The sequence below is a fragment of the Nitrospirillum amazonense genome (assembly GCF_007828045.1).
Lineage (GTDB): Bacteria > Pseudomonadota > Alphaproteobacteria > Azospirillales > Azospirillaceae > Nitrospirillum > Nitrospirillum amazonense_C.
Genome location: NZ_VITN01000018.1, coordinates 55529 through 112091, shown reverse-complemented (window position 1 = coordinate 112091; position 56563 = coordinate 55529). Strand labels below are relative to the sequence as shown.

General features: G+C 68.4%; 49 protein-coding genes and 1 tRNA gene (1 of these 50 only partly in view). 27 read left to right on the top strand and 23 right to left on the bottom strand.

Features of this window, described 5'->3' with window-relative positions:
• Window positions 1-245: 245 nt before the first annotated feature.
• Together FBZ89_RS23100 and FBZ89_RS23095 are read left to right on the top strand one after the other, a co-directional pair.
• The gene (locus tag FBZ89_RS23100) at window positions 246-992 is read left to right on the top strand and encodes an SDR family oxidoreductase (protein ID WP_145752542.1); all 747 of its coding nucleotides are present in this window, start codon (window positions 246-248) and stop codon (window positions 990-992) included.
• 298 nt (window positions 993-1290) lie between these two features.
• On the top strand, window positions 1291-2508 hold the full coding sequence (locus FBZ89_RS23095; protein WP_145752540.1) for a bifunctional alpha/beta hydrolase/OsmC family protein: 1218 nt from the start codon (window positions 1291-1293) through the stop codon (window positions 2506-2508).
• Between the two features lie 12 nt (window positions 2509-2520).
• Here FBZ89_RS23095 and FBZ89_RS23090 read toward each other — a convergent pair whose 3' ends face one another.
• On the bottom strand, window positions 2521-3450 hold the full coding sequence (locus tag FBZ89_RS23090) for an ABC transporter substrate-binding protein (protein WP_186457519.1): 930 nt from the start codon (window positions 3448-3450) through the stop codon (window positions 2521-2523).
• 234 nt (window positions 3451-3684) lie between these two features.
• Between FBZ89_RS23090 and FBZ89_RS23085 the strand changes: the two genes are divergently transcribed.
• From FBZ89_RS23085 to FBZ89_RS23075, 3 genes are all read left to right on the top strand, one after another.
• Complete coding sequence (locus tag FBZ89_RS23085) at window positions 3685-4476, top strand: class II aldolase/adducin family protein (RefSeq protein WP_145752536.1); 792 nt, start codon at window positions 3685-3687, stop codon at window positions 4474-4476.
• A gap of 96 nt (window positions 4477-4572) precedes the next feature.
• Window positions 4573-4995, top strand: coding sequence for a putative toxin-antitoxin system toxin component, PIN family (locus tag FBZ89_RS23080; protein WP_145752535.1), 423 nt, complete (start codon window positions 4573-4575; stop codon window positions 4993-4995).
• Window positions 4992-5243 (top strand): toxin-antitoxin system HicB family antitoxin, encoded by a 252-nt coding sequence (locus FBZ89_RS23075; RefSeq protein WP_145752534.1) that lies wholly within the window; start codon window positions 4992-4994, stop codon window positions 5241-5243. Before FBZ89_RS23080 ends, FBZ89_RS23075 begins: the two co-directional genes overlap by 4 nt.
• A gap of 28 nt (window positions 5244-5271) precedes the next feature.
• On the opposite strand, the gene FBZ89_RS23070 is transcribed toward FBZ89_RS23075, so the two are convergent.
• On the bottom strand, window positions 5272-6156 hold the full coding sequence (locus tag FBZ89_RS23070) for a LysR substrate-binding domain-containing protein (protein ID WP_145752533.1): 885 nt from the start codon (window positions 6154-6156) through the stop codon (window positions 5272-5274).
• A 344-nt stretch (window positions 6157-6500) separates the two neighbouring features.
• On the opposite strand from FBZ89_RS23070, the gene FBZ89_RS23065 reads away from it, so the two are divergent.
• From FBZ89_RS23065 to FBZ89_RS23035, 7 genes are all read left to right on the top strand, one after another.
• Window positions 6501-9014, top strand: a complete 2514-nt coding sequence (locus FBZ89_RS23065) for a TonB-dependent receptor plug domain-containing protein (protein WP_246172481.1) — start codon at window positions 6501-6503, stop codon at window positions 9012-9014.
• Window positions 9015-9317: 303 nt separating this feature from the next.
• Window positions 9318-10052 carry a SapC family protein gene (locus tag FBZ89_RS23060; RefSeq protein ID WP_145752532.1) on the top strand — a complete coding sequence of 245 codons (735 nt, stop codon included), beginning with the start codon at window positions 9318-9320 and terminating at the stop codon, window positions 10050-10052.
• Window positions 10053-10470: 418 nt separating this feature from the next.
• The gene (locus FBZ89_RS23055) at window positions 10471-11493 is read left to right on the top strand and encodes a hypothetical protein (RefSeq protein ID WP_145752530.1); all 1023 of its coding nucleotides are present in this window, start codon (window positions 10471-10473) and stop codon (window positions 11491-11493) included.
• Between the two features lie 141 nt (window positions 11494-11634).
• The gene (gene selA, locus FBZ89_RS23050; RefSeq protein ID WP_145752528.1) at window positions 11635-13011 is read left to right on the top strand and encodes an L-seryl-tRNA(Sec) selenium transferase; all 1377 of its coding nucleotides are present in this window, start codon (window positions 11635-11637) and stop codon (window positions 13009-13011) included.
• On the top strand, window positions 13008-14960 hold the full coding sequence (gene selB / locus FBZ89_RS23045; protein ID WP_145752526.1) for a selenocysteine-specific translation elongation factor: 1953 nt from the start codon (window positions 13008-13010) through the stop codon (window positions 14958-14960). The genes selA and selB overlap by 4 nt, the downstream gene beginning before the upstream one ends.
• Before the next feature lie 14 nt (window positions 14961-14974).
• Window positions 14975-15070, top strand: a tRNA-Sec gene (locus FBZ89_RS23040).
• 39 nt (window positions 15071-15109) lie between these two features.
• Entirely contained in the window at window positions 15110-15670 is a 561-nt protein-coding gene (locus FBZ89_RS23035; protein WP_145752524.1) for a hypothetical protein, read from the top strand.
• A 69-nt stretch (window positions 15671-15739) separates the two neighbouring features.
• Here the strand turns inward: FBZ89_RS23035 and selD are convergent, their stop codons facing one another.
• A complete protein-coding gene (gene selD / locus FBZ89_RS23030; RefSeq protein ID WP_145752523.1) occupies window positions 15740-16786 on the bottom strand; it encodes a selenide, water dikinase SelD in 1047 nt (348 codons plus the stop codon).
• 250 nt (window positions 16787-17036) lie between these two features.
• Between selD and FBZ89_RS23025 the strand changes: the two genes are divergently transcribed.
• On the top strand, window positions 17037-18104 hold the full coding sequence (locus tag FBZ89_RS23025; protein ID WP_211115324.1) for a permease: 1068 nt from the start codon (window positions 17037-17039) through the stop codon (window positions 18102-18104).
• A gap of 45 nt (window positions 18105-18149) precedes the next feature.
• Here the strand turns inward: FBZ89_RS23025 and fdhE are convergent, their stop codons facing one another.
• The 5 genes from fdhE to FBZ89_RS32130 form a co-directional block, all read right to left on the bottom strand.
• Window positions 18150-19076, bottom strand: coding sequence for a formate dehydrogenase accessory protein FdhE (gene fdhE / locus FBZ89_RS23020; protein WP_145752521.1), 927 nt, complete (start codon window positions 19074-19076; stop codon window positions 18150-18152).
• A 78-nt stretch (window positions 19077-19154) separates the two neighbouring features.
• A complete protein-coding gene (locus FBZ89_RS23015; protein WP_145752520.1) occupies window positions 19155-19829 on the bottom strand; it encodes a formate dehydrogenase subunit gamma in 675 nt (224 codons plus the stop codon).
• Complete coding sequence (gene fdxH / locus FBZ89_RS23010) at window positions 19826-20749, bottom strand: formate dehydrogenase subunit beta (RefSeq protein WP_145752518.1); 924 nt, start codon at window positions 20747-20749, stop codon at window positions 19826-19828. Before fdxH ends, FBZ89_RS23015 begins: the two co-directional genes overlap by 4 nt.
• A complete protein-coding gene (gene fdnG / locus FBZ89_RS23005) occupies window positions 20749-23283 on the bottom strand; it encodes a formate dehydrogenase-N subunit alpha (RefSeq protein WP_484213826.1) in 2535 nt (844 codons plus the stop codon). The genes fdxH and fdnG overlap by 1 nt, the downstream gene beginning before the upstream one ends.
• Before the next feature lie 12 nt (window positions 23284-23295).
• The gene (locus FBZ89_RS32130; protein WP_484213825.1) at window positions 23296-23889 is read right to left on the bottom strand and encodes a hypothetical protein; all 594 of its coding nucleotides are present in this window, start codon (window positions 23887-23889) and stop codon (window positions 23296-23298) included.
• A 415-nt stretch (window positions 23890-24304) separates the two neighbouring features.
• Here FBZ89_RS32130 and FBZ89_RS23000 point away from each other — a divergent pair, with 415 nt between their 5' ends.
• On the top strand, window positions 24305-24847 hold the full coding sequence (locus FBZ89_RS23000; protein ID WP_145752514.1) for a methylated-DNA--[protein]-cysteine S-methyltransferase: 543 nt from the start codon (window positions 24305-24307) through the stop codon (window positions 24845-24847).
• 6 nt (window positions 24848-24853) lie between these two features.
• Here the strand turns inward: FBZ89_RS23000 and FBZ89_RS22995 are convergent, their stop codons facing one another.
• From FBZ89_RS22995 to FBZ89_RS22980, 4 genes are all read right to left on the bottom strand, one after another.
• Window positions 24854-26326 carry an efflux transporter outer membrane subunit gene (locus FBZ89_RS22995; protein WP_186457518.1) on the bottom strand — a complete coding sequence of 491 codons (1473 nt, stop codon included), beginning with the start codon at window positions 26324-26326 and terminating at the stop codon, window positions 24854-24856.
• A gap of 20 nt (window positions 26327-26346) precedes the next feature.
• Window positions 26347-29550, bottom strand: coding sequence for an efflux RND transporter permease subunit (locus FBZ89_RS22990; protein ID WP_145752510.1), 3204 nt, complete (start codon window positions 29548-29550; stop codon window positions 26347-26349).
• Between the two features lie 11 nt (window positions 29551-29561).
• Window positions 29562-30719: an efflux RND transporter periplasmic adaptor subunit gene (locus tag FBZ89_RS22985; protein ID WP_246172478.1), complete on the bottom strand. Its 1158-nt coding sequence runs from the start codon at window positions 30717-30719 to the stop codon at window positions 29562-29564.
• 255 nt (window positions 30720-30974) lie between these two features.
• A complete protein-coding gene (locus tag FBZ89_RS22980; RefSeq protein ID WP_186457517.1) occupies window positions 30975-31550 on the bottom strand; it encodes an alpha-ketoglutarate-dependent dioxygenase AlkB in 576 nt (191 codons plus the stop codon).
• Between the two features lie 179 nt (window positions 31551-31729).
• Between FBZ89_RS22980 and cyoA the strand changes: the two genes are divergently transcribed.
• The 5 genes from cyoA (at window position 31730) to FBZ89_RS22955 (ending at window position 37955) form a co-directional block, all read left to right on the top strand.
• Entirely contained in the window at window positions 31730-32641 is a 912-nt protein-coding gene (gene cyoA / locus FBZ89_RS22975; RefSeq protein ID WP_145752506.1) for a ubiquinol oxidase subunit II, read from the top strand.
• Between the two features lie 9 nt (window positions 32642-32650).
• A complete protein-coding gene (gene cyoB / locus FBZ89_RS22970; protein ID WP_145752504.1) occupies window positions 32651-34645 on the top strand; it encodes a cytochrome o ubiquinol oxidase subunit I in 1995 nt (664 codons plus the stop codon).
• Window positions 34642-35283 carry a cytochrome c oxidase subunit 3 gene (locus tag FBZ89_RS22965; RefSeq protein WP_145752502.1) on the top strand — a complete coding sequence of 214 codons (642 nt, stop codon included), beginning with the start codon at window positions 34642-34644 and terminating at the stop codon, window positions 35281-35283. Before cyoB ends, FBZ89_RS22965 begins: the two co-directional genes overlap by 4 nt.
• A gap of 1 nt (window position 35284) precedes the next feature.
• Entirely contained in the window at window positions 35285-35725 is a 441-nt protein-coding gene (gene cyoD / locus FBZ89_RS22960) for a cytochrome o ubiquinol oxidase subunit IV (protein ID WP_145752500.1), read from the top strand.
• A 157-nt stretch (window positions 35726-35882) separates the two neighbouring features.
• A complete protein-coding gene (locus tag FBZ89_RS22955) occupies window positions 35883-37955 on the top strand; it encodes a hybrid sensor histidine kinase/response regulator (RefSeq protein WP_145752498.1) in 2073 nt (690 codons plus the stop codon).
• 21 nt (window positions 37956-37976) lie between these two features.
• Here the strand turns inward: FBZ89_RS22955 and mce are convergent, their stop codons facing one another.
• Window positions 37977-38396 (bottom strand): methylmalonyl-CoA epimerase, encoded by a 420-nt coding sequence (mce, locus tag FBZ89_RS22950; protein WP_145752496.1) that lies wholly within the window; start codon window positions 38394-38396, stop codon window positions 37977-37979.
• Window positions 38397-38567: 171 nt separating this feature from the next.
• On the opposite strand from mce, the gene FBZ89_RS22945 reads away from it, so the two are divergent.
• The 7 genes from FBZ89_RS22945 to FBZ89_RS22915 all read left to right on the top strand — a co-directional run bounded on the left by FBZ89_RS22945 (window position 38568) and on the right by FBZ89_RS22915 (window position 42771).
• Window positions 38568-39581 carry an NADPH:quinone oxidoreductase family protein gene (locus FBZ89_RS22945; RefSeq protein WP_145752494.1) on the top strand — a complete coding sequence of 338 codons (1014 nt, stop codon included), beginning with the start codon at window positions 38568-38570 and terminating at the stop codon, window positions 39579-39581.
• 65 nt (window positions 39582-39646) lie between these two features.
• Window positions 39647-40252, top strand: a complete 606-nt coding sequence (locus FBZ89_RS22940) for a TetR/AcrR family transcriptional regulator (RefSeq protein WP_145752492.1) — start codon at window positions 39647-39649, stop codon at window positions 40250-40252.
• Window positions 40253-40352: 100 nt separating this feature from the next.
• On the top strand, window positions 40353-41453 hold the full coding sequence (locus tag FBZ89_RS22935) for an NADH:flavin oxidoreductase/NADH oxidase (protein WP_145752491.1): 1101 nt from the start codon (window positions 40353-40355) through the stop codon (window positions 41451-41453).
• 150 nt (window positions 41454-41603) lie between these two features.
• A complete protein-coding gene (locus FBZ89_RS22930) occupies window positions 41604-41906 on the top strand; it encodes a putative quinol monooxygenase (protein WP_211115322.1) in 303 nt (100 codons plus the stop codon).
• Window positions 41907-41983: 77 nt separating this feature from the next.
• Window positions 41984-42094 (top strand): hypothetical protein, encoded by a 111-nt coding sequence (locus FBZ89_RS32080; protein WP_145752596.1) that lies wholly within the window; start codon window positions 41984-41986, stop codon window positions 42092-42094.
• Between the two features lie 73 nt (window positions 42095-42167).
• Entirely contained in the window at window positions 42168-42449 is a 282-nt protein-coding gene (locus tag FBZ89_RS22920; protein ID WP_145752489.1) for a type II toxin-antitoxin system RelE/ParE family toxin, read from the top strand.
• Between the two features lie 13 nt (window positions 42450-42462).
• Window positions 42463-42771 carry a HigA family addiction module antitoxin gene (locus FBZ89_RS22915; RefSeq protein WP_145752487.1) on the top strand — a complete coding sequence of 103 codons (309 nt, stop codon included), beginning with the start codon at window positions 42463-42465 and terminating at the stop codon, window positions 42769-42771.
• Between the two features lie 68 nt (window positions 42772-42839).
• On the opposite strand, the gene FBZ89_RS22910 is transcribed toward FBZ89_RS22915, so the two are convergent.
• The 3 genes from FBZ89_RS22910 to FBZ89_RS22900 are packed head-to-tail and all read right to left on the bottom strand — an operon-like array spanning window position 42840 to window position 45669.
• Window positions 42840-43775 (bottom strand): electron transfer flavoprotein subunit alpha/FixB family protein, encoded by a 936-nt coding sequence (locus FBZ89_RS22910; protein ID WP_145752485.1) that lies wholly within the window; start codon window positions 43773-43775, stop codon window positions 42840-42842.
• A 2-nt stretch (window positions 43776-43777) separates the two neighbouring features.
• The gene (locus FBZ89_RS22905; RefSeq protein ID WP_145752484.1) at window positions 43778-44527 is read right to left on the bottom strand and encodes an electron transfer flavoprotein subunit beta/FixA family protein; all 750 of its coding nucleotides are present in this window, start codon (window positions 44525-44527) and stop codon (window positions 43778-43780) included.
• Window positions 44528-44541: 14 nt separating this feature from the next.
• Window positions 44542-45669: an acyl-CoA dehydrogenase gene (locus FBZ89_RS22900; protein ID WP_145752483.1), complete on the bottom strand. Its 1128-nt coding sequence runs from the start codon at window positions 45667-45669 to the stop codon at window positions 44542-44544.
• Between the two features lie 133 nt (window positions 45670-45802).
• On the opposite strand from FBZ89_RS22900, the gene FBZ89_RS22895 reads away from it, so the two are divergent.
• A complete protein-coding gene (locus tag FBZ89_RS22895) occupies window positions 45803-46840 on the top strand; it encodes an AraC family transcriptional regulator (RefSeq protein WP_145752481.1) in 1038 nt (345 codons plus the stop codon).
• On the opposite strand, the gene FBZ89_RS22890 is transcribed toward FBZ89_RS22895, so the two are convergent.
• The 7 genes from FBZ89_RS22890 to FBZ89_RS22860 all read right to left on the bottom strand — a co-directional run.
• Complete coding sequence (locus tag FBZ89_RS22890; protein WP_145752479.1) at window positions 46833-49376, bottom strand: EAL domain-containing protein; 2544 nt, start codon at window positions 49374-49376, stop codon at window positions 46833-46835. The two genes, FBZ89_RS22895 and FBZ89_RS22890, sit on opposite strands and share 8 nt — an antisense overlap.
• A gap of 2 nt (window positions 49377-49378) precedes the next feature.
• Window positions 49379-50437: a chemotaxis-specific protein-glutamate methyltransferase CheB gene (cheB, locus tag FBZ89_RS22885; RefSeq protein WP_145752477.1), complete on the bottom strand. Its 1059-nt coding sequence runs from the start codon at window positions 50435-50437 to the stop codon at window positions 49379-49381.
• A gap of 12 nt (window positions 50438-50449) precedes the next feature.
• Window positions 50450-52693, bottom strand: a complete 2244-nt coding sequence (locus tag FBZ89_RS22880) for a hybrid sensor histidine kinase/response regulator (protein ID WP_145752475.1) — start codon at window positions 52691-52693, stop codon at window positions 50450-50452.
• A gap of 11 nt (window positions 52694-52704) precedes the next feature.
• Window positions 52705-54321, bottom strand: coding sequence for a methyl-accepting chemotaxis protein (locus tag FBZ89_RS22875; protein WP_186457516.1), 1617 nt, complete (start codon window positions 54319-54321; stop codon window positions 52705-52707).
• Window positions 54322-54391: 70 nt separating this feature from the next.
• A complete protein-coding gene (locus FBZ89_RS22870; RefSeq protein ID WP_145752471.1) occupies window positions 54392-55042 on the bottom strand; it encodes a chemotaxis protein CheW in 651 nt (216 codons plus the stop codon).
• A 3-nt stretch (window positions 55043-55045) separates the two neighbouring features.
• Window positions 55046-56539 carry a CheR family methyltransferase gene (locus tag FBZ89_RS22865; RefSeq protein WP_145752469.1) on the bottom strand — a complete coding sequence of 498 codons (1494 nt, stop codon included), beginning with the start codon at window positions 56537-56539 and terminating at the stop codon, window positions 55046-55048.
• Window positions 56536-56563, bottom strand: partial view of a chemotaxis protein CheW gene (locus FBZ89_RS22860; protein WP_145752467.1) — the 3' portion only. Its footprint extends 542 nt past the window's final position; 28 of the gene's 570 nt are visible here — the last part of the coding sequence; its start codon lies off the right edge, out of view — the gene reads right to left on this strand; it ends in the stop codon at window positions 56536-56538. Before FBZ89_RS22860 ends, FBZ89_RS22865 begins: the two co-directional genes overlap by 4 nt.

Below are 56563 nucleotides of genomic sequence, written 5' to 3'. Positions count from 1 at the left end.
AAGGCGGGACGTGGCCAGCTTCAAGACAGTGGGCCGGCGCTGATATCCAGCGCGCAAAATAATCCCCGGTCCTGCTCGAGACCCTCAACGCATCCAGCTCATCATTTTTCGATCAAATGCTGCGCGGTTTCACTGAATTCCGCAGTTTGACGACCAGACCCATCTTCCATTGCAAGCAAGGCGATCGTCGAGATGGAATGCTCGCAGCGATCAGCTTGTGATCTTCCCACTCAATGGAAATTGTCATGAAGCTCACGAACAAAGTCGCATTCGTCACCGGCGGGACTTCGGGCATCGGCCTGGAAGCCGCGAAGCTCTTTCAGGCCGAGGGCGCCCAGGTGGTACTGGTCGGCTCGACCGAGGATCGCCTTACAGCTGCGGGACAGGTTCTCGGGGGCAGGGCTCTCCTGGTGCGTGCGGACATCCGCAAGGTGGCCGACATCGAGCGCGCCGTCGAAAAGACCCGCGCCAGGTTCGGCCGGATCGATGTCGTGTTCGCCAACGCCGGCGCGACCACCGTCGCTCCGCTCGATGCCGTGACGGAGGATTATGTCGCCGAGAACATTGCCCTCAACTTCACCGGAACGTTCTTCACCATCCAGAAGACCGCCCCGATCATCGCGGACGGCGGCAGCATCATCGTGACGACCTCGTTCCTGAACACGATCGGCTATCCCGGTCTGTCGATCCTCGCCGCGACGAAGGCGGCGACCCGTTCGCTGGTTCGCACTCTCGGCGCGGAACTGGCCCCCCGCGGCATCCGCGTGAACGCGATCAGCCCGGGCGCGATTTCGACGCCCTTCTACAGCAAGATCGGCTTGCCCGAGGACGTGCTTGCGGAGGTCGCGGCAGGCATCACGCAGAAGGTCGGGCTGAAGCGCTTCGGTGATGCGGCTGAACTCGCCAAGGCCGTGCTGTTTTTGGCGAGTGATGACTCCTCATACACAACGGGCGCCGAGCTGGTCGTCGATGGCGGCCTGACCCAGTTCTGATTCATCGAGGCACATGAATGGCAGCTCGCCGTTGGCACACGGCGGGCTGCCGCCATCTACCCCCTCCTGACGAATGCTGACGCGATGATCGCGAACAAGCCGGGTCATGCCCCCTGGCGTGTAACAGGCGCCTGGCTATTTTGATCTCTCAAAGGTTTGGCCAAAATTAAGATAGATTAACGGCTCCGGCCCGCGAGAACGCTTGGGGCCACTGGCCACTTACTCTGATCGAGTACACTTGGCCATTGCCCCACCGGCGGTGCTACAAGAACGACAGGCAGAGGGAAGGGAGGCCGCCATGGCCAGCCAGCAGTTCGATTTCGACAGCGCCAAGAGGTACCGCTTGTCCGGCAGGATCGAGCCGGCGGAGGGTACGCCGCGCGGCTGGGCCATCTTCGCCCACTGCTTCACCTGCGGAAAGGACAGCCTGGCCACCACGCGGCTGGCCCGCGCCCTGGCCATGACCGGCATCGGCGTGCTGCGCTTCGACTTCGCCGGGCTGGGCAAAAGCGGCGGTGGCTTCGCCGATGGCGGCTTCGCGGCCGATGTCGATGACCTGATGGCGGCCTATGCGGCCATGACCCAGGCGGGCATGCCGCCCAGCCTGCTGGTGGGCCACAGCTTCGGCGGGGCCGCGGCCCTGGCCGCCGCCGGCGATATGCCCACGGTCAAGGCCGTCGTCACCATCGCCGCCCCGTCCGATGTGGCCCATGTGCTGCAAACCTTCGGGCCGGAAGCGCTGAACCGCATCGAGGCGGAGGGCGAGGCTGAGGTCGATCTGGCCGGCCGACCCTTCGTGATCCGCCAGAGCTTCGTCGACGATGCCCGCGAACAGGATTTGGCGGCGCGCATCGCCCGTCTGCGCCGTCCGCTGCTGATCCTGCACGCCCCGGGCGACATGACGGTGGGCATCGACAACGCCACCCGCATCTTCGTGGCCGCGAAGCACCCCAAGAGCTTCGTCTCGCTGGACGACGCCGACCACCTGCTGACCCGCCCGGCGGACGCCGACTACGCGGCGGCCGTCATCGCCGCCTGGGCCAGCCGCTATCTGCCGCAGCAGGGCGAGACGCCGGATCCGCATGGCGCGGCAGAAGGCGTGCTGGCGACGGAGACGGGTCGCGGCCGCTATCAGCTGGTCCTGCGCAGCGGCCCACACCAGTTCCTGGCGGATGAGCCGGTGGACGTGGGGGGCCTGAACAGCGGCCTTGCCCCCTATGACTTCGTGTCGGCGGGCTTGGCCGCCTGCACCACCATGACCATGCGCATGTATGCGGAGCGCAAGGGCCTGCCCCTGGTGCGCGCCCAGACGCGGGTGGTGCATACCAAGCGGCCGGACCAGACGCCCGCCGACCTGTTCACCCGCACCATCACCCTGGAAGGCCCCCTGGATGCGGAGCAGCGGGCCAAGCTGCTGTCCATCGCCAACCGCTGCCCGGTGGACATCACCCTGACCCGCGCGTCGGAGGTGGAAACGCTGCTGGTGGAGGAACAGCCGGGCGACCGGCCCTCCTGACCCCGGCCGACCCTACAGCACCCGCTCGAAGGCCGGCCGCACATCCAGGCCGTCGCCACCCAGCCCCACCTTGGCGAACTGGTCCACGATGCTCTGCTGGTCGGCGATGATGCCGTCGTCCAAGGCCACGGGGTGGAAGTTGGTGCGCCGGATCATGAGCGACGCCACCTCAGCCGGCACGCCGGTCTGCTGGGCGAAAACCGCGGCGTAGGCGTCGGGCTTGGCGGCGGAATATTCCCGCGCCCGGTCGATGCGGGCCACGAAGTCGCGCACCAGGGCGCGGCGGGCGGACAGCGCCGCCGGTGTGGACAGCAGGTAGGACAGGCCGGGCATGCGCCCCCGCGCATTCACCAGCACCTTCAAGCCGTCATGCAGCTCCCCCAGGGCGGTGTACGGATCCCAGGTGGCCCAGGCGTCGATGCTGCCGGCCAGCAGGGCGGCCTTGGCGTCGTTGGGCGCCAGGAAGGCGATGGTCACCTTGTCCACCGGCACACCCGCCTCCGCCAGGGCGCGCAGCACCAGGAAATGGCCGATGGACCCCTTGCTGGTCGCGACCGTGCGCCCGGCAAGGTCGGCCACCGCCTGGACCGGGCCGTCCGGCTTCACCAGCACGGCCGTGCCCTCACCGCTGGAGCGATAGGCGGAAACGGCCTTGATCTGGGCCTTGCCCGCCAAGCCGAAGCCGAAGGGCGCGTCGCCCACCGCCCCCACGTCGATGGCCTGGGCGTTCAGCGCCTCGATCACCGGGGCGGCGTTGGGGAATTGCGCCCATTCCACCTGATAGTCCAGGCCGGGCTTGTCATCGGGATAGGCGCTGAGCAGGGCCTGCAGGCCGCCGCGCTGGTCCCCCACCTTCAGGACGCCCGGCGCCTTCTTGTCGTCGCAGGCGCTCAGCACGGCCGGGGCGGCGATGACCGCCCCCAGTCCTACCCCCGCGCGCAAGAAGCCCCGCCGCGACCAATCCCGACCCCATGCCATGTTGCACCCGAACCCATGCCGTTACAGCGAGAACCCAGGCTAGCGGACGGGCGCGGCGCCGACTGTTTGATAAGTTTCAACAGTCTCTTGAGCGGCGGCGGACCCAGCGGCGCTCAAGCCAAGCTTTAAAATCCCCAATTTGACGTCCCGCCCGCGTGGATCGACGCTGAAAGCCAGTCAATGCGATGGAGAATGAGGATGGCGGACGGATCCTACCTGGGCATCCAATCCCTGAAAGGGCGGGTGGATGAGGCGGAGTGGCAGACGCGGGTGGAGCTGGCGGCGCTCTACCGCCTGGTGGCGCTGTTCGGCTGGACCGACCTGATCTACACCCACATCTCCGCCCGCGTGCCAGGGCCGGAGGAGCATTTCCTGATCAACCCCTATGGGCTGTACTTCGATGAGATCACGGCCAGCAGCCTGGTGAAGGTGGATCTGGACGGGAACATCCTTCAGGCGCCGGTCTGGGAGGATACGGAATACGGCATCAACCCGGCGGGCTTCACCATCCATTCCGCCATCCACGGCGCCCGGCATGACGCCAAGTTCGTCATCCATCTGCACACCGCCGACGGCATCGCCGTCTCGGCGCACAAGGAAGGGCTGCTGCCCCTGAACCAGCATTCCCTGACCGTCATCCCGCGCCTGGCCTATCACGATTATGAAGGCATCGCCCTGCACCTGGATGAGCGGGAGCGGCTGGTGGCCGACCTGGGCGATAAGAGCCTGATGCTGCTGCGCAACCATGGCACCCTGGCGCTGGGCCCCACCGCCGCCCACGCCTTTCTGGGCATTCATGCCCTGGAACGTTCCGCCACCCTGCAGGTGCGCACGCTCAGCGCCGGCCGCGACGGCATTCTGCTGGCGCCCGAGCACGCCCAGGCCGAGGTGCGCCAGCAGGTGGCCAACCATCGCCCCGATCACGCCAAGCTGCCCTGGGCCGGCCTGCTGCGCCGCCTGGCCCGGGAGTCACCGGGGTATGACGCCTAGACCACAAAACCCCAGCAGCCAAGATTGCACGCAGTGACATCCCATGGGATGTCACTGCGTTGCGTTGGGGGAAAATAGCTGATAGCCTTCCATGGTATGAAACGCGCCGCTCTCGATACGAATATCCTTACCGCCGGCTTGCGCAGCCGGCGAGGCGCCTCATTCGTAATCCTGACGCTCCTCGCCCAAGGCCGGTTCCGCGCGTTGGTCACCACCGCCTTGTTCCTGGAATATGAAGCCGTCTTGAAACGCCCTGAACAACGAGAGGCCCATGGGCTGAACATCGACGAGATTGATGGGTTACTCCAGGAGTTGGCCGCCTTGCTGGAACCCGTGGACGTGCATTTCACATGGCGGCCGCAGTTGGCAGACCCGGCAGACGAACTGGTTTTGGAAGCGGCGGTCAACGGGCAGGCGGATGCCCTGGTGACGCATAACATTCGGGATTTCGGGCCGGCCGCGCGGTTTGGCGTTCCAGTGCTACGGCCGGCTGAGTTTCTTCAAGGAGCTATCAAATGAGCAAAGCGACCTATCCACTGAAGCTGCCAGCATCAGTAAAGGAAGCCGCCGCTCGGCTCGCTCGTGAGGACGGTGTATCACTCAATCAGTGGATCGCTGCGGCGGTGGCCGAGAAAATTGGCTCGGTCGAAACCGCCGCCGCCTTCTTACATGCGCGGGCTGGGGGCGCTTCAGGCCAGGGTTTTGCCGCCTTCCTGGCCCGTGTGCCCGACACCCCGCCACAGTCCGGCGACGAATTGCCGGAATAGCGCAGCACCAAACAACTCCCGCGCCAGTTTACGCCGCGTTGGCCCGCGGCTCATCCTCCTCACCGTCCCCATCCCCGACGCCCTGGGCCGCGATCGCCTGGCGCACCAGGCCGATCAGGCTGGTGATGGAGTCCGATGGATTGGGCCGGTGGGCCAGGATGACGCTGACGGGGGCCAGGGGCGGCAGCACGCCCAGCGGCAGGGGCGGCAGCGGGTCGAAGGCCATGGCACGGCAGGTCAGGCCCAAGCCGGCGCGCACGGCGGCGCGCAGGCTGGACAGGTTGGGGGTTTCCACCACGATGCGGTGGGGCCGGCCGATGCGGTCCAGGGCCGACAGCGCCGCCTCGCGGAAGCGGCAGGGCGTTTCCAGAACCACCAGGGGCAGCACGTCGGCACTCAGCAGCTCCGGATTACCCATCCAGCGTACCGGCACGGTCAGCACCCCGTTGGGGTCGCCCGCCGGGCCGAAGCCCGCCACCACGTCCAGCCGGTCCGCCGTCATCTGTTCCAACAGTTCGGCGGTGCCGGCGATGCGGGCGTGCAACTGCGCCTGGGGATGGATCTGGGCGTAGCTGGCCAGCACGCCGGTCAGCAGCGTGTCGGTCATGTCCTGTACCATGCCCACCCGCACCGGGCCGGCGAAGGCCCCGGCGGTGACGGCGCTGACCGCCTGCTCATTCATTTCCAGGATCTTGCGGGCGAAGCCCAGCAAGGTCACCCCCGCCGGCGCCAGGGTCAGGCGCCGCCCCTCGCGCAGGAACAGCTGCGTCTGCAACAGGTCCTCCAGCCGCTTGATCTGCAGGCTGAGGGCAGACTGGGTCAGGAAGATGCGCTCCGTCGCCTTCTGCAGGGTGCCGGCGTCAACGATGGCGACAAAGGTGCGCAGCAACTCGGTGGGCAGATTGGGGGGCATGGGGCACGGTCCTCACTGTCCATGGGTTCTCATTGACCCCAATTACACACGGCGAGACACACCCCAGCAACCCAAGTCCGCAGCATAGCGATGTACAATATATCGCATAGCTCAATATTTCACACTTATTTATCGCATTATAGGAATCCGGCCTTTCCAGGGCTTCATTCCGGGCGGCTGATCCCAATGATGCACAGCCTGACTACCAATTTAGTGTCCTCATCAAATTCTCAAGGATAAGTCGATTTACGGGCCAGGGCGGCGGCCTGTCTAAAAACCCGACGCTTTATTCAACATCGGGGAAGCCCGGCAGGCGTGCCAAGTCGGGTCCGAGGGGGTTTTACATGCATGCCACCGCAATTTTGAGCCGCCATAAGATCCTGCTGCTGGCCACCGCGCTGGCTCTGCCCACCGTTGCCGTCACGGCGCACGCGGCGGAACAGGCCGCCCCGGCGATCGCGGCCACCGGGGCCCCGGCCAGCGATAGTGTGGAATTGGACACGGTGCAGGAAACGGTGGTGACCGGCCTGCGCGGCGGCAGCCGGGCGGCCATCGACAGCCCCTCCCCCATCGATGTCGTCGGGGCGGCGCAATTGGCGGAGACGGGCAAGGTCGGCCTGAAGGAACTGCTGAACCAGCTGGTGCCATCCTTCAACCTGCCGGGCGTGAACGGCGGCGGCACCAGCTGGACCGTGCGCTCCACCACCATGCGCGGCCTGAACGGCGACCAGGCGCTGGTGCTGGTCAACGGCAAGCGGCGGCACAACACGGCGCTGATCAACAACCTGGCGCGCATCGCCAACGGCGGCGTACCGGTGGACCTGGACCTCATCCCCGTGGGGGCCATCGACCATATCGAGGTGCTGCGCGACGGCGCCGCCGCCCAGTATGGCTCCGACGCCATCGCCGGCGTCATCAACATCATCCTGAAGAACGCGCCCGAGGGCGGCAGCGTCGAGAGCAGCCTGGGCCAGAACTACGGCGGTGACGGCTTCACCAAGCACGTGGCCGCCAATTACGGACTGGACCTGCCCCGGCAAGGCTTCCTCAACCTGTCCGCCGACTACAAGGACAACCAGTCGGCCAGCCGCGCGGCACCCACCAGCGTGGCCAACCTGTACAATCCCCTGGCCAATGGCGCCCGTGACCCGCGGGAGGCCACGGCCGACCGCACCTTCTACGGCGACAGCTACGGCCCGGGGCAGGAAACGATCTACAGCGGGTCGTACAATGCCGAGCTTCCGGTGGGGGATGACGTCACGCTCTATTCCTTCAGCACCGTATCCAAGCGCCGCTCGCGCAAGAACACCGGCAGCTTCCTGCCCAACAACATCAACTCCCTGCCCGAGGTCTATCCCAACGGCTTCAACGCCCTGCGCCGCATCTGGGAGACGGATTTCCAGACCACGGTGGGTGGGCGGGGCGAGATCGCGTCCTGGTCCTGGGACCTCAGCACCACCTATGGCCGCGACGACGCCAAGCTGGATGGCGAGAACACGCTGAACGCCACCCTGGGCCCGACCAGCCCCACCTATTTCCATCTGGCCGACCAGATCTTCGACCAGGTGACCACCGACCTGGACGTCAGCCGGGCACTGGATTTGGGCCTCCCCGCCCCCGTGACCGTGGCCTGGGGCCTGGAACACCGGTATGAGCGCTATGAGATCGACCCCGGCGACCCCGCCAGCTACATCATCGGCAGCTATGTCATCCCCAACGGCTACTACGCCGGGCAGCATCCGCAGCCGGGCCTGGCCTCCTACACCGGCACCTCGCCCGCCGACAGCGGCGCCATCGCCCGCAACAACGCCGCGGCCTATATCGACCTGGCCACCAACCTGACGCCCGCCTGGTCGGTGGACGCCGCCGGCCGGGTGGAGCATTACACCGGCGCCGTGGGCGACACCGCCAGCGGCAAGCTGGCCACCCGCTATGAGCTGGCGCCCGGCTACGCCCTGCGCGGCACGGTCAGCAACGGCTTCCGCGCGCCCTCGCTGGCGCAGAGCATCTACGCCTCCTCCACCTTCACCGGCACGGTCGATGCCGCCGGCAACTACATCATCCTGCCCATCAAGGTGCTGCCGGCGACCTCGGGCGAGGCCAAGGCCCTGGGCGCCACGCCGCTGACGCCCGAGACCTCCACCAACTACGGCGTGGGCGTGACGGCGGAACCGGTGCACAGCCTGCAGCTGACGCTGGACGCCTACCGCATCGACATCAAGGATCGCATCGTCGAGACCGGGTTGCTGACCGGCAACGCCGTCTCCACCATCCTGCAGGCGGCCGGCTTCGCCCCCGGCCTGTCGGCGCAGTACTACACCAACGCCGTCGATACCCGGACGGAGGGCGTGGACGCCGTGGCCAACTACCTGGTCGACCTGGGCGACGCCGGCGACGTGCGGCTGGGCGCCGCCTACAGCTGGACGCGCACCACCATCACCCACATCAAGCCGACACCGGCCCAGCTTTCCACCCTGGGCTACGCCCTGTTCGACCGGCAGCGCCAGGCCGACCTGACCGACGGCACGCCGCGCGGCAAGGCCATCCTGTCCGCCAACTGGCACTGGGACCGGCTGCATATCGATACGCGCCTCACCCGCTACGGCAGCTATACCGAGGCCGGTACGGTGGCCGGCAACGATCGCACCTTCAGCGCCAAGTGGGTCACCGACCTGGACGTGGGCGTGGATGTGACCGACCACATCAGCGTCAGCCTGGGCGCCAACAACCTGTTCGACGTCTACCCCGATGCCATCGGCATCGTCGATGCCAAGACCGGCCTGAACAAATACGGCCTGTTCTCCCCCTTCGGCATCACCGGCGGCTATTACTACAGCCGCGTGTCGGTGAAGTTCTGAGACCTCGCGATACCGTCAGCCGGCACCCCCAATTTCCAGGAGGGGTTCCAACGCCGGGTTCTCCCCAAAAAGCCCGGCAGGCCCCTGTCCCATTTGGGGACCTGTCCAATCGGGGAATGAATAGCGGTGCCCTTCCCCCCGCCATCGGTGGTAGCGTGCGGCGATGGGCATTACCCCATCCCCGACGTTGACCACGGGCGGGTGCGGTACCACTAACTTCGAGATTGCCAGGCCCTGGCCGCCAGCGGCGCGGGGAACGGCGCATAACTCATAACCCCAATTGATCCGGGACTTGGAACAGAGATGAGCACGCAGACCCTTCCTGCCTTCTACCAGCGCCCCCGCCCCTTGGCCGCGGAGCGTGACGGCGACCTGTCGCTGGCCCCCGCCACCGGCTACCAGTTCGCCGCCGGTTCCAACTCCGTGCCGGTGATCGCCGCGGAATTCACGCTGGCCTGCAAGCACTACCCCATCCTGTTCCTGGACGGCGCCCCGCCCCAGGCAGTGGCCCTGCTGGGCATGCGCAACGGCGAAAACCTGTTCGTGGACACCGACGGCGCCTGGGAAGCCGGCGCCTACATCCCGGCCTACGTCCGCCGCTACCCCTTCATCTTCCTGGAGAACCGGGAGAAGGCGGAGTTCACCCTCTGCATCGACGAGGCGGCCTCCAGCCTCAGCCACGGCGGCCCCAACAAGCTGTTCGAGAGCGGCCAGCCCACCGAGGTGACCCGCAACGCCCTGGCCTTCTGCAGCGACTACCAGGGCCACTACAATGCCACCACCGAGTTCGTGGAGGCCCTGATCAAGGCCGACCTGCTGGTGGAGAACCGCGCCGACGTCACCCTGAAGGACGGCCAGAAGCTGAGCCTCGCCGGCTTCAAGGTCATCGACGAATCCCGGTTCAACCAGCTGCCGGCCGAGGACTTCCAGCGCTGGCGCGAGCGCGGCTGGCTGGCCCTGGTCTATGCCCATTTCGTCTCGGTCAGCAACTGGGCCGGCCTGGTGGACCGCACCTCGCAGCGCCCGGCGACCAACTGACGCAGCGGCTTAAGCCCTAAATGAAACGGCGGCCCGGGTTATCCCGTGGCCGCCGTTTTCATGTCCGGACCGTTTTCATGCCCGGAGAGGAAGCACTATTCCACAAATTTATTATGGAATTAACCCTCAGGCCGGCACGCCAGGGAACAGCATGCCAAGCAGCATGAGATACAGCAGCGCCGCCAAGGGCAAGCACGCTTCCGCCCAGGTTTCGGCCCGCACCCGAGCCTTCGCGATCGCCATCATCCGCATCCCTCATTCGCGCTTCATCACCGTGGGATAATTTCAAACACCATAAACGACTAAGGTCAACCGTTCGTAATTTACATTTATTTTTAGTTATTACTCTTGGCGCATTGCCGGCGCAACGCCGAGGGACATTTCCCTGGGAATGGCTGCAGCGATCGGACAGGCGCGCATGGGACATCGGTTGGCGATACTCACCCCACTCTGCCACCCCTTCTGGCGCACAGCCGCCATTATGACCGGCATGGCCGCCGTCCTGCTGTCCGCAGGGGCGAAGGCGCAGGCCACGACCTCGGGCGTGAGCGCTGAGGCCATACGCGACGCGGTGCGCGACCAGTTGAGGACGGAGGACATCGGCCACGGCTTCGAGACCCTGGGCGTCTTCGGCGGAACGCCCGACGCCAGCGCCGCCCGCTACAGCAGCAATGAGATCACGCTGCACGGCTACAAGCTGCCCATCACCCATAGCTTCCGCGACAAGGACGACACCGACAGCGTCGCCCCCTATCTGGAAGTCACCCTGGGCTATGAGACGGCTTGGCAGCAGACGGCCCTGGGCGCCGATACCGGCGCGCCCGACGCCGTGAAGGAGAATTACAAATCCTATTCCGCGCTGGGCGGCTTCGGCCTGGATATCCCGATCGGCGAGTCCACCTCCGTCCGGCCGGTCGCCCTGGGCGGCTACACCCGCATTCGCGGCAGCGGCGAATTCGCCGGCCCCAACGCCGACCTGCTGCGGGAGAGCACGGGCGGCATCCTGACCAGCATGCGCATCGACAGCTTCCTGGCCGGCGGCGGGGTGGAGGTGCTGCACGAGCGCACCCTGACCGACGATCTGCGCCTGCACCTCATGGGCCGCTTCAGCGAATTCGCCGACATCCCCAGCCGCACCAGCGACCCGTCGTTGAAGTCCACCGGCAGCTTCGGCTTCGCCACCGTCAACGCCCAGCTGGACGGCCCCCTGGGCCACTTCTTCACCAACGACCTGCGCTGGATCGCCTTCAGCCGGGGCAACATCCTGATCGGGTCGCAGCAGGATTTCCTGGGCTTCGACAAGTTCCTGGAGGTGGGCGGCGGCCTGGAGGTGATGACGCCCCACGTCGGCTATGGGGTGGAGGGCGTGACGCTGCGCGGGTCGGCCATCATCGGCAACGGCGTGCGCGGCTGGACCATCGGCCTGGGCCTGGCGTTCTGACGGCCTGGCGTCCTGGAACGTCATACCGCTGTGACGCCATACCTAGGTATGGGTGGTCCAGGCTTTGGTTTTCGGCGGGATTGACCAAATATTTAAATCTGCCACAAGGGGAGAACACCCCAACGAAAGTGCCCTGTCCCCGTGCACCTCCGCGATCTGCCTTCCATCAGCGCCGTCCTTTCTCGCCCCGCCGCATCCCCCCTGCTGGACCGCCACGGCCGGACGGCAGTGACGGACGCCATCCGTGCCGTGCTGGCCGAGGCCCGCGCCGCCCTGCTGGCCAGCGGCGGCACCGTGCCGGATGCCGACGCCGTGGCCACCCTGGCTGGGGCCCGGCTGGAGGATGCCGGCCGGTCCAATCTGCGCCCGTTGTTCAATCTGACGGGCACGGTGCTGCACACCAACCTGGGCCGCGCGTTGCTGGCGCGGGAGGCCATGGACGCGGCCCTGGCCGCCATGGGTGACCCCGTGGCGCTGGAATTCGACCTGGAAGACGGCAAGCGCGGGGAGCGGGACGACCATGTCCGCGCCCTGTTGTGCGAACTCACCGGGGCGGAGGACGCCACCGTAGTCAACAACAACGCCGCCGCCGTGCTGCTGGTACTGAACACCCTGGCCCGGGGCCGCGACGCCATCGTGTCGCGCGGGGAGTTGATCGAGATCGGCGGCGCCTTCCGCATGCCCGACATCATGGCCCAGGCCGGTGCCCGCCTGGTGGAGGTCGGCACCACCAACCGCACCCACGCCAAGGACTACACCGGCGCGCTGACGCCCGAAACCGGCCTGGTCCTGAAGGTCCACACCAGCAACTACCGCATCCAAGGCTTCACCAAAGAGGTGCTGGCGCCCGAACTGGCCGGCATCGCCCATGGCGCCGGGGTGCCCCTGGTGAACGACCTCGGCTCGGGCACCTTGGTGGACCTGTCCGCCCACGGCCTGAAGCGCGAACCCACGGTGCGCGAGGCGGTGGCCGAGGGGGCGGATCTGGTCACCTTTTCCGGCGACAAGCTGCTGGGCGGGCCGCAGGCCGGCTTCATCGTCGGCCGCCGCGACCTGATCCAGGCCCTCAACCGCAACCCCATGAAGCGGGCCCTGCGGGTGGACAAGGTGCGGCTGGCCGCCATCGAGGCGACGCTGAAGCTGTACCGCGACCCCGACCGCCTGGCCCAGCGCCTGCCCACCCTGGCCCTGCTGTCGCGGCCAAAGGCGGAAATCGCGGAGCAAGCCCATCGCCTGGCGCCCCTACTGGCCCAGGTGCTGGGCGACGGCTTCACGGTGGCGGTCTGCGATTGCGACAGCCAGATCGGCTCCGGCGCCCTGCCGCTGGACACGCTGCCCAGCGCCGGCCTGGCCATCGGCGCCGCCGGCGCCGCGCTGAACGCGCTGGCGGCCGCCTTCCGGGCCCTGTCGCGTCCCATCATCGGCCGCATCGAGGACGGGCGCCTGGTGCTGGACCTGCGCTGCCTGCGCGATGAGCCGGCCTTCCTGGCGGCGCTGGCGGAGCTGCCCCGGCCATGATCATCGGCACCGCCGGCCATATCGACCATGGCAAGACCGCCCTGGTACGGGCCCTGACGGGCGTCGATGGCGACCGCCTGAAGGAGGAGAAGGCCCGGGGCATCACCATAGACCTGGGCTTCGCCTATCTGCCCCTTCCGGATGGGCCCACGCTGGGCTTCGTCGATGTGCCGGGGCATGAGCGCTTCGTCCACACCATGGTGGCGGGCGCCAGCGGCATCGACTATGCCCTGCTGGTGGTGGCGGCCGACGACGGCGTCATGCCGCAAACGCGCGAGCACCTGGCCATCATCGACCTGCTGGGCATCCGCCACGGCCTGGTGGCCCTGACCAAGGCCGACCTCGCCCCGCCCGACCGCCTGGCGGCCGTGACGGCGGAGATCAAGGCGGCGCTGGCGGGCACCAGCCTGGACGGCGCCGACATCCTGCCCGTCTCCGCCCTCACCGGCATGGGCATCGAGGATTTGCGGGCGCGGCTGGAACGGGAGGCGCGCGCCCAGGCGGCCGCCAAGACCGCCGCCGACCCCGGCGCCTTCCGCCTGGCCATCGACCGCGCCTTCACCCTGACCGGGGTGGGCGTGGTGGTGACGGGCACGGTGCTGTCCGGTCGGGTGCGCGTGGGCGACGGCGTGACGGTCAGCCCCTCCGGCCTGCCCGCGCGCGTCCGCTCCCTCCACGCCCAGAACACGGTGGCGGAGGAAGGCCGGGCCGGCGACCGCTGCGCCCTGAACCTGGCCGGGCCCGACATCACCAAGGAGGCCCTGCACCGGGGCGACATGGTGCTGGCGCCCGCCCTGCACGCCCCCACCGACCGCATCGACGCCAGCCTGCGTCTGCTGCCCCGCGACGCCGGGGCCAAGCCGCTGGCGCAATGGTTCCCCGTGCGCCTGCACCACGCGGCGGCGGAGGTGGGCGCCCGCGTCGTCCTGCTGTCGGAGGACACGCTTTCGGGCGGCGAGGCCACGCAAGTGCAGTTGGTGCTGGAACGGCCCATCGCCGCGGCGGCGGGCGACCGTTACGTCATCCGCGATGTCTCGGCCCAGCACACCCTGGGCGGCGGGCGCTTCATCGACCTGCACCCCCCGCCCCGCCGCCGCCGCACGGCGGAGCGCGCGGCCCAGCGCGCGGCGTTGGCCCTTCCCAGCCCCGAGGCCGCGCTGGCCGCCCTGCTGGCAATCCCGCCGCACTATGCCGACCTGACGGCCTTCGTCCGCGACCACGCCTTGCCCGACGGCTCGGCGGCGGCGCTGGCCGATGCGCTGAACCTGGTGGTGCTGGACCAGGGGGGGACGCGGACGGCCCTGTCGGCGGACCGCTGGGCGGCCTTCCTGGCCCACCTGTCGGAAACGCTGGCGGCCTATCACGCCGAGAACCCGGACCTGCAGGGCATGGGGCGGGAGAAGCTGCGCCTGGCCGTGCAACCCCGCCTGCCCGCCCCCGTCTTCACCGTGGCCATAAGCCGGGCGGTGGCGCAGGGGCTGGTGGCGCTGGACGGCGCCTTTATCCGACTGTCCGGCCACGTCGTGCGCCTGGCGCCGGCCGATGAGGCGGCGTGGGCCGACCTCGCCCCCCTGCTGGGCGGGGAGGTGCGCTTCCGCCCGCCGCGGGTGCGCGACATCGCCGCCGACACCGGCCGGGATGAAGGCGAAGTGCGCCGCATTCTGAAGCTGGCCGGCCGCATGGGCTGGGCCGACCAGGTGGCGCACGACCATTTCTTCCTGCGCGACACGGTGCGCGAGATGATGGCCATCGCCGTGGACGTGGCCGCCCAGTCCCCCGGCGGCGCCTTCGTCGTCGCCCCTTTCCGCGACCGCATGGACAACGGGCGCAAGGTCGCCATCCAGATCCTGGACTTCTTCGACCGGCATGGCGTCACCCTGCGCCGGGGTGACCTGCGCCGCATCAACCCGCACCGGCTGGACTTGTTCGGGCCGCCTGTGGTTTTGTGAGTTTTCGGTCAGACGGAAGGGAATCGCCCCTGGTGGGGCGTCCGGACTTCAAATCCGGGTGAGGCAGCGAGACTGTCTCGGGTGGGTTCGACTCCCATTCCCTTCCGCCAAATCCAGACCGAACCTTAAAACGGGCAGGGGAAGCGAGCGTGACGATGAACCACCGGGGCTACGCCTATATCGAGAAGAGCTTCAGCGCCCGCTTCATCTCGGACTTCCCGTATAGCGGCCCGCCCATTTCCGGGCCGGGCGTCAGCGGGCCGGCGGGGGGCGGCGCATCGGCGCAGTTCGGTATCTCCATTGATACCGATCCCGCCCTGCTGGTCTGGGTGAACGGCACGCGGATCAGCAGCATCGAGCTTCTGTACGACCCGACGCAATTTTATGTGTCGCCGGCGGACCTGACGCTCAATCCCATGTTCCGCGTTCCCGCATCCCAGGAAGGGGACGTGGGCGTGACCACGGTCTTCAAGTCCGACCGCCCAACGGATCTGCGGGAACACCACCTGACCATCTTCCCATACCAGGCCGGCAGCCGCCCCGGCGCCGTGACGCTGATGCCCCCCGACATCATCGGCAGGCCGGACTGGCTGAAGATGCGCATCAAGGGCGGCTACCGGGAAACGGCCATCTTCCGCAAAGGCGAATCCCGTCCCGACCGGTCAGGGGAATTCATCTTTGACAGCGTTTCCCGCGGCGCCGTGTACTGAGATGCCAACCTGGTGACGCCAACTTGGGGCGGAGCCTGATTCAGGGCTCCGCATCCATCCTTGGTGCCGTCAGACGACGCGCACCACCGGCTCCCCCTCCGTCACGCGGCCGACAACGCGGGCCATCGGGTAGCCCGCGTCCATAATCTGGCGGCGGATCTCCTCCGCCCGCTCCGGCGCCACGGCCACCAGCAGGCCGCCGGAGGTTTGCGGGTCGGTCAGCAGGGCGCGCTGCCAGGGTGCGAGGTCGGCGGGCAGGCGCGTTTCCTCGCCATAGCTGGCCCAGTTGCGGTTGGAGGCGCCGGTGATGAAACCGGCCTGGGCCAAGGGGGCCGCCTGGGACAGGAAGGGCAGACGGTCCCACTCCACCGCCAGCGTCAGCCCGGCGCCCCGCGCCATCTCCAGCCCGTGGCCCAGCAGGCCGAAGCCGGTGACGTCGGTGATGGCGTGCACGTCGGCGTCCTGCGCCAAGGTGGCGCCCACACGGTTCAGCAGGGTGGTGCTGGCCACCATCTCGGCATAGCCGGCGGCATCCAGCTTCTGCTTCTTGAAGGCGGCGGAATAGACGCCCACACCCAGGCCCTTGGTCAGGATCAGGGCGTCGCCGGCCTTGGCCGTGGCGTTGCGGCGGATGGCCTGGGGCGGCGCCACGCCGATGACGGCCAGACCGTAGATGGGCTCCCCACTATCGATGGAATGGCCGCCGGCCACGGGGATGCCGGCCTCGGCACAGATGCTGGCGCCGCCAGCCAGAATCTCGCGCACCACCTCGGGCGCCAGCTTGCCCAGGGGCATGCCCAGGATGGCTAGCGCGAACAGGGGCCGGCCGCCCATGGCGTAGACATCGGACAGCGCGTTGGTGGCGGCGATGCGGCCGAAATCGCGCGGATCGTCCACCACCGGCATGAAGAAGTCGGTGGTGGCGATGATGCAATGGCGGTCGTCCAGCTGCCAGACGGCGGCGTCGTCCCCCGTTTCCGTCCCCACCAGCAGGTTGGCGTAGCCGGCCGTCTGCGGCTGACCCGCCAGCAACTGCTGCAGCACCGCCGGCGCCAGCTTGCAGCCGCACCCCCCACCGTGGGCGAGATCGGTCAAACGTATCGGGTCATTGGACATTTCTATCGCCTTCAATTGTATGGAAGACCGGTTTTTGTATTGTCTGCAGGCAAACCAACCACATCGCAGATAAGGACATTGCCCTTATTTGCAAGCGGCGTTAAGACCGGAGTTGTTCGATCGAGGATGCCTATCGCCGCGTTGCGTCGATAGCCGACTCCCGATGCGGACCCCGTGGCCCGGTCGGGTCCAAGACGTGGGGGACGTGCCGCCCCCCGCGTGCCCCAGCCTATGCCACGGACGCATCCCCATGGACCTGACCGCCGCGAAGTCGCCGCACATCCCCGGCCGCCCCCACCCCATGGTGGGGATCGCCATCGTCGCCTTGATCGCCATCGCCGGCCTGTTCTACGTGAAATGGTCGCCCTATTACGCCCGTGCCTTCGTGGCGGCGGCCAACCATGCCATCGGCAAGTCCATCCTGATGGGCACGGACGCCGCCGCCCCGGCCCCGTCGTGGGAGGCGGCCGTGGGCTATGCCCTGGCCTACGGCAAGGCCATCTGGCAGGCCATGGTGCTGGGCCTGCTGCTGGGCTCCGCCATCCAGGCGCTGCTGCCCGTCACCTGGGTGGCGCGCGCCCTGGGCCGCACCGGCTTCGGCAGCGTGCTGGCCGGCGGCCTGCTGTCCCTGCCCGGCATGATGTGCACCTGCTGTGCCGCCCCGGTGGTGATGGGCCTGCGCCGCCAGCAGGCGGCGCCGGGGGCGGCCATGGCCTTCTGGCTGGGCAACACCGTGCTGAACCCCGCCACCCTGGTCTTCATCGGCTTCGTCCTGGGCTGGCAGTGGACGGGCCTGCGTCTTGCCCTAGGTTTGGTCATGGTGCTGGGCCTGGGCCTGCTGGCCAACCGCGTCAGCCCCATGCCGGACCAGGAAGCCGCCCTGCTGGCCCTGCAAGCGGAGGCGGAGGCGCAGAACCCCTTCGTCCGCTGGCTCAAGATCCTGGGCCGCATGGCCGTGCGCCTGATCCCGGAATACATTGTCATCGTCCTGGCCCTGGGTGCTGCCCGCGCCTGGCTGTTCCCCGCCATCGGGCCGGAGATCGGCAACCAGTTCATCTGGATCGCCGCCTTCGCCATCGCCGGTACGCTGTTCGTCATCCCCACGGCGGGCGAGGTTCCCATCATCCAGGCCATGCTGTCGCTGGGCATGGGCGTGGGGCCCGCCGGCGCCCTGCTGATGACCCTGCCGCCCATCAGCCTGCCCTCCATCGCCATGCTGCACCGCTCCTTCCCGCAGAAGGCGCTGGCGGCGGTCATCGCCGGCGTGGTGCTGCTGGGCATCGTCGGCGGCTATCTGGCCGTGGCGTTGTTCTCATAGCGCCTCAGACGCGGCCCCGGCCATCCGAACCGGAGCCGCCTTCTCTCACGCCAGCAGCAGCGGGTTGGGCGCGTGGCGCAGCCAGCCGACTTCGGCCACCATCAGGTCCAGGCCCAGGCTGGCCAGGTCGTCGGCGTAAGCGTCCAGCTTGGGGTCCTTGGCCAGGTACAGCATCTTGGCGTAGGTGTGGCAGTCGTCGCAGGTTTCCGCTTGCACGGCGCCATTCTCCCCCTCCACGCTTTTCAGCGACAGGTGGGCAGATTGCCCACAGGTGATGCACACCGCCCGCACATGGTTCCAGGCGGTGGAGCAGAGGGAGCAGTAGAGGTAGCGCACGCCGGGCGTGGAGCCGGAGGCGGTGATGACGCCCGCCACCGGGGTGGATCCGCAGCAGGGGCACAGGCCGCGTTCCGGCAGCAAATGCACCTGGTCCGCCTCCAGGCTGGCGGCCAGCTTGGTGAAATAGACCTGCAGGGCGGCGGCGATGAAGACGGCGCGGCCGGCATCCTCAGGCGCGACATTGCCGCTGAGGAAGTCGTTGGCCAGGTATTCCAGCGTGTCGCCGTCCACCTCGTTCAGGCTGTCGATGACGGAGGCCACCAGATCCGGCACCTCGGGCAGGCGGTCGAAATGGCGCAGGATCAGGGTCAGCGCCTCGCGCCAGACGATGTCGCGCTCATGGCCATCGGCGGCCAGGGGCGGCATGCCGGCGTCGGTGGCGACGGCCACGTCGTCGGCGTCCGGGGCGGTCACGTCGATCATGTCGGCCGCGTCGTGCTGGGCCTGCGACAGCTCGCACAAAAACTCCAGCCACTGCGCCATGGGGTGGTCGACCGCCAGCACGCCCAGCCGCCCGGAGGTGCGGGCGAAGCGCGTGGACGGATCGGGCAGGATAATGGGGGCCGGCGCCGTCACCCCGCCCTGCGGGTTGCCGATCCACGGCGCCTTGGGCGCCACTTCACCCTGTCTCATGATCGAACTCCTGGAAAAGCAAGCGGGGGCGCGGCCTGGTCGGACCGCGCCCCCGTGATAGATAAGCGCCGATGCCGCTTAATGCTCGCGGAATTTAGCCGTGCTGTCCGGCGTCGGCCCGGGGGAGCCGGTGGCGACCAGGCGCTGGAACCACTTGCGATGGTGCCGGTGGGCCCAGCCGGGCGTGACCCAGCCGTGCAGCATGGCCCGCATGGACCCCTTCACCCAGATCGCCGCGTAGACATGCGTGATCCAGATCAGGATGGCGCCGATGGCGCCCAGGCTGTGGATCAGCACGGCGACGCGCTGCGTCTCGATGGAGGTGGCGCCGCCGAAATAGACCTCCCAGATCAGGATGCCGGTGACGAACAGCACCGGGAGGATCAGGGCCATGCCCCAGAACACCACCTTCTGGCCGGCGTTGAAGCGGCCAACGGGCGGCACCTCCTCCTCCCGGTTGTCCAGCACCTTGTCCAGCGACTTGGCCCATTCCACGTCGTCGCGGTTCCACAAATTGTCCCGCCAGAACTGGATGAACAGCCCCAGGAAGCTGACGATCAGGGTCACACCCAGCCATGGGTGCAGCGCCCGCATCCACTGCCCGCTGCCGAACAGGTTCGACAGCCAGAAGAAGACGGGGTGGAACATGGCCAGGCCCGACAGGGTCAGCAGCACGAAGCAGAGGCCGGTGATCCAGTGGTTCACCCGGGTCAGGGTGGAATTACGGACGATGGTTCCCTTGGGATAGCTCATGACTCAGCACTCCCATTCCGTTTCGCCTTCTCCATCTCCGCCCGCGCGCGCGCCTCGTCCGCCTCCGTCGTCTCATTGGGGCCGGAGACGATGGAATGGACGAAGGCGCTGACGGCGGCGAAGGCCAGGCCAGCCAGGGCCAGCGGCTTCAGGACGCCCTTCCACGCCCCCACCAGCGCGCTGATGTGGGGCTTGTCCGGCAAGCCGGAGTAGAGCGAGGGCTTGTCGGCGTGGTGCAGCACGTACATGACGTGGGTGCCGCCCACCTCCGGCGGGTCATACAGGCCGGCGTTCTGGAAGCCGCGTTCCTTCAGCTCGGCGATACGCTCGCCCGCCCAGTCCTTCATGTCGTCCTTGGAGCCGAACATGATGGCGCCGGTCGGGCAGGTCTTCACGCAGGCCGGCTCCAGCCCCACGCCCACGCGGTCAGAGCACAAGGTGCACTTGTACGACTTGTGGTCCTGGGCGCTGATGCGCGGGATGTTGAAGGGACAGCCCTTCACGCAATAGCCGCAGCCGATGCAGTTCTCGCTGATGAAGTCGACGATGCCGTTGGCGTACTGGACGATGGCGCCGGGGGCCGGGCAGGCCTTGAGGCAGCCCGGATCCTCGCAGTGCATGCAGCCGTCCTTGCGGATCAGCCACTCCAGGTTCCCCTGCTCGTCCTCGTACTCGGCGAATCGCATCAGGGTCCAGGTGCCGGGGTTGAGGTCGTGCGGGTTCTCGTAGGCGCCGTTGAACTCCTCCATCTCCGGCCGCAGGTTGTTCCATTCCATGCAGGCGGACTGGCAGGCCTTGCAGCCGATGCAGCGGCTGACGTCGATCAGCTTGGCCACCTCAAGCTCATGGTGGCGCACCGAAGGCGGCGTCAGGTTGGTGGCCGACCGGCGGATGTAGTCCTGGGATTGCAGGTCGGCCATCACAGGCTCCCCACCTTGGTGAGCGACTTCGGCACCCCTTGGGCGTCACGCGGCCCCTGGGCCACGTCCACCGCGGGCGGCGCGTTGGTCTTCTCGATGTTGAGCAGGAAGGCCTTGAACTCCGGCGTGTTGGTGTTGGCGTCACCCACGAACGGCGTCAGGGTATTGGCGCCGTAGCCCTTGCGCGCCACACCGGTGAAGCCCCAGTGGATGGGACAGCCGATGACGTGGGTCGGCTTGCCGTCCACCATCAGCGGCTTGATGCGCTTGGTCACGAAGGCCTTGCAGATCACCTGGCCGCGCTTGGACGACACCTTGACCCAGCCGCCCTGCTCGATGCCCTTCTCCTTGGCCAGGGCCTCGCCGATCTCCACGAACTCCTCCGGCTGGAGGATGGCGTTGATCAGCGCATGCTTGGTCCAATAGTGGAAGTGCTCGGTCAGGCGGTAGGTGGTGCCGACATAGGGGAAGTCCTGCGCCGTCCCCATCGCCTTGCGGTCGTTGGGGAAGACGCGGGCGGCCGGGTTGCTCTTCACCTTGGGATGAAGCACGTTTTCCGCCGGGCTTTCGAACGGCTCGTAATGCTCGGGGAACGGCCCCTCGACCATCAGGCCCCGGGCGAACAGGCGACCCTGCCCTTCCTGGTTCATGATGAAGGGGCCGACCCCGTCCTGCGGCTTCACGGTCGGGCCGTAGTCCGGCACGTCGAAGCCCACCCACTTGGACCCGTTCCACTGGATGACGGGCTTGTGCGGGTTCCACGCCTTGCCGTCCAGGTCGGCGCTGGCGCGGTTGTACAGGATGCGGCGATTGGCAGGCCAGGCCCACGCCCAGTTGGGGGCGATGCCGGCATCGCGCGGGTCCGACGCGTCGCGCCGGGCCATCTGGTTGCCCTTCTCCGTCCAACTGCCGGCGAAAATCCAGCAGCCGGACATGGTGGTGCCGTCGTCGCGCAGTTGGGCGAAGCCGTCCAGCTGCTGCCCGGCCTTCAGCACCACCGCCCCCGTGTCGTCCTTGATGTCGACCAAGGCGCGGCCGTTCATCTCCCGCGCCAGCTCGGCCGGTTGCGGCTCCGCCGGATCGGCATAGGACCAGCTGAGGTTCAGGATGGGATCGGGGAAGGCGCCGCCGTCCTTGGCGTACATGGACTTCAGGCGGTGGTACAGCCCGGCCATGATCCACAGGTCGGGCTTGGCCTGGCCCGGCGCGTCCGCCGCCTTCCAGTGCCACTGCAGCCAGCGGGCGGAGTTGACGAGCGAGCCATCCTCCTCCGCGAAGCAGGTGGTGGGCAACTGGAACACCTCGGTCTGGATCTCGGCCGGCTTGGACGGATTCTGCGGACCGTAGTCCTGCCAGAAGTTGGCCGTCTCGGTATCCAGCGGGTCGATGACCACCAGATACTTCAGCTTGGACAGGCTGCGGCGGATCTTGCCCCGGTCGGGGAAGGCCTGCATGGGGTTGAAGCCCTGGCAGATGTAGCCGTTCATCTGCCCGTTATCCATGAGCTCGAACGCGCGCAGCACGTCGTAGCCGTCCACGTCCAGCTTGGGCAGCCAGTCGTAGGCCCAGTTGTTCTCGGCCTTGGCGGCATCGCCGTACAGGGCCTTCTGGAAGCTGACGAAGAACTTGCGGTAGTTCTGCCAGTAGCTGGTCTGCCCCGGCCGCAGCGGCTTGAACTGCTTGGTCTCCAGATACTTGTCCAGGCTGACGTCCGTATCCTTCGGAATGGTCATGTAGCCGGGAAGCAGGTTGGACATCAGGCCGACATCGGTCAGGCCCTGGATGTTGGAATGACCGCGCAGCGCGTTCATGCCGCCACCGGCGACGCCGATGTTGCCCAGCAGCAGTTGCACCATGGCCATGGCGCGGATGTTCTGCGCGCCCACGGAATGCTGCGTCCACCCCAGCGCGAACAGGCTGGTCAGCGCCTTGTCCGGCGCCGCCGTGCTGGCGAAGATCTTGCAGATCTCCAGGTACTTGTCCTGGGGCGTGCCACAGATGCGGGACACCAGCTCAGGCGTATACCGGGCCACATGGCCTTTCAGCAGGTTGATGACGCAGCGCGGGTGCTGCCAGGTGTCGTCGGACTTGGCGTAGCCCTGCTCATCCAGCTCGTAATCCCAGCTGGACTTGTCGTAGCTGCGCTTTTCCTCGTTATAGCCGGTGAACAGCCCATCCTCGAAGCCATAGCCTTCCTTAACGATCAGGCTGGCGTTGGTGTAGGCCTTCACATAGGCGTGCTGGATCGCATCGTTCTCCAGCAGGTAGCGCATGACGCCGCTGAGGAAAGCGATATCGGTGCCCGGCCGGATGGGGGCGTAGACGTCGGCCACGGAGGCCGTGCGGGTGAAGCGGGGATCGACAACGACCAGCTTGGCCTTGTTCTCGATCTTGGCCTCGATCACCCATTTGAAACCGCAAGGATGCGCCTCGGCGGCATTGCCGCCCATCACCAGCACGACATTGGCGTTCTTAATGTCCTGCCAGGTGTTGGTCATCGCACCGCGACCGAATGTTGGGGCCAAACTGGCCACCGTCGGTCCGTGTCAGACACGCGCCTGGTTGTCGAATGCCAACATGCCCAGCGAACGGGCGACCTTCCACGTGGCGTAGGCCGTCTCGCTGGAGGAAGCGGAGGCGGCCAGCATGCCGGTGGACAGCCACCGGTTCACCGTGGCGCCCGCCTCGTTCTTCTCGATGAAATGGGCGTCGCGGTCCTGCTTCATCAGCGTGGCGATGCGGTCCAGGGCGAAATCCCAGCTGACCTCCTTCCACTCCGTCGCACCGGCGGCGCGATACTTCGGCACCGTCAGGCGGCCCGGCGCCCGCACGATGTCCAGCAGGCCGGCGCCCTTGGGGCACAGGGTGCCGCGGTTGACGGGATGGTCCGGATCACCCTCGATATGGATGACCGAGGACTTCACGTTCTTCGCGCGATCGCCCTGGCTGTAGATGAGGATGCCGCAAGCCACCGAGCAATAGGTGCAGGTGTTGCGGGTTTCGGTGGCGGCGGTCAACCTGAAGGGCCGGACCGAGGCCGCCAGCGCCGTGCCCGCCGAGCCGAAGCCCAGCGCGCCCATGCTGGAGACCGCCAGTCCCGCGCCGGTCAGCTTGATAAAGCCGCGACGACTGAGATCCATGTCTCACACGCTCCCGTGAAAATCGGCCCTGCCGGAACGCGGGACGCCGCCCGGGGATGGGCAAGCAGACGCCGGCAGATGGATACGGCATCATAAGACGTGGCCGCAGGCCGTCAAGTTATTGGCGGCGAATTTCTCGGGCGGCGAATGAAGACGACCCTATTGATAACGGTTCTCATTAACTAAATTCAGAAAAATGGTTGCGTCATGCGCAAAGTTTATTACCCAACCAGAGGTTTTCCATGTCCGCCACCTGAAGCACCGGGCCTTAAATGCGTTATATTTAATTGGGAATAACGATAATGGCCGTCAAACCGGCGCGAAGCCAAGGGCCCGGGCCTGTGATGGCCGCCCTTGCCCTAGGGGTCGGCGTTTTGCCACCCTGCCGGCTTCCCCGGATGAGGAGCTTGCCGCCATGACCGGTACCGCCACGTTTGCGTTCAGGTACCTGCCCTCCCCCATCGGACGGCTGACCCTGGTGGCCGGCGATGAGGGTCTGGCAGCCATCCTGTGGGAGAATGACAGGCCGGGCCGGGTGCGGCTGGGGCCACTGGTTCCCAAACCCGACCATCCGGTGTTGAATGAGGCCGAACGGCAGCTGCGGGCCTACTTCGGCAAGCAGCTGACGGTGTTCGACGTGCCGCTGTCCTTCACCGGCACGGATTTTCAGAAACAGGTGTGGCGGGCGCTGCTGACCATCCCCTATGGCGAGGTGCGCAGCTACAGCGACATTGCCCGGCAGATCGGCAATCCCGCGGCGGTGCGGGCGGTGGGGGCCGCCAACGGGCGCAACCCCATCTCCATCATCGCGCCCTGCCATCGGGTGGTGGGCATGGACGGCACCCTGACCGGCTTCGCCGGCGGGCTGCAGGCCAAGGATTACCTGCTGACCCTGGAAGGACGCCGCCCGGCCCGCCCCGCTGCGGCCACGGGCGACCTGTTCGCGGCTGGGGGGTAAGACCCCTTATCGCGCGTCCGCCACGTCCTTGGCGATGGTCCAGCCGCCGCCCAGCGCCCGGTACGTGGCCACCAGGTCCTGCGCCACCTGGATGCGGCTCTGGGCCAGCTGGTCCTCCGCCTCCAATTGGGTGCGCTGGGCATCCAGCACGGTCAGGAAGTTGTCGGCGCCGTAGCGGTAGCGCGTGGCCGCCAGGCTGGCGGCGCGGGTGCTGGCGGTAGCGGCGGTGTCCAGCGAGGCGCGCCGCGATCGCTCCTGGGCATAGCGGGCCAGCGCCGTCTCCGCCTCTTGCCAGGCGGTCAGCACCGCCTTCTGGAAGTTGGCCGCCGCCTGGTCGGTGTTGGCGTTGGCCTCGCGGATGCGGGCATAGAGGGCGGCGTCGAACAGCGGCAGGCTGATGCTGGGCCCGATGCCGTAGGTGAAGGCGCCGCGCGCGCCCAGGTCCCCCGGCTGCAGGGCCTGCACCTCCACCGACCCGGTGAGGGAGATCTTGGGGTAGAGGTCGGCGGTGGCGACGCCGATGCGGGCCGTGGCCGCCGCCAGCGCCCGCTCCGCCGCCGCCACGTCGGCCCGGCGGCCCAGCAGGGTGGCGGGCGTACCCACGGCCACGCTGTCCGGCAGGTCGGGCAAGGGGGCCGGCGTGTCCAACAGGCTCAGCAGCGCCCCCGGTTCCCGCCCCGTCAGGGTGGCCAGGATGTGCTCATCCGCCGCCACCGTGGCGCGCAGGGGCGGGATGGAGGCCAGGGTGGTTTCCAGCTGCGCCTGGGCGCGGGCGATGTCCAGGTCCGTCCCCCGCCCAGCGTCGCTGAGGGTGTGGGTCAGGTCGAAGGTGCCGCGCTGGTTCTCCGCGTTGCGCAGGGCGACCGACAGGCGCAGCTGGGCGCCGCGCAGGTCGACATAGGTGCTGGCCACATCGGCGATGATGACCGTCAGCACCTGGTGGCGCAGCGCCTCCGCCCGCGCGCTGTCGGCCGCCGCCGCCTCGATGGCCCGCCGCACCTGGCCGAACAGGTCGATCTCCCACGACAGGCTGCCGCCGGCGGTGGTGACGTTGCTGTCGGGCAATTGCGCGTTGGGCTGGCCCTGCTGCGTGGCCGCGGCGGCGCGCGCACGGCTGTAGCTGGCGCTGGCGCCCAGGGCCGGCAGGTTGCGGGCGCCCACCGCCTCCGCTTCCGCCCGGGCGGCGCGCACGGCGGCGTCGGCCGCCTTCAGGTCCAGGTTGGCCTTGACGGCGTCGGCCACCAGCTGGTCCAGCACCGGGTCGCCCAGCTGGCGCCACCAATCCTCCAGCGGTTCCTCCGCCTTCAGCATGTCGGCCGCCTTGATCGCGGCGCTGGCGGGTGCTGTACCCGCGCGGGTGAAAGAGGTGCCGGCGGCGGCCGGGCTGGCCGGCGCCTGGTAATCGGGCCCCACGGTGATGCAGCCGGCCAGCGGCAGCAGGCAAACCGACAGGGCCAACAGGGTGCGATGGATGCGCATGGACTGATCCCCCTTCCCCATCAGGCCGTGTGGTGGCCGGGTGACCCGGCATGCGGGGGGCCGGCATGCGGCGGTGTCTCCTCCCGCTTGCCGAAACGCCGCTGGCCCCACAGCGCCAGCCAGCGGCAGACGACGTAGAACACCGGCGTGAACAGCAGGCCGAAGAAGGTGACGCCCAGCATGCCGAAGAAGACGGCGGTGCCCAGGGCCTGGCGCATCTCCGACCCGGCGCCCGAGGCGTTCACCAGCGGCACCACGCCCAGGATGAAGGCGAAGGAGGTCATGAGGATGGGACGCAGGCGGGTGCGGGCCGCGCGCACCGCCGCCTGGAAGCGGTCCATCCCCTCTTCCTCGTCCTGCTTGGCGAACTCCACGATCAGGATGGCGTTCTTGGCCGCCAGGCCCACCAGCACCACCAGGCCGATCTGGGTCAGGATGTTGTTGTCCATGCCCCGCAGGTTCACGCCGGAGATGGCGGTCAGCAGGCACATGGGCACGATCAGGATGACCGACAGCGGCAGCATCCAGCTTTCGTACAGGGCGGCCAGCAGCAGGTAGACGAACACCACGGCCAGGCCGAAGGCGATGGGGGCGGTGTTGCCGGCGATGATTTGCTGGAAAGTCAGTTCCGTCCATTCGATGGCGAAGCCGTCCGGCAGGCGCTGCTGCGCCAGTTGCTGCACGGCGGCGATGGCCTGGCCGGTGGAATACCCCGGCGCCGGCGACCCCTGCAGCTCCGCCGCCGGATACAGGTTGTAGCGCGGCACGCGGTAGGGCCCGGTCACGTCGCGGAAGGTGGCGACAGAGCCCAGGGGCACCAGCCCCCCGCTGTCGGAGCGGGTGCGCAGGTAGGCGATATCGCGCACGCTGGTGCGGTCGGCGCCGTCGGCCTGCGCCGTCACCCGGTAGGTGCGGCCCAGCAGGTTGAAGTCGTTGACGAAGGCGGACCCGAGATAGACGTTCAGCGTATCGAAGATGCGCGACGGCGGCACGCCCAGCATGTCGGCCTTCACCCGGTCGATGTCGGCGTACACCTGCGGGGTGCGGGTGTTGTACAGGCTGAAGACGTTGGCCAGGCCCGGCGTCTGGTTGGCCGCCAGCATCATATCCTGCGTGGCGTCGGCCAGGGCCTGCAAGCCGCGCGAGCGCCTGTCCTCGATATAGAGCTTGAACCCGCCGGAGGAGCCGATGCCCGGCACCGTGGGCGGCGGGATCAGCAGGATCAGGGCGCCGTCGACCTGCTGTATCGTCTTCTGCAGGTCGGCGAAGATGCCTTGGGTGGTCAGGCTGCCACGGTCCGCGAACGGGGTGGTGGCCACGAAGACGGCACCGGCGTTGGGGGCGTTGGTGAAGGTGGCGCCGTCGAAGCCGGCGAAGCCCACCGTATGCGCCACGCCCGGCCGCTTGCTCAGCAGGTCCTGGACGTGGCGCAGGATGGCGTCCGTCCGGGCGAGGGAGGAGCCGGGCGGCAGCTGGATGACGGTGATGAAATAGCCCTGGTCCTGCGCCGGGATGAAGCCCGTCGGCGTGCGGGAAATAAGGCCGCCGCCCAGCACGATCAGGCCGGCGTAGACCACCAGCACGACGGTGGTCAGGCGCACCAGGTGGCCGGTCAGCCGGCCGTAGCGCTCCGACAGCCAATCGAAGCCGCGATTGAACCCGCCGAAGAACCGCGCCACCGGGTGGAAACCCCGCCGGGGGGCCGCATGCTCCTGGACATGCGGCTTCAAGAGCAGGGCGGCCAGGGCCGGGCTCAGCGTCTGCGACACCAGCATGGAGATGACGGTGGCGGCGGCGATGGTGACGCCGAACTGGCGGTAGAACTCACCCGCGATGCCGGTGAGGAAGGCCGTGGGCAGGAAGACGGCGGTCAGCACCAGGGCGATGGCGACCAGCGCGCCGCCGACCTCGTCCATGGTGCGGTGCGCGGCCTCACGCGGGGACAGGCCCTGGGCCAGGTTGCGCTCCACATTCTCCACCACCACGATCGCGTCGTCGACGACGATGCCGATGGCCAGCACCAGCCCGAAGAGGGACAGGTTGTTGAGGGAGAAGCCCACCGCCGCCATGACGGCGAAAGTGCCGATGAGCGAGATGGGAATGGCGATGACGGGAATCAGGGCCGCCCGCCACGATTGCAGGAAGACGATGACGACGATGACCACCAGCACCACCGCCTCGAAGATGGTGTGGTAGACCTCCTTCACCGATTCCGCGATGTAGTTGGTCGGGTTGTAGACCACCTTGTAGGCCATGCCCTTGGGCATGTCGTGGCTCATCGTCTCCATGGACGACAGCACGTTGGCCGCCGTCTTCAGGGCGTTGGAGCCGGGGCGCTGGTAGATCAGGATGGCCGCCGCCCGCTGGCCGTCGACATAGGAATAGGTGTTGTAGTCCTGGGCCCCCAGCTCCACCCAGCCCACGTCGCGCACGCGGGTGACGCGGCCCTGGGCGTCGGACTTGATGACGATGTCGGCGAACTGGCTGGGGTCGGTCAGGCGGCCCAGGGTCTGCACCTGCACCTCGAAGGCGCTGGGCTTGGGCACCGGCGGATGGTTCAACTGGCCCGAGGCCACCTGCACATTGTTGCCCTGCAGCGCCTGCACCACCTCCGCCGTGGTCAGGCCGCGGGCCTGCACCTTCTCCGGATCCAGCCAGACGCGCATGGAATAGTCGCCGGCGCCGCGGATGCGGGCGTCACCCACGCCGTCCAGGCGGGCCAGGGGGTCGCGCACCTGCAGGGTGGCGTAGTTAGAGATGTAGAGCTGGTCCAGGCTGTCATCCGGCGAATAGAGGTGGATGACCATCATCAGGTTGGGGGAATTCTTGCGCGTGGTGACGCCCAGGCGGTTCACCTCGTCCGGCAGGTGCGGCTGCGCCACCGACACGCGGTTCTGCACCAGCACCTGGGCCTTGTCGATGTCGGTGCCCAGCTTGAAGGTGATGGTCAGCGACAGGCCGCCGTCGCCCGTGTTCTGGGAGACCATGTACAGCATGTCGTCGACGCCGTTGATCTCCTGCTCCAGCGGGGCGGCCACGGTGTTGGCCACCGTCTCGGCCGAGGCGCCGGGGTATGTGGCCGTCACCACCACGGTGGGGGGCGCCACCTCGGGGTATTGCGCCACCGGCAGGGCGAAATAGGCCAGGCCGCCGATCAGCGTGATCAGGATGGAGATCACGCAGGCGAAGATGGGCCGGTCGATGAAGAAGTGGGAGAACTTCATGGTGCCGCCCCTTACTGCTCGGCCGCGGGCGTGACGGTCCCGGGCTGGGGCGTGACCTTGGTGCCGGGCCGCGCCCGCATGAGGCCGCTGATGATGACGCGGTCGGTGGGCGCCAGGCCGGACTTGATGACGCGCAGGCCATAGGCCAGGTTGCCCAGCACCACCGGCTTGGGCGTCACCGTGCCGTCCTCGGCCACGGTCAGGACGATCTTGTGCGACTGGTCCGAGGCGATGGCCTCGTCCGGGACCAGCAGGGCGTCATATTCGCCGGAGCCCAGCAGGCGCATGCGGCCGAAGGTGCCCGGCTGCAGGAAGTTGTCGGTGTTGGGAATGACGGCGCGGCCCCGGATGGTGCCGGAGTTGGGATCCAGCCGGTTGTCGACGAAATCCATCTCACCCTTGTGGGTCCAGGCGGTCTCATCCATCAGGCGGACGAAGACGGGGTTGGCCTTGTCGCGCGACGAGGCGCGTTTGCCTTCCAGCGCCAGGCGGTTGTAGCGCAGGTAGTCCGCCTCGCTGCCGTCGAAGACGAAATAGATGGGGTCCTGGGTCACCACCGTGGCCAGCAGGGTGGATTGCGCCGACCCGCCGCTGACCAGGTTGCCGATGTCGATCTTGCGGTCGCCGATGCGGCCGGAGATGGGCGAGCGGATCTGGGTGAATTCCAGGTCCAGCGCCGCCGAGCGCGCGGCGGCCATGGCCGAGGCCACCGCCGCCTGGCTTTCCTGCTCCGCCTGGGCGCGGGTGTCGTACTCTTCCTGGCTGATGGCGCGGGCAGCCAACAGCTGGGCCGCTCGTTTCAGTTCCGAAACGGCCAGGGCCTGGCGGGTCTTTTCCCGCTGCAGGTCGGCGTTGGCCTTGTCCAGCGTGGCCTGGAAAGGGCGGGGATCGATGACGAACAGCAGGTCGCCCTTCTGCACCAGCTGGCCGTCGCGGAACTTGATCTGGTCCAGGTAGCCCGAGACGCGGGCGCGCAGCTCCACCGTCTGCACCGCCTCGAACCGGCCGGTGAACTCATCCCAGTCCACGATCTTGTGCGGCAGCGGCTGGGCCACCGTCACCGGCGGCGGACCGGCATTGGCGGCCGGCGGATGCTTGTCGCCGCAGGCGGCCAGCGCCAGGGCCAGGGCCAGGACCAAGGGATACAACCGGCGGACCGGCGACGGCATGGTGGACAGCATCCTTCCCCCAACACGAGGCTCAGGCTCGGGAGCCCGCGCGGGCGCGGCATCCGGGCCAAGGGTAGACAAGCCGCGCCTGGGCGCAGTTTTCCCACCACACTATGAGGGCGCCGGACCCCTGGCTTGGCTGGGTGCGTCGTGTTTTGTCTTTTTCCGCCGCCTTGGCCGAAATCAGGGGTTAAAGGTTCATGTCAGTACAAATGCCGTTTCATTGATGCCACCCCGCGTCCACGCCCCCTACGCCTACGCCAGCGTGCGGAAGGTCACGGAATAGCGCAGGGCGTCGCCCTCGATGATGCTGTGCTCCCACATCGAGCGCGCCTCCCCCGCCAGCAGGTAGACCGAGCGGGGTGCCAGGGGGACTGCGGCGCGGCGCCAATCGCCCGCGTCGCGCCGGCGGAAGCGCAGGGTGGCCGGGGACAGCAGCGACACGCCCGCCACCAGGCCGAACTGCGGCTTGTCCCGGTGCCAGCCGATACCGGCGCCGGGCGCGTATTCATTGACCAGCACCTGGCGGAAATCATCCGGCGCCACGCCGGCCCAGGCGGCCACCCGGGCGCGCAGATCCAGAAGGAAGGACGGCACGTCCGGCGCCGCCGCGACCGCGCGCCGGGCATAGTCGTAGCGATAGCCGAAGGACACCACCCGCCGGTTGGCCAGGTAGCCGTGGAACTCGAACGGCTTCAGCGGCAGCGCGGCGATGCCGGCCGCCAGCCGGCGCTCCTCCTCCCCATCGATCAGGTTGGGGGTGTAGCGGAAGCCCGACGGCTGGCCGCCAGGCGGTGGCTCATCGGGGAAGAGGCTGGCCTGGATGGGCATGGAGGGGCGATCCGGGGAAAGGGTCATCCATCCGATATGGGAAGGGTGCGGCGTTTTTTCCCCGCACCGCCAGGGAACTTATGGAGCCGCGGGGGCATTCATCCCCCGCTTGCCCACCGCGGCACCCGGTCCCGCACGCCTCCGGATCCTCGTAACCCACTGTCGAACCAAGGAAAGCCATGGCCCGCCCCGCCACAGCCATCGCCTTGGCCGCCGCCCTGGGTCTGGCGCTGTCCGGCCTCACCGGCTGTTCCGGCGGCATCCTCGATCCGCAAGGGCCGGTGGCCGCGCAGGAACTGACCATCCTGTGGGATTCGCTGGGCATCATGCTGGCCATCGTCATCCCCACCATCCTGGCGACCCTGGGCGTGGCCTGGTGGTTCCGCGCCGGCAACACCCGCGCCCGTTACCGGCCCGACTGGGAATATTCCGGCCGCATCGAGATGGTGGTGTGGGCCATCCCCGCCATGACGGTGCTGCTGCTGGGCGGCATCGGCTGGGTCAGCTCCCGCGACCTGGACCCACCCAAGCCCCTGCCCGCCGACACGCCACCCGTGACGGTGCAGGTGGTGTCGCTGGATTGGAAATGGCTGTTCATCTACCCCGACCAGAACATCGCCAGCATCAACCACCTGGTGGTGCCCGCCGGCGCGCCGGTCAGCTTTCAGCTGACCTCCGACGGGGTCATGAACAGCTTCTTCGTGCCCCAGCTGGGCAGCCAGATCTACACCATGCCCGGCATGATCACCCGGCTGAACCTGCAGGCCGACAGGCCAGGCCGCTATTCCGGCATCTCCGCCCAGTTCAGCGGCGCCGGCTTCCCCGACATGCTGTTCACGCTGGAGGCCCTGCCCCGCGATGCCTTCGACAGCTGGGTCGCCAACGCCCGCACCCAGGGCGAGGCGCTGGACGCCCCGGCCTACGCCCGGCTGACCCAACCCAGCCGGGCGGACCGCCCCCGCACCTTCCGCAGCGTGATGCCGGGCCTGTTCGACGCCGTCGCCAACCCCGGCCGGAACCCCGCCCTGCCCCAAACCAACCCCCACTGGCCCGGACACGAGTATCCGTCCCTGAACAAAGACCCAAAATAAGGATCGAGCATGTTCGGCAAGCTGAGCTGGAGCGCCATCCCCATCAATGAGCCGATCGACATGATCGCCGCGGGCCTCATGATCCTGGCGGTGCTGTGCGTGCTGGCCTGGGTGACGATGAAGGGCTATTGGCCCTATCTCTGGCGGGAATGGCTGACGTCCGTCGACCACAAGCGCATCGGCGTCATGTACGTGGTCCTGGCCCTGGTCATGCTGCTGCGCGGCTTCACCGACGCGGTGATGATGCGCCTGCAGCAGGCCGTCTCGGTGGGGCCGGATGCCGGCTATCTGCCGCCGGAGCATTACAACCAGATCTTCTCCGCCCACGGCACCATCATGATCTTCTTCATGGCGATGCCCTTCGTCATCGGGCTGATGAACTTCGCCGTGCCCTTGCAGCTGGGCATACGCGACGTGGCCTTCCCCACGCTGAATTCCGTCAGCCTGTGGCTGACCGCCTCGGGCATCCTGCTGACCAACATCTCGCTGGTGATCGGGGAATTCGCGCGCACCGGCTGGCTGGCCTACCCGCCCTTGAGCGAGCTGAAATATTCCCCCGGCGTGGGCGTCGATTACTACCTCTGGGCGCTGCAAATCTCCGGCGTCGGCACCCTGTTGTCCGGCATCAACTTGGCCACCACCATCCTGAAGATGCGGGCGCCGGGGATGAGCTACATGCGCATGCCGGTGTTCTGCTGGACCGCGCTGGCGTCCAACCTGCTGATCATCGCGGCCTTTCCCGTCCTGACCGCCACCTTCGCCATGCTGCTGCTGGACCGTTACCTCGGCATGCACTTCTTCACCAACGACGGTGGCGGCAACCCGATGATGTACGTGAACCTCATCTGGGTTTGGGGCCATCCGGAGGTCTACATCCTGATCCTGCCGTGCTTCGGCGTGTTCTCCGAGGTGGTCGCCACCTTCTCAGGCAAGCCGCTGTTCGGCTACCGCTCCATGGTCGCGGCCACCATGGCCATCTGCATCCTGTCCTTCATCGTCTGGCTGCACCACTTCTTCACCATGGGCGCCGGCGCCAACGTCAACGGCTTCTTCGGCGTCATGACCATGATCATCGCCGTGCCCACGGGCGTGAAGGTCTACAACTGGATGTTCACCATGTATGGCGGCCGGGTGCGCTTCAACGCCCCCATCCTGTGGTCCGTCGGCTTCATGGTGACCTTCGTTATCGGCGGCATGACGGGCGTGCTGCTGGCCGTGCCGCCGGCCGATTTCATCCTGCACAACAGCCTGTTCCTGATCGCCCATTTCCACAACGTCATCATCGGCGGCGTCGTGTTCGGGGCGCTGGCCGGCTATATGTACTGGTTCCCCAAGGCCTTCGGCTTCACCCTGGATGAAGGCTGGGGCAAGGTTTCCTTCTGGTGCTGGTTCGTCGGCTTCTACCTGGCCTTCATGCCCCTCTATTACCTGGGCATGCTGGGCATGACGCGCCGGCTGCAGCATTACGATAATCCGGGCTGGCAGCCCTGGCTGATCGTGGCGGCGGTGGGCGTCGCCTTCATCCTGGCCGGCATCCTGGCGCTGATCGTCCAGCTGGTGGTGTCCATCCGCACGCGCGACCACCGCCGTGACCACACGGGCGACCCCTGGCACGGCCGCACGCTGGAATGGTCCACGCCCTCGCCCCCACCCGCCTGGAACTTCGCCGTCCTGCCCCAGGTGGAGCGGGAGGACGCCTATTGGCACATGAAGCGCCGGGCGCGGGAGGAACGGCGGGCCGCCGCCGAGGCCCTGGCCTACGCCCCCATCCACATGCCGCTCAACAGCCCCACCGGCTTCATCACCGCCTTCTTCGCCGTCGTCACCGGCTTCGCCCTCATCTGGCACATCTGGTGGCTGGTGATCCTGGGCCTGGTGGGCGCGCTGATCACCACCCTGGTCTTCGCCTGGCGGGACGAGAGCGAATTCGAGATCCCGGCGGACGAGCTGGCGCGGATCGACCGTGCGCACCAGCAGGCCTACTGGGCGGGAAGCGCGCCATGACCGCCACCACCCTCGGCGGGCATGAGCCCGCGCGCCCCCATCACGGCATGCCCGCCAGCGCCAGCGCCGCCGGCCCGGCGCCTAAGCGCATCATCATCGCCTATGGCTTCTGGCTGTTCCTGCTGAGCGACATCGTGATGTTCTCCGCCTTCTTCGCGACCTTCGCCGTGCTGGGAAAGGCGACGGCGGGCGGCCTGACGGGGGCGGAGCTGTTCGATGCCCGGAACGTGGCGGTGGAAACGGCGCTGCTGCTGTTCTCCAGCTTCAGCTGCGGCATGATGTCCCTGGCCATGGACGCGCGGCACCGCCAGGCCTTCTACCTGGGCGCCGCCATCACCTTCATCCTGGGGCTGGGCTTCCTGGTCCTGGAGATGCGGGAGTTCGCCGACATGGTCGCCCGGGGCGCCACCGCCGACCGCAGCGCCTTCCTCTCCGGCTTCTTCACCCTGGTGGGCTGCCACGGTGCCCACGTGGTGGTGGGCCTGCTGTGGCTGGTGGTCATGGTGGCCCAGGTGGCGGACAAGGGCTGGCGCGCCACCGTCTGCCACCGGCTGATGTGTTTCAGCCTGTTCTGGCACGCCCTGGACATCATCTGGGTGGCCCTGTTCACGATCGTCTACCTGATGGGAGCGCGATGACATGACGGACACGGCCCACGACCACGCCCCGCCGGGCGGCGGCGTCACCCCCCATGACACGGCCCTCCATGACACGGCCCCCCACGACACCGCGCCGGGCGACAGCCGGGAGGAGCTGCTGTCCAGCCTCAAGGCCTATGTCATCGGCCTGGCGCTGGCCATCATCCTGACCGCCACCTCGTTCTGGGCGGCCGGTACGCACGTGCTGTGGCAGCCCGGCGTGCCCATCGGGCTGGCTGTGCTGGCGGTGGCGCAGATGGGCGTGCATCTGGTGTTCTTCCTGCACATCACCACCGGGCCCGACAACACCAACAATGTGCTGGCGCTGGCCTTCGGCGTGCTGATCGTCTTCCTGGTGGTGGCGGGGTCGCTGTGGATCATGGCCAACCTCAGCGCCAACACGATGCCGCCGGAGATGATGGACCTGCATCACCAGCGTTGACCCGCCCGCCCCAGGGCCTCTGTCTTTTGGGCAGGTATATCGCGTCGCGACATGGACTTTGGTTGGCGATGTGGCCTCAACGCCGCCGTGACATAACAAGTGTCTTAGGCAATTGGCACGATGGCGGGGAATGCGGGTGAACGGGACGCGGCGGCAGATGACGCAGGAAGCGGTACCGGCGTTCCTGAACGGCGGCGGCGAGCTGGCGGACCTGATCGCCGCCTATGATTGGGCCGCCACGCCCCTGGGCCCGCTGGACGGGTGGCCGCAAAGCCTGCGGACCACCGTGGCGCTCATCCTGCGCTCCCCCGTTCCCATCGTCACGCTGTGGGGGCCGGACGGCATCATGATCTACAACGATGCCTATTCCGTCTTCGCGGGCGGGCGCCACCCCGTGCTGCTGGGCTCCAAGGTCCGTGAAGGCTGGCATGAGGTCGCCGACTTCAACGACCATGTCATGAAGGTTGGCTTGGCCGGCGGGACGCTGGCCTATCAGGACCAGGAGCTGACCCTGCACCGGTCCGGCCGGCCGGAACAGGTGTGGATGAACCTGGACTACTCCCCCATCCTGGATGAGGCGGGCAAGCCCGCCGGGGTCATCGCCATCGTGGTGGAGACGACGGCCAAGGTGCGGGCGGAGCGCATCCAGCGCGTCACCGCCGAGAAGCTGGCCCGCCTGAACGCCGAGCTGGAGGAGCGGGTGGCGGAGCGCACGGCGGAGCGCGACCGCGTCTGGCGCTTTTCCCGCGACCTGCTGCTGGTGGTGGGGCGGGACGGCGTGTTCCGCGACGCCAGCCCCGCCTGGAAGCCCATCCTGGGCCACGACCCCGACGAGATCATCGGCCGCGCCTTCCTGGATGTCACCTGGCCGGACGACGCCCGCGCCACGGCCGCCGCGCATGAAAGCCTGTTGCTCGAAGGCCAGCTGCTGGGCTTTGAGAACCGCCTGCGCCACAAGGATGGCGGCTTCCGCTGGATTTCCTGGAACTCCTTCGCCGAAGGGGACGTGGTCTACGGCTACGGCCGCGACATCACGGCGGAGAAGCGGCAGGCGGAAGCCCTGCGCCTGGCGGAGGCGCAGTTGCGCCAGGCGCAGAAGATGGAGGCCGTCGGCCAGCTGACCGGCGGCTTGGCCCATGACTTCAACAACCTGCTGACCGCCATCAGCGGCAGCCTGGAACTGCTGGACCAACGCGTCCGCCAGGGCCGCCTGGGGGCCCTGGACCGCTACATGACCGCGGCGCGCGGCGCCGTGGATCGGGCGGCCTCCCTCACCCACCGGCTGCTGGCCTTCTCCCGCCAGCAGACCCTGGACCCCCGGCCCACCGACGTCGGCCGCCTGGTGCGCGATATGGAGGACCTGGTGCGGCGCACGGCGGGGCCGGCCGTCGCCCTGGTGGTGGACACGCCACCCGACCTGTGGACCACCCTGATCGATCCCAACCAGCTGGAAAGCGCCCTGCTGAACCTGTGCATCAACGCGCGCGACGCCATGCCCCAAGGCGGCCACATCACCATCGAGGCCAGCAACCGGGTGATCGATGACGATCTGACCGACATGCAGGAGATACCGGCGGGCCAGTTCGTGCTGCTGAGCGTCAGCGACACCGGCGTCGGCATGCCGCCCGACGTCATCGCCCGCGCCTTCGACCCCTTCTTCACCACCAAGCCCATAGGCCAGGGCACGGGCCTGGGCCTGTCCATGATCTATGGCTTCGTGCGCCAGTCGGGCGGCCAGGTCCGCATCCGGTCCGAGGTCGGGCACGGCACCACGGTGTCGCTCTACCTGCCCCGCCACGATGGCGAGGAACGGGCGGCCGAAATGCTGGCCATCGCCCCGGCCGCCCCCCGCGCGAAGCGGGGCGAGACCGTGCTGGTGGTGGATGACGAGCCCACCGTGCGCCTGCTGGTGACAGAGGTGCTGGATGAGCTGGGCTACACCACGCTGGAAGCGATGGACGGTCCCGAGGCCGTGCGCATCCTGGAATCGGACGCGGCCATCGACCTGCTGGTGACCGACATCGGCCTGCCCCAGGGCATGAACGGCCGGGAGCTGGCCGACGCCGCCCGGGCCCTGCGCCCGGGCCTGAAGGTGCTGTTCATCACCGGTTATGCCGAGAACGCCGTCATCGGCAATGAACGCCTGCCGCCGGGCCTGCACGTGCAGACCAAGCCCTTTTCCATGGAGGCGCTGGCCAACCGCATCAAGGGGATCTTGAGCGGGGGATAAGGGAACGGCCGCACCGCTTCCTTAGGGGTGGTCCCCCTTGGGCGTCTCCATCAACTCCACCAGCACGCCGCCCATGCTCTTGGGGTGCACGAAGATGACGGGCGTGCCGTGGGCGCCGATGCGGGGCTGGCCCAGGACGGTGGCGCCCTTGGCCGCCATGTCGGCGGCGGCGGCATGGATGTCCGGCACCTCGAAGCAGACATGGTGCTGGCCGCCCTGGGGGAATTTCTTCAGGAAGGCGTGGACGGGCGAGGCCTCACCCAGGGGCTCGATCAGTTCGATCTGGCTGTTGGGCGTGTCGATGAAGCAGACGCGCACGCCCTGGGCCGGCAGATCGAAGGGCTCGCGAATCACCGTGGCGCCCAAAAGGTCGCGATAGACGGCGATGGCGCCCTCGATCGACGGTGTGGCGATGCCGACATGGTTCAGGCGGCCGATCATGCGTGGACACTCCCTTTTTCGAAAACCCGGCCCGCCAGCGCACTGCGCACCGCTCGGCACGGCCGCGATCCTGGAAAGGGTGCGGGGACCGGTCAATATGAATGATGGACCGGCCCCGCCGCCTCCCCCACTCTGGTGCCCAATGAACGACAGGGTCATGGGAGGACAGCGATGCGGGCCTGGCGCAGCCATCAGACGGGTGGACCGGACACCCTGGTTCTGGACACGGACCTGGCCCCGCCGGTGGCGGCCCCCGGCCAAGTGGTGGTCGCCGTCAGCGCCACGGCGCTGAACTACCCCGACCTGCTGGTCATCCAGGACCTGTACCAGGCCCGCCCGCCCCGGCCCTTCGCCCCCGGGCTGGAGGTGGCCGGGCGGGTGACGGCCGTGGGCGAGGGCGTCCAGGGCTTGGCCGTCGGCGACCGCGTCATCGGTGTGGTGCCGCACGGCGGCCTGTCGGAACAACTGGCCATACCGGCATCGGACTGCCTGCCCCTGCCGGACGGCGTGGACGACGCCGCCGGCGCCGCCCTGCGCCTGACCTACGGCACCAGCCACTACGCCCTGCGTGACCGCGCCACGCTGGCGGCGGGGGAGACGCTGGTGGTGCTGGGCGCGGCCGGCGGCGTGGGCCTGGCGGCGGTGCAATTGGGCAAGGCCATGGGCGCCCGCGTCGTGGCCGCCGCGTCCTCGGCGGCGAAGGCCGCCATCGCCAAGGACAACGGCGCCGACGCCGTGGTGGTCTATCCCGCCCGCCTGGACGACCCGGCCGCCGCCAAGGCCCTGACCGCCGACATCCGCGCCGCCTGCCAGGCCATCTCCGCCAAGGGCGAGGCCGACGTGATCTACGACCCCATGGGCGGCGCCTATGCCGAACCCGCCTTCCGTGCCCTGGGCTGGCGCGGCCGCTACCTGGTGGTGGGCTTCACCGCCGGCATCCCCAAGCTGCCCTTGAACCTGACCCTGCTGAAGGACGCCGCCGTGCTGGGCGTGTTCTATGGCGAGTTCACCCGCCGCGACCCGGCCCTGAACCAAACCTACCTGCGGGAGATCATGGGCTGGCTGGCCGGCGGCACCATCCGGCCGCATATCGGCCTGCGCCTGCCCTTCGACCGCGCGCCCGAAGGCCTGACCGCCCTGGGCGCCCGCCAGGCGGTGGGCAAGATCGTGGTGGAGGTGGGGTGAGGAAAGCCGGCAGGGCGTGACCAGCGTCACTAGACGACTGGTCTAATCGTGTTTATATCGCGCCCATGATCGCCAAGCCCCACAGCATCGACGTGCGCCAGCACATCCTCGACACCGCTCAGCGCATCATCGGCGGCAAGGGGTTCGCGGCGGTTGGACTGAATGAGATCCTGGGCGCCGCCAACGTGCCCAAGGGGTCATTCTACCACTACTTCGAGTCCAAGGACGCCTTCGGCGAGGCGTTGCTGGAAAGTTATTTCGAGACCTACCTGGCGGATCTGGACCGGCGGCTGTCGGCCCCGGGGCGGCCAATGGTAGACCGTATGATGGCCTACTGGCAAAACTGGATACATACCCAGGGCGATTGCGACGCCGAATGCAAGTGCCTGGCGGTGAAGCTGGGGGCCGAGGTCGCCGACCTGTCGGAGGCCATGCGCGCCGTGCTGGACCGCGGCACCAAGGCCATCATCAAGCGCCTGGGCCAGGCGCTGGAGGAGGGTATGGCCGACGGCTCGCTGAAAGTCGCCGGCCCCGCCTTCTCCACGGCGGAAACCCTGTACCAGACCTGGCTGGGCGCCAGCCTGATGGCCAAGATTTCCCGCAGCGCCACCCCGCTGGAAGCCGCCATGCGTGCCACCCGGATGATGCTGCACCTCGACCCACCCCACTGAATCCTTTCCCGCGCCCATCGCACCGGACGTTCCGTCGCCAAATTGCTAGACGACCGGTCTATTCGCATAGCAACCTTTCCCCATTCATCCGGAGCTTTTCATGCCCACCTTGTTCGATCCGCTGAAGATCAAGGACGTCGTGTTGCGCAACCGCATCGCCGTGCCGCCGATGTGCCAGTACAGCGCCACCGACGGCCTGCCCAACGACTGGCATCTCAGCCACTATGCCGGCCTGGCCCGGGGTGGCGCCGGCCTGGTGGTGGTGGAGGCCACCGGCGTGGCGCCGGAGGGGCGCATCACCCCCGCCTGCACCGGCCTGTGGAACGACGCCCAGGCCCAGGCCTTCGTGCCCATCGTCCGTGCCATCAAGGCGGCCGGTGCCGTGCCCGGCATCCAGATCGGCCACGCCGGCCGCAAGGCCAGCGCCAATCGCCCGTGGGAGGGGGACGACCACATCGCCGAGGGCGATCCGCGCGGCTGGGACACCATCGCCCCCTCGGCCGTGGCCCTCGGCGGCAATCTGCCCAAGGTGCCGAAGGCCATGACCCCGGACGACATCGCCCGGGTGCGCGAGGACTTCGTGGCCGCGGCCAAGCGCGCCCGTGACGCCGGCTTCGAGTGGCTGGAACTGCACTTCGCCCACGGCTATCTGGGGCAGAGCTTTTTCAACCGCGACGCCAACCAGCGCACCGACCAGTACGGCGGCAGCGCCGAGAACCGTGGCCGCTTCCTGATGGAGACGCTGGCCGCCGTGCGGCAGGTCTGGCCGGAACACCTGCCCCTGACCGCCCGCTTCGGCGTCATCGAGTATGACGGCCGGGATGAGGAGACGCTGGCCGAGTCCATCGACCTAACCCGCCGCTTCCGCCAGGAAGGGCTGGATCTGCTGAGCGTCAGCGTCGGCTTCTCCACGCCCAAGGGCAACGTGCCCTGGGGGCCCGCCTTCCTGGCGCCCATTGCCGCCCGCGTGCGCAAGGAGGCCGGCATCCCCGTCTCCTCCGCCTGGGGCTTCGCCAACCCCGAGGTGGCCGACCGCGTGGTGCGGGAGGGGCAATTGGACCAGGTGCTGGTCGGCCGCAACCACCTGGCCAACCCGCATTGGCCTTACGCCGCCGCCCTCAAGCTGGGCGTGGAGCGCCCCGCCTGGGTGCTGCCCGCCCCCTACGCCCACTGGCTGCAGCGCTACGCCGTCGAAGCCTGACCAACACCAGCGGCATGGGAGGCCCATGCCGCTGTAGGACGCGACCGCGTCTGCCGGAGATTTCTGGGGAGCCGAAGGCGGACTGGAAATCGAGGATAAGCCCAGCCGGCGGATGCCGGCGCCCGGCGCCTGAGGGCGCAAAAGGAGTTAATGATGACCATTTCCCTGATCGCCACCGTCACGCCCAAACCCGAGGCCGTGGACAAGGTGGAGGCGCTGATGCGCGACCTGACCGGCCATTCGCGCGCGGAGCCGGGCAACCGCCGCTACGACCTGTTCCGAGGCACCGACACGCCGGTGCGTTTTCACGTGTTCGAGATCTATGCCGATGAGGCCGCCATCGATGCCCACCGCGCCAGCCCGCATTATACCGCCTTCCGCGCGGCGGTGGGCGATCTGCTGGCCGAGGCGCCGGTGGTGGTGGCCGCCACCCCGGTGGACACGGTGGAATAAGGCACAGGGGGTGGCGGCCCGCCCAGGCCGCCGCCATCCCCGTCCTGCGCCATAGGGACATTTTCCGGTAGGATGGCATTGGCATCTTCGTCACCTCCACCTTCAACACCGACCATTTGATGGTGAAGGCGGAGAACTTGGGCCGTACCCTGTCCCTGCTGCGAGTGGCGGGGCACATCGTATCATAATATGATACGGAGCCCTCTTGGTGCGCGTATCTTATCGTGATACATAGATGGCGTTGGCGGGTAAGCGGTCGCGATGATTAAAAGCACCAAGGGGAAGATCAGTCAGGCGGTGCTCACCGGCACCTTGACTAAAGGCTTCCCTGCGGACTTGGTGCGCGCGGCGCAGCGGAAATTGGCAATCCTTCACGCGGCAATCACTGTGGACGATCTACGCATTCCGCCCGGCAATCGCTTGGAAAAGCTGTCGGGAGACCGCGAAGGCCAGCATTCCATCCGGATCAACGACCAGTGGCGTGTGTGCTTTCGCTGGGACGGCCAAGATGCTCACGACGTTGAGATCGTCGATTACCATTGAACGGAAGATACCCATGACCACCGATGCCCTGATCGCCATGCGCCCCGTCCATCCCGGCGAAGTCCTGCGGGAGGAGTTCATGGAGCCCCTGGGCCTGACGGCGGGGAAAATCGCCAAGGCCTGTGGCGTGCCCCGCACCCGTATTGAACGCGTGGCAACGGAACAGACGGAGGTGACGGCCGATACCGCCCTGCGCCTGGCCAAGGTACTGGGCACCACGGCGCAATTCTGGCTGAATCTACAAACCACCCACAACCTGGCCCGCGCCCATCAGAGCGTGGATTTGTCGAGCGTGCAGGTGTTGCACCACGCGGCGGAATAAAAATCGGCCGGACGCCCTTGCGAGCGCCCGGCCAGTTCACGGTGTTATTCCTTGAAACCTGAAAAGGCTCAGACCTCGGCCGTCAATTCCGGCACGGCCTTGAACAGGTCTGCGACCAGGCCGTAGTCGGCGATCTGGAAGATCGGCGCCTCTTCGTCCTTGTTGATGGCGACGATGACCTTGCTGTCCTTCATGCCGGCCAGGTGCTGGATGGCGCCCGAGATGCCCACGGCGATATACAGCTCCGGCGCCACGATCTTGCCCGTCTGCCCGACCTGGTAGTCGTTGGGCACGAAGCCGGCGTCCACCGCAGCACGAGAGGCACCCACGGCCGCCCCCAGCTTGTCGGCCAGGGCCTCCAGCAGCGGGAAGTTGTCGCCCGACTGCATGCCCCGGCCGCCCGAGACGATGACGCGGGCCGACGTCAGTTCCGGCCGCTCCGACTTCGACACCTCCTGGCTCACGAACGTGGACAGGCCGGCGTCCGCCGCGCCCGACACGGCCTCGACCGCCGCGCTGCCGCCGGTGGCCGCCACCGCCTCGAACGCCGTGCCGCGCACCGTCGCCACCTTCACCGGGTCGCTGGACTGCACGGTGGCGATGGCGTTGCCGGCATAGATGGGCCGGGTGAAGGTGTCGGGGCTTTCCACACCGGTGATGTCGCTGATCTGCGCCACGTCCAGCAGGGCCGCCACGCGCGGCGCCACGTTCTTGCCGAAGGTGGTGCTGGGCGCCAGCACATGGCTGTAGCCGCCGCTCTTCACCAAGTTCACCACCAGCGGGGCCACGTTCTCCGCCAGGCCGTGCGCCAGTTCCGCGGCATCGGCCGTCAGCACCTTGGCGATACCGGCCACCTGGGCGGTGGCGCCGGCCACGGCACCCACACCCTGGCCCAGCACCAGCACATGCACGTCGCCGCCCAGCTTGGCGGCCGCCCCCAGGGTGGTCAGCGTCGGGGCCTTCAAACCTTCCGTCGAGGGCTCAGCGATAACAAGAGTCGTCATGGTCAGATCACCCGCGCTTCGGTCTTCAGCTTGGCCACCAGCTCCTGGACGGAGCCTACCTTCACACCCCCGGCCCGCTTCGGCGGCTCCGCCACCTTCAGCGTCTTCAGGCGCGGCGTCAAGTCCACGCCCAGACCGGCGGCGTCCACCGTCTCCAAGGGCTTCTTCTTGGCCTTCATGATGTTGGGCAGCGAGGCGTAGCGCGGCTCGTTCAGGCGCAGGTCGGTGGTCACCACCGCCGGCAGCTTCAGATCCACCGTCTCCAGGCCGCCGTCGATCTCACGCGTCACGGCAACGGTACCTTCCGCCGGCACCACCTTGCTGGCGAAGGTGCCCTGGGCCCAGCCCAGGAGTGCGGCCAGCATCTGGCCGGTCTGGTTGGCGTCGTCGTCGATGGCCTGCTTGCCCAGGATCACCAGGCCGGGCTGTTCCTTCTCCGCCAGCGCCTTCAGCGCCTTGGCCACGCCCAGCGGCTGCGTCTCAACATCCGTCTGCACCAGGATGGCGCGATCGGCACCCATGGCCAGCGCCGTGCGCAGCGTCTCTTGCGCCTGTGCCGGGCCCACGCTCACCACCACGATCTCGGTGGCCCTGCCCGCCTCTTTCAGGCGAACAGCCTCCTCAACCGCGATCTCGTCGAACGGGTTCATCGACATCTTGACGTTGGCCGTTTCCACACCCGTGCCATCCGCCTTCACACGGACCTTCACGTTGTAGTCAACGACCCGCTTGACCGCGACCAGTACTTTCATCGCTTACCGATCCTTTAGAGGTTGCGGGAAATCACCAGCTTCTGAATGTCGCTGGTGCCCTCGTAAATCTGGCAGACGCGCACATCGCGATAGATGCGCTCCACCGGGAAATCCTCGACATAGCCATAGCCGCCGAAGGTCTGAATGGCGTCGGAGCACACACGCTCCGCCATTTCCGACGCGAACAGCTTGGCCATTGACGCCTCTTTCAGGCAGGGCTGTCCCGCCTGGCGCAGGCTGGCGGCATGCAGCACCAGCTGGCGCGCCGCCTCGATGCGGGTGGCCATGTCCGCCAGGCGAAAGGCCACGGCCTGGTGCTCGATGATGGCCACACCCATGCTGGTGCGTTCCCGCGCGTAGTCCCGCGCCGCCTCGAACGCGGCCTGCGCCATGCCCACCGCTTGTGCTGCGATGCCGATGCGCCCGCCCTCCAGGTTGGCCAGGGCGATGCGATAGCCCTGCCCCGGCTCACCCAGCATGGCCTCATGCGGCACACGGACGTTGTCGAACACGATCTGCGCCGTGTCGCTGCAGCGCTGGCCCAGCTTGTGCTCCAGCCGCGCCACGGTGTAGCCGGGGGTCTCGGTGGGCACCAGGAAGGCGGAGATGCCCTTCTTGCCGGCGGCAGGATCGGTGACGGCGAAGACCAGGGCCACGCCGGCGTTCTGGCCGTTGGTGATGAACTGCTTGGCCCCGTTGATCACCCAATGGTCGCCATCGCGCACGGCGCGGGTCTTGAGCGCGGACGCGTCGGAGCCCGCCTGCGGTTCCGTCAGGCAGAAGGCGCCCAGCATCTGGCCCGACGCCATGGCCCGCAGATAGCGGTCCTTCTGCGCCGGGGTGCCGAACTTCAGGATGGGCGCGCAGCCGACGGAGTTGTGCACGCTCATGATGGTGGAGATGGCGCCGTCGCCGGCCGCGATCTCCTCGATCGCCAGGACGTAGGACAGGATGTCGGTGCCGGCGCCGCCCCATTCCTCGGGCACCAGCATGCCCATCAGGCCCAGCTCGCCCATGGCCTTCAGTTCCTCAGCCGGGAAGGCGCTGGTGCGGTCACGCTCCGCCGCGCCGGGGGCCAGCCGCTCCCGGGCGAAGGCGCGCGCCATGTCGCGCACCATGGCCTGTTCCTCGGTGATCAGCATCGGGATGCTTCCTCCATATTCTTGGGGCCGGCTTGCCAGCCGCGATCACACTAGACATGATCGATCCAATCCGAAATGACCAACCGGATCAAATCCGGCGATCGTTTTTGTCAATTCTTATGGGTGGCGCCGCGTGGACAGGATCCTCCAGGACAAGAACAGCGTCGCCCCCTATTTCGTGGAGGCGGCGCTGGCCTGCGCCACCGCGCGGGGCCTGGACGCCGCCCCCCTGCGGCGCAAGGCCGGGCTGGATGGCGTGCCCCCCACTGGTGCCCCCACTGGCGCCCGCGTGCCGGTGACCACCTACGGCACGCTGCTGCGCCTGCTGGCCCAGGTGATGGATGACGAGTTCTTCGGCCTGGACCCCCGACGCATGAAGATCGGCACCTTTTCCGTCATCTGCCTGCTGGCCCTGGGGGGCCGCGACCTGGGCCGGGCCTTGGATCTGGCCTGCCGGGGCTATAACAGCGTGTTCGACGGCATGCGGGTGGGCGTGCGCCGCCAGGGCCGCCTGGCCTGCCTGGAGGTTCGCCCCATCGCACCCGGCGCCCCCTTGGCGCTCTTCGCGCAAGAGACGCTGATGACCTATCTGCACGGCTTGGCGTGCTGGCTGGTGCGTCGGCGCATCCCCATCGCCGCCGCCGACATCGCCCACCCCGCGCCACCGCATGCGGAGGAGTACAGGGTGCTCTACAGCTCCACCCTGCGCTTCGGCCAGGACGCCGCCCGCCTGTGGTTCGACGCCGCCCTGCTGGCCCTGCCGGTGGCGCAGGACGCGCGCACGGCCGTCACCTTTCTGAACCGCGCGCCGGAGAATTTCCTGGTGCGCTACCGCAACCCGGACAGCTACGCCCGGCGCGTGGCCCAGATGCTGGACCGCCAGCCGCCAGCCGCCTGGCCCGACTTCGACGCCGTGGCCCGCAACCTGCGCTGTTCCCCCGCCACCCTGCGCCGCAGCCTGCGGCAGGAGGGGCGGCCTTTCCAAAGCATCAAGGACGAAATGCGCCGGCGTATGGCCGAGGCGTCGTTGGCGGCGGGGACGGAACCCATCCCAGACCTGGCGGCGCGGCTGGGCTTCGCCGAGACCAGCGCCTTCCACCGCGCCTTCCGCAAGTGGACCGGCATGGCGCCGGGCGCCTTCCGCGCGGCCAGCGGTAAGCGCCTCAAATAAGCTTCGGGGCCGCCAGCAGGGACTCGATCTCCAGCGCCGGCACCGGGCGGCTGATGAGGAAGCCCTGCATCTCGTCGCAGCGCAGCAGGCGCAACAGCTTGGCCTGGTCCGCCGTCTCCACCCCCTCCGCCACCACCCTCAGGCCCAGGCTGTGGGCCAGCTGGATGATGGTGGAGACGATGGTGGTGTCTTCCGAGCTGGCGTCGATGCTGGAAACGAAGGCCCGGTCGATCTTCAGCGCTGTCAGCGGCAGGCGGGCGATATAGGCCAGCGAGGAATAGCCCGTGCCGAAGTCGTCGATATAGACTTGTACGCCCATTTCGCGCAGGGCCGCGATCTTGGGAATGCAGGCCTGGATGTCACGCATCAGCACGCTTTCCGTGATCTCCAGATCCAGGCAGGCGCGCGCCGCCTCGTCCCGGTCCAGGCGGGCCCTCATCCCGTCCACGAAATCATCACGCGCCAGCTGCAGGGCGGAAACGTTGACGGCGATGCGGGGCGGCTTCAGCCCCTGGGCCCGCCAGCATTGGAAGTCCGTCACCGCCTGGCTCATGACCCAATCGCCCATGTCGTGGATCAGGCCCAGCTCCTCCACCAGGGGGATGAACTCGGCCGGGCCCACGATGCCACAGCCAGGCTCATTCCAGCGGATCAGGGCCTCAAGGCCGATGACGCGGCCGTCGCGCAGGTCGATCTTGGGCTGGTAATGCAGCACATATTGCCGGTTTTCCAACGCGGTGCGCAGCTGGGTTTCGCGGCGCAGGGCCTGGGCCAGGCGCTTATTCATGCCCGTGGCGTAGAACAGCAGGCGCTCGCGCGTGTCCTTGGCCTTATTGAGCGCGATCTCGGCATGGGCGAACAGCGTTTCCCCATCCTCGGCATCGTCCGGGAACAGGGCCGCGCCCACCCGGGCGGACAGGCGCAGCCGCTCGCCGCCCGCCTGGATCAGGGTGTCGAAGCAGGGGAGAATCCTCTCCCGCACCAGATGCGCGACATCGCCCGCGCCCTTCACCTCCGGCAACAGCATGCCGAAGCAGTCGGCGCCGACACGCCCCACCGTGTCGGTGAGGGGGGCCGCGGCGGACAGGCGGCGGGCCACCTCGCGCAGCACCTCATCCCCGATGTCCAGGCCCAGGCTGTCGTTGATGCTGCGGAATCGCTCGACATCGACCAGGACCAAGGCCATCAGCCGCCGCTTGGCGCGCGCCCGCGCCACGTGCTGCGCCAGGCGGTCGGCGAACAGGCTGCGGTTCGCCAGACCGGTCAGCCCGTCGTACAGCGCCAGGTAATCCAGGCGCAGGGCCTTGTGCAGGTGGTCCAGCGCGAAGGAGATGTTGCCCGCCATCTCGCGCAGCAGGGCCATCTCCTGCGCGTCGAAGCGGTCGGTCTCCATGGCCGACAGGGCCATGACGCCCACGGGGGTCCGGTCCATCACCAAGGGCAGCACCAGGGTGGTCATCCCCTCGACACACTCCGCCGCCGCCACCGGCATCTGATCCCGCAAGGCGGAGGCGACGATGGTGTCCAGCGGGTGGCCCGCCCGTCCCGGCGCCAATTCCGGCTCTATCGGGGACAGCGCCGCCAGGCTCACGCCGTCGGCCGCCACGGGAACCACCCGCCCCTCCTCCACCAGGCCGATCCACGCCTGGTGGAACTGGCCCTGGCCGGTGGCGATGCGGCAGGCGTCAGCGAACAGCTGGTGCTGGTCGTGCACGCGAACGATCAGGCCGTTGATGCCGCTGAGCACCGCCTGGGCGCGGGTCAGGCGGGCGATGCGCTCCTCCAGCCGCAGGCGGTCGGTGACGTCGCGGGCGATGCCCACCAGGCCGGTGCCCTGGCCCTGTTCATCCACCACCGGTGCCACGGTGGCCGACACCCAGCGGTCCCCCAGCCGTCCCACCAGGTCCACCACCGCCTTGCCCGTCTGCAGCACCATGCGCTCTTGCGCCTCGACGGCCTCGGCCCGAGCCGGGTCCAGGAAATCGCCCACCCGCTTGCCCAGGCAGGCCACGGGGCTGTCCACGCCCAGGTCCCGGGCGGCGGCGCGGTTGACGCGCTGGAAGCGGTGGAGCCGGTCCTTGAAGAAGATGGCGTCCGGCATGCTGTCCATCAGGTGGTGCAGCAGCCGCTGCTCCTCCAGCAAGGCGCGGTGCAGCTCGCAATGCTGCACCGCCTTGTCCACCACCCGGCGCAGTTCCTGCGGATCCCAAGGCTTGGTGATGTAACCGAAGATCTGGCCCTTGTTCACCGCCGCGACCACGGCGTCCAGGTCGGAATATCCGGTGAACAGGATGCGCGGCGCGTCCGACAGGCGGCTGGCGATGCCCAGGAACTCATGGCCGCTCAGGCCCGGCATGCGCTGATCGGAAATGATGGCCGACAGGTCGGGCTCATGTTCCAGCAGCTTCAGCGCCGCCTTGGGCGAGGTTTGCAGCAGGACGCGAAAGTCATCCTCAAGCAGGTCTTCCATGGCCGCCAGTACCTGGGGCTCATCATCGACCACGAGGATGGTTTTCGCGTTCTTGCCCTCGGGCATGGCTACTTCCCCTCCACCTTTCGCGCCAGCGTGAGCAGCCGGGCGGCGATATCGTCCGGCTTCAGCACGGCGGTGGCGCCACCCAGGGCAATGGCCGCCCCGGGCATGCCATGGACGATGCTGCTTTCCTTGTCCTGCGCGAAGGTGACCGCACCCGCGTCGCGCATTTCGCGCAGTTCCATGGCGCCGTCCACGCCCATGCCGGACAGCAGCACGCCCACGGCGCGGGCCCCGTGCACCCGCGTGACGGAGCGGAAAAAGTGCGACACCGCCGGCCGGGCGCTATTCTCCGGCGCGCCGTGGTCCAGCTGGATGGTCCCATCGAGCCCCAAGCCCATATGGGCATTGTCGGGCGCCAGGTAGAAGTGCCCCGGGCGCGGCACGTCGCCCGCCTTGGCCACCTGCACCGGCAGGGCCGACCCGCTGGCCAGCCAGTCGGCGAAACCGCCCACGAACCCGGGGGAGATGTGCTGCACCGCCAGCAAGGGGATGGGGAAATCCGCCGGCAGGCCGGCCAGGATGGCCTGCAAGGCCACGGGGCCGCCGGTGGACGCGCCGATGGCGACGACGGCCGGCCGCGTGCCGCCCGGCAAGGCGGCCTCCGGCATGGGGCGGGCCACGGGTTCGCGCGGCAGTTTGGACGGGTTGGCCCAACGCCGCACCACCTTGACCTCGGCCATCAGGCGCACCGTCTGCGCCAGTTCCGCCGCCTCTATGGCCTGACGGGGATGGCCCACGCCCACCGGGCGGTGGACGAAGGCCACGGCGCCGGCGTCCAGGGCGCGGAAGGTCGCCGCAACGTGGTCGCTCATGGTGCTGCTGACCACCACGATGGGGCAGGGCGTCTCTTCCATGATGCGGCGGGTGGCGGCCAGGCCACCCAGGCGCGGCATGTGGATGTCCATCGTCACCACGTCGGGGCGATGGCGGGCCACCGCCTCCACCGCCTGCACACCGTCGACAGCGATGGCCACCACCTCGATGTCGGGTTCTCCCGACAGGATGGAGACCAGATATTCACGTAGCGTGGGTGAGTCTTCGGCGACAACGACCCGGATCATTAGAGGCTTTCCTTAGACCAAATGACTGACGATTTGCAGCAGGTTGCCCTGGTCGAAACTGTCCTTGACCAGGTAGGCGTTGGCACCGGCATCAATTCCCCGTTCCTTGTCCTCGCGTGAGCCCAGCGAGGTGATCAGCACCACGGGCAGCTCGGCCAGCTTGGGGGTGCCGCGCACCTTGGTGGTCAGCTCGAAGCCGCCCATGCGCGGCATCTCCACATCCGACACCAGCAGATCGAACTCCTCCCCGCCGGTCAGGGCGGCCCAGGCGTCCACCCCGTCCACCGCGGTGCGCACCTGATAGCCCGCCGCCTCCAGCAGGTTCTTGAACAGCGTACGTGCAGTGATGCTGTCTTCTGCAATCAATATGGACTTTTTTCGCGAGACGGCCACCATCGGTCGCACGGTCGCGGACGCCTGGGCCGCCCCCGCCAGCAGATCGGGAATGTTCAGGATCAGCGCCACCTCGCCCGTGGCCAGCACGCTCGCGCCGGTGACGTAAGGTGCCCGGGCCAGTTGCGGACCCAGGCTTTTCATCAGCACTTCCTGCTCATCGCGCACGCGGTCGACGATGAAGGCGGTGGCCTGGCCCCCCCGGCTCAGCACCGCCACGGTATAGTGGCTGGGCGGCGCCTGGTTGCCGCGGCTGGGTGGTGCCAGGCCCAGCACGTCGGCCAGCCGCACCAGGCCCAGGGTGCGGCCATCCAGCACCACGGTCTCACGGTTCTCCACCGTGGCGATGGCGCCCAGGGCCACGCGCGCCACCCGTTCGACCCCGCCGGTGGGCAGGATGAAGCAGGCGCCCTCCACCTCCACCAGCACCCCGCGGAAGCTGGCCAGCGTCACCGGCAGGCGGATGCGGAAGACGGTGCCCAGGCCCACGGTGGATTCCACCGCCAGGCCGCCGCCGAGCCTTTCCACCTTCTCCTGCACGATGGGCAGGCCCAGGCCCCGGCCGGACACGTCGGTCAGCAGGCCGCTGGTCGACAGGCCGGACCGGAAGGCCAATGCGCGGGCCTCATCGTCATCCAGGGCCGCCGCGGCCGCCGCCGACATCAGGCCCTGTTCCGCGGCGGCGTGGCGCAGGCGCGTCACGTCGAAGCCGCCGCCGTCGTCGGCGATGGCGATTTCCGCCCGCCCCGCCTCCGTCTGGGCAACGGTGATGGCCAGCGTCCCGCGCGGGGCCTTGCCCCGGGCCTCGCGCGCCTCCGGCGGTTCGATGCCGTGGGCGATGGCGTTGCGCACCAGATGCAGCAGCGCGTCCTTCATCTCTTCCTGGATGCGGCGGTCGATTTCCAGGTCCCCGCCCCGGATGATCAGCTCGACCTCCTTCCCCTCGGCCCGGGCGAGGTCGCGCACCAGGGGGGCCATGGGGTCCAGCAGGGCGGACACCGGCACCATCAGCACCTGCTTGGCCTCATCCAGCAGGCTGTCCAGCATCTTGCCCAGGATGCGCAGATCCTGGCGGCCGGCATTGGCCAGTTGGGCGATGCGGCCGGACAGCCAGCGCAGGGTGTCGCCCTGCTGCTTCAGCAGGCGGGCGGCGGGGCCGTCCTCCGCCTCCTCCAGCCGGCGGCGGGCGCGCTCGTGTGAGCGCACGCGCTCCGCCACCTCCGACGCCAGCCCGCCCAGGTCGGCCACCTGGCGGCCGGCCGCCAGGCGGGCGGACACCAGCTCCTCGGCATGGCGCAGCAGCGTGTCGACCTTGGAGGTGGCGATACGCAGGGTGGGGCGGCTGCCGACGCGCGGCGCGTCCGCGGGGGCATCGGCCGGCACCCCCTCTTCCGGCGGGGGCGGGGCCGCCGGCGCCGTCCGGGCGGCGGGCTCGGGCGGCACGGCGGCCTTGGCCACCGGCGCCCGCCCCTCGGCATAGGCCTCCAGGGCCGAGACCAGGGCGTCCTGGTCGGGCCCGGCCACCACGCTGCCGTCCAGCAGGCCGCGCACCCGGGCATAGCCCTGGTGCAGCAGGTCCATGCCGCCGGGCGTCAACGCCAGCCTGCCCCCCTTCAAGGCGGCGAAGACGCTTTCCATGGCATGGCACACAGCCACCACCGCGCCCAGGTTCACCGCACGGGCGGCGCCCTTCAGGGTGTGCACCTCGCGGAAGGTGGTTTCCACCAGCTCCTGCGCGCGCTCACGCGGGGGGGACTGCTCCAAGGCCAACAGTCCGGCGGCGATGGCGGAGAGGTGCTCCTCCGCCTCCACCTCGAACATGGCCAGCAGCCTTTTCAGGAGCTGATCGTCCGACTGGCTCATGGGGCCGGTCCTCAGGCCTGGTACTGGCCGGTGACGGTCTTCAGTTTGTGTCCCAGCTCGTTCAGGTTCTGGGCGGCGGTCTCGGCCTGCTTGGTGGCGTTCATGTTCTGCATGCTGGCCTGCTTGATGTTCTCCATGGCCAGCGCCACCTGGTCGATGCCCACCTGCTGCTGCTGGTTGGACGCGGCGATCTGGGTGGCGGCCTGGGTCGCCACGGCGATGCTCTGGGCCAGGCGGTCGATGGCCTCGCCCGCCGCCACCGACTGCTTCACGCCGTTGTCCACCGCCTTGCTGCCCTGTTCGGCGGCCAGCACGGCCGTGGCCGTCGCCTTTTGGATGTCGCCCAGGATGGAGCGCACCTGGGTGGTGGCCTGCTTGGACTGTTCGGCCAGGCTGCGCACCTCCTGCGCCACCACGACGAAGCCCTTGCCCTGCTCACCGGCGCGCGCCGCCTCGATGGCGGCGTTGACGGCCAGCAGGTTGGATTGCTCCGCCAGGTCGTTCACCGTGGCCACGATCTCGCCGATGGCCTGGCTCTGCTCGCTCAGCTGCATGACCGCCTCGGCGATGGCCATGATCTGCTCGCGCACACGGGTGATGCCCTCGATGGACTGCTCCACCGCCTGCTTGCCGTTCTGGGAGATCTGGGCCGTGTTCTGCGCCGTCTGCGAGACATACAGCGCCTTCTCGCTGGACACCTGGGAGGTTTTCTTCACCTCCTCCATCGTGGCGCTGGTCTGGGCCAGGGCGGTCGCCGTCTCGGCGGCACTGGCCGCCACCTGGGCGGTGATGGTGACGATCTGGCTGGACGCCGTGCCCAGGACGTTGGTGCCGTCGCGCAGGTCGCGCATCAGCTGGCGCAGGGTGCCGGCCATCGCGTGGAAGGTGCGCCCCAGGCTGCCCACCTCGTCCGCCCGGTCGCTGACCTCGATCGCGCCCGCCACCGTCAGGTCGCCGGCGCCGATGCGCTCCGCCGTGGTGGTGATGGTGCGCAGGGGGGTCGCGATGTTGCGACCCAGGAACAGGCCGGCCACCACGACGAAGACAGCCGCCACCAGGGTGCCGACGCCGATGACCAGCACGGTGCTTTCAGCGCTGGCCGCCGCCGCCGCCTCCCGCGCGCGCAGCAGCTCGCCCTCGCCCGCCTGCATGGTGGCGACGATGCGGCGGATGTCGTCCATCGACTGCTTGCCCCGGTCGCTCAGCACCACGGCCTTCGCCGGCTCAAATCCCTGCAGGCGGCGCAGGTCGATGGTTTCCTTCAGTTCCGCCACCTTGTCCTTGAGGGGGACGCGCAGGCGTTCCAGGTTCTGCTGCTGCACCGGGTTGTCCAGGGTCAGGGTCGCCACCGTCTGCAACGCCTGCTCCATGGTGTTCTGGCCCTGCCGGTAGGGTTCCAGATACCGCTCCTCACCCGTGATGAGATAGCCGCGCTGGCCCGTCTCCATATCCTGCACCGCGGTCAGCAGGCTCAGCAGCCGCGCCTGGACCTCATAGGAATGGGAGCGCAGGGTCGTGGTTTCCGTCAGCTGGCGGATGTTGCCGTACGACGTGGCAGCCACCACGAGAAGAATGAACAGGACGCTGCACAAGCAGATCCAGATTTTCATTCCGACAGAGTACTTCATGACCGGCGCTCCCGAGGGGCTGTGCGTGAACGGTGGACTGTTTCGAGGAGGGATGGACGATGGCAGCGGCTTAGCCCGAGCGGGCGGCGGACCTGCCCTCGACGGTGAGATCCGGATCGGCCAGCAGGCGCTGGGCATCCAGCAGGGCGAGATGGGGTGGCACGACGCCGACGAGGTAATGGCGCTGGCGCCCGGTGACGACGCTGGGCGGGGCCTGCACCTTGGCGCGGGGGATGCGGGAGACGCCGGCGATGGATGTCACCAGCAGGCCCAGGGCGCCCCCGCTTTGGCCGGGCGCCTGCGCCTGGCCCAGGACAACCACGCGGCGCAGCTCCGACGATGGAACCGCGCCCAGATCCAGCAGGCGGCCCAGGTGGACCAGCGGCAGCACCTGGCCGCGCACGGTGGTCAGGCCGGCGATGAAGGCCGGCGCCTTGGGCACGGTCGTCAGCCCGTTGAGGGCCAGCACCTCCGCCACCGCCGCCGTCTCGAAGCCATAACGCTCCTGCCCCACCGTGAATTCCATGTATTCCAGGATGTCGCCGTCATCCTCCAGCACGGGGGGCCTGGCCAGTTCCAGCCCGCGCCGGTGCAGGATGCGGCGCGTCGTCTCCTCATCCGGGACCCAGCCGCGCTCCAGCGCCGCCGCCCAGCCGGCCAGGCGGCGGTGGATGTCCCCCCAGTCGATGCTCCGCCCTTCGGCGGCCCGGTCCATGGCCATGCCTTAGAACTCCTCCCCCATGGCCTGACCCAGCGCCGCGTGGGCGTGGGCGGCCACGTCCATCAGCCGGCCCACCGTCATGCCTTCCAGATCCGGCAGGATTTCCTCCGGCCGGTGCCCTTCCAGCAGGCCCATGATGTTGCGGTAGTGCTTGCGCGCGTCCCGCATGCGGCCCTCGTTGCGGGCCAGGTTGGCCATGGCCAGGTGCGTGGCGATGGAGTGCGGCGCCAGGAACAGCGCGCGCTGCAGCGAGGCGGCCGCCGCCGCGGCGTCGCCCCGTTCCTGCTGGATCATGGCCAGCAGATGGTGCGCCTCGGCGCTGACCCGGTTGTGGGCCAGCACCCCCTGGCACCAGTGCGCCGCCTCCGCCAGGCGGCCCTGGTTGGCGTAGCTGCGCGCCAGCAGCAGCATGGCGGCGTCATCCGCCGGCGCGAAGGCCAGCCGCGCCTCCAGCTGTTCCACCGCCTCGCCATAGCGCCCCTGGTCGTAAAGGGAACGGCAATGGTCGAGGCTGGGCACAGGGGGCTTGACGGCGACGATGGGCGGGGCCGCCACCGGCAGGGGCGCCGGTTCCGGCACCGAGGGCAGCGGCAGGACGGGGAAATGCTGGGTGACGGGCGCCAGGGGCGCGGCATGCGCCGGCAGCGGCAGCTTACGGTACACGGTGGCGCCCTCGAAGGGCACAAAGGTCAAGGGGGCGAACATGGGCGGGGCGCCATCGACGGAACTGGGCAGCAGCCAGCCGTTATCGACCAGCGACCGCGCCAACCGCCGTACCACCCGGTTCGCCTGCGCGCCGTTGAAATACATCAGCACGTTTCGGCATAGGATGACGTCCATGGCGTTGGTGTTGCTTTCCAGCGCCGGATAGGGGTCGTCCACCAGGTTGTGGTAGGAGAAGGTGACCATGCGGGCGATGTCGGGGCTGATACGATAGCGCCCACCCGGCAGGGCGGTGAAATAGCGGGCCCGCATGGCCGGATCCACGCCGCGGAAGGACCATTCGCCATAGACACCCTCCGCCGCCCGCCGCAGGAAGCGGGGGTTCACGTCGGTGGCCAGCAGCGTGACGGTCCAGTCCGCCCGGTCGGGCAGCAGCGTGTCCAGCAGCATGGCCAGGCTGTACGCCTCCTCCCCGGTGCAGCAGGCCGCGCTCCAGATGCGCAGGGACAGCAATCCCTTCGCCCGCCGCTCGGCGATCAGGTCCGGCAGGATCTTGCGGCCCAGGGCCTCGAAACTTTTGGGTTCGCGGAAGAAATAGGTTTCCCCCACGGTCAGCTGGCCGGCCAGGGCCTCCAGCTGCGCCCGGTCGGGGCCTCCCGCCGCCAACCAGTGCTGCACGGCCGCCAGGGTGCTGGGATAGCCCAGTTCCACCGCCGCCCGTTCCAGGCCGCGTTCCATGTCGGTCCAGCGGTCGGCCGGGAAGTACAGCCCGATGCTGGCGCTCAGCCGGTCCGACATGGCGGCCAGCAGGTTCTCCGGCAGGGTACGGTTCATCCGCCATCCCCCTGGGCGCCATCC

Excerpts from the sequence above, each read along its gene's own strand:
- FBZ89_RS22965 (WP_145752502.1), top strand. The coding sequence starts at position 34,642 with ATGACCGCCACCACCCTCGGCGGGCATGAGCCCGCGCGCCCCCATCAC.
- fdxH (WP_145752518.1), bottom strand. The coding sequence starts at position 20,749 with ATGGCCGACCTGCAATCCCAGGACTACATCCGCCGGTCGGCCACCAAC.
- FBZ89_RS22900 (WP_145752483.1), bottom strand. The coding sequence starts at position 45,669 with ATGCTGATCACCGAGGAACAGGCCATGGTGCGCGACATGGCGCGCGCC.
- FBZ89_RS22890 (WP_145752479.1), bottom strand. The coding sequence starts at position 49,376 with ATGCCCGAGGGCAAGAACGCGAAAACCATCCTCGTGGTCGATGATGAG.
- FBZ89_RS22990 (WP_145752510.1), bottom strand. The coding sequence starts at position 29,550 with ATGAAGTTCTCCCACTTCTTCATCGACCGGCCCATCTTCGCCTGCGTG.
- FBZ89_RS22980 (WP_186457517.1), bottom strand. The coding sequence starts at position 31,550 with ATGCCCATCCAGGCCAGCCTCTTCCCCGATGAGCCACCGCCTGGCGGC.
- FBZ89_RS22955 (WP_145752498.1), top strand. The coding sequence starts at position 35,883 with ATGACGCAGGAAGCGGTACCGGCGTTCCTGAACGGCGGCGGCGAGCTG.
- FBZ89_RS32130 (WP_484213825.1), bottom strand. The coding sequence starts at position 23,889 with ATGGATCTCAGTCGTCGCGGCTTTATCAAGCTGACCGGCGCGGGACTG.
- FBZ89_RS23025 (WP_211115324.1), top strand. The coding sequence starts at position 17,037 with ATGGACCTGACCGCCGCGAAGTCGCCGCACATCCCCGGCCGCCCCCAC.
- FBZ89_RS22865 (WP_145752469.1), bottom strand. The coding sequence starts at position 56,539 with ATGAACCGTACCCTGCCGGAGAACCTGCTGGCCGCCATGTCGGACCGG.
- mce (WP_145752496.1), bottom strand. The coding sequence starts at position 38,396 with ATGATCGGCCGCCTGAACCATGTCGGCATCGCCACACCGTCGATCGAG.
- FBZ89_RS22930 (WP_211115322.1), top strand. The coding sequence starts at position 41,604 with ATGATGACCATTTCCCTGATCGCCACCGTCACGCCCAAACCCGAGGCC.
- FBZ89_RS22915 (WP_145752487.1), top strand. The coding sequence starts at position 42,463 with ATGACCACCGATGCCCTGATCGCCATGCGCCCCGTCCATCCCGGCGAA.
- FBZ89_RS23080 (WP_145752535.1), top strand. The coding sequence starts at position 4,573 with ATGAAACGCGCCGCTCTCGATACGAATATCCTTACCGCCGGCTTGCGC.
- cyoB (WP_145752504.1), top strand. The coding sequence starts at position 32,651 with ATGTTCGGCAAGCTGAGCTGGAGCGCCATCCCCATCAATGAGCCGATC.
- FBZ89_RS22920 (WP_145752489.1), top strand. The coding sequence starts at position 42,168 with ATGATTAAAAGCACCAAGGGGAAGATCAGTCAGGCGGTGCTCACCGGC.
- cyoD (WP_145752500.1), top strand. The coding sequence starts at position 35,285 with ATGACGGACACGGCCCACGACCACGCCCCGCCGGGCGGCGGCGTCACC.
- FBZ89_RS23070 (WP_145752533.1), bottom strand. The coding sequence starts at position 6,156 with ATGCCCCCCAATCTGCCCACCGAGTTGCTGCGCACCTTTGTCGCCATC.
- selB (WP_145752526.1), top strand. The coding sequence starts at position 13,008 with ATGATCATCGGCACCGCCGGCCATATCGACCATGGCAAGACCGCCCTG.
- cyoA (WP_145752506.1), top strand. The coding sequence starts at position 31,730 with ATGGCCCGCCCCGCCACAGCCATCGCCTTGGCCGCCGCCCTGGGTCTG.
- FBZ89_RS23015 (WP_145752520.1), bottom strand. The coding sequence starts at position 19,829 with ATGAGCTATCCCAAGGGAACCATCGTCCGTAATTCCACCCTGACCCGG.
- FBZ89_RS22905 (WP_145752484.1), bottom strand. The coding sequence starts at position 44,527 with ATGAAAGTACTGGTCGCGGTCAAGCGGGTCGTTGACTACAACGTGAAG.
- selD (WP_145752523.1), bottom strand. The coding sequence starts at position 16,786 with ATGTCCAATGACCCGATACGTTTGACCGATCTCGCCCACGGTGGGGGG.
- FBZ89_RS23055 (WP_145752530.1), top strand. The coding sequence starts at position 10,471 with ATGGGACATCGGTTGGCGATACTCACCCCACTCTGCCACCCCTTCTGG.
- FBZ89_RS22985 (WP_246172478.1), bottom strand. The coding sequence starts at position 30,719 with ATGCCGTCGCCGGTCCGCCGGTTGTATCCCTTGGTCCTGGCCCTGGCC.
- FBZ89_RS23100 (WP_145752542.1), top strand. The coding sequence starts at position 246 with ATGAAGCTCACGAACAAAGTCGCATTCGTCACCGGCGGGACTTCGGGC.
- FBZ89_RS22870 (WP_145752471.1), bottom strand. The coding sequence starts at position 55,042 with ATGGCCATGGACCGGGCCGCCGAAGGGCGGAGCATCGACTGGGGGGAC.
- FBZ89_RS23060 (WP_145752532.1), top strand. The coding sequence starts at position 9,318 with ATGAGCACGCAGACCCTTCCTGCCTTCTACCAGCGCCCCCGCCCCTTG.
- FBZ89_RS22945 (WP_145752494.1), top strand. The coding sequence starts at position 38,568 with ATGCGGGCCTGGCGCAGCCATCAGACGGGTGGACCGGACACCCTGGTT.
- cheB (WP_145752477.1), bottom strand. The coding sequence starts at position 50,437 with ATGATCCGGGTCGTTGTCGCCGAAGACTCACCCACGCTACGTGAATAT.
- FBZ89_RS23000 (WP_145752514.1), top strand. The coding sequence starts at position 24,305 with ATGACCGGTACCGCCACGTTTGCGTTCAGGTACCTGCCCTCCCCCATC.
- FBZ89_RS22875 (WP_186457516.1), bottom strand. The coding sequence starts at position 54,321 with ATGAAGTACTCTGTCGGAATGAAAATCTGGATCTGCTTGTGCAGCGTC.
- FBZ89_RS22995 (WP_186457518.1), bottom strand. The coding sequence starts at position 26,326 with ATGCGCATCCATCGCACCCTGTTGGCCCTGTCGGTTTGCCTGCTGCCG.
- FBZ89_RS23095 (WP_145752540.1), top strand. The coding sequence starts at position 1,291 with ATGGCCAGCCAGCAGTTCGATTTCGACAGCGCCAAGAGGTACCGCTTG.
- FBZ89_RS22940 (WP_145752492.1), top strand. The coding sequence starts at position 39,647 with ATGATCGCCAAGCCCCACAGCATCGACGTGCGCCAGCACATCCTCGAC.
- FBZ89_RS23065 (WP_246172481.1), top strand. The coding sequence starts at position 6,501 with ATGCATGCCACCGCAATTTTGAGCCGCCATAAGATCCTGCTGCTGGCC.
- fdhE (WP_145752521.1), bottom strand. The coding sequence starts at position 19,076 with ATGAGACAGGGTGAAGTGGCGCCCAAGGCGCCGTGGATCGGCAACCCG.
- FBZ89_RS23075 (WP_145752534.1), top strand. The coding sequence starts at position 4,992 with ATGAGCAAAGCGACCTATCCACTGAAGCTGCCAGCATCAGTAAAGGAA.
- FBZ89_RS22880 (WP_145752475.1), bottom strand. The coding sequence starts at position 52,693 with ATGAGCCAGTCGGACGATCAGCTCCTGAAAAGGCTGCTGGCCATGTTC.
- FBZ89_RS22935 (WP_145752491.1), top strand. The coding sequence starts at position 40,353 with ATGCCCACCTTGTTCGATCCGCTGAAGATCAAGGACGTCGTGTTGCGC.
- FBZ89_RS23085 (WP_145752536.1), top strand. The coding sequence starts at position 3,685 with ATGGCGGACGGATCCTACCTGGGCATCCAATCCCTGAAAGGGCGGGTG.
- FBZ89_RS22910 (WP_145752485.1), bottom strand. The coding sequence starts at position 43,775 with ATGACGACTCTTGTTATCGCTGAGCCCTCGACGGAAGGTTTGAAGGCC.